Genomic DNA, 54,525 nt, shown 5'->3' on the forward strand with positions numbered 1-54,525 from the left:
GGGGTTCGGGATCTCGTCGGGGGGCGGCGGCGGCGCCGGGGGGGGGGCCGCCCGGGTCGCCGGGGTGCTGGCGGCGGTGTTCGGCGGGTCGAATCTGCAGGTCTCCGGGCCCACCGGGGCCATGACCGTCGTGCTGGTGCCGATCGTGCACGAGTACGGCGCGTCCGGCGTCCTGACCGTCGGCTTCCTCGCCGGGCTGCTGCTCATCGCGCTGGCAGTGGCACGAGCAGGCCGGTACATGGCGTACGTCCCGGCTCCCGTGGTCGAAGGCTTCACGCTCGGCATCGCCGGTGTCATCGCGTTGCAGCAAGTCCCGGCGATGCTCGGGGTCCCCGCTCCCGAGGGCGACAAGACCGCCGTGGTGGCGTGGCACGCCGTCGAAGAGTTCGCCCGCGAACCGCACGGTGCCGCCTTGGCGTTGGCCGTGCCGGTGGCGCTGATGATGCTGGTGGGCGCGCGGTGGCGGCCGACGATTCCGTTCTCGCTGCTCGCCGTGGCCGCCGCGACCCTGCTTGCGCAGTACACGCACCTGGACGTGGCACGCATCGGCGAACTCCCCGCCGGACTGCCTGCTCCCTCGTTCGGGTTCCTCGACCTGTCCGCGGTCGGCTCGCTGCTCGCGCCCGCGGTCGCCGTCGCGGCCCTGGCGGCGCTCGAATCGCTGCTGTCGGCCACCGTCGCGGACGGCATGACGGTCAATCAGAAGCACGATCCGGATCGTGAGCTGTTCGGACAGGGCGTGGCGAATTTGGCGGTGCCGCTGTTCGGCGGGGTGCCGGCGACCGCCGCCATCGCGCGCACCGCGGTCAACGTCCGTAGTGGGGCTGCTTCCAGGTCGGCCGCCATCACGCACGCGCTGGTGCTGGCCGCTGTGGTGTTCGCCGCCGCGCCGCTGGTGGCCCGGATCCCCGTCGCGGCGCTGGCCGGGGTGCTGGTGGCGACCGCGGTGCGCATGGTCGAGGTCGGCTCGGTGCGGGCCATCGCCGGATCGACGCGGTCCGACGCCGTGGTGCTGGTGCTGACGGCCGCCGCGACCCTCGCCCTCGACTTGGTCAAGGCCGTGGTCCTCGGCTTGCTGGTGGCCGGCGCGCTGGCGCTGCGCGCGGTGGCGAAGAACGCGCGCGTCGACCAGGTCCCCCTGGGCGACGACCTTCCCGAGGACCACCGCGCGGAGGAACACGCCCTGCTGGCGGAGCACATTGTGGCGTACCGGATCGACGGGCCGCTGTTCTTCGCCGCCGCGCACCGGTTCCTGCTGGAACTGACCGAGGTCGCCGACGTCCACGCCGTCATCCTGCGGATGTCCCGGATCAGCACCATCGACGCGTCCGGCGCCCTCGTCCTCAAAGACGCGGTCGACCGCCTCGGACGCCGTGGCATCGCCGTGTACGTGTCCGGCATCCGCGAGGGCCACCACCGCACCCTGGACGCCCTCGGTGTCGTGGACGAACTACGTGTCTCCGGAAGGGTGTTCGACAGCACTCCGGAAGCGATCGCCGCCGTTCGGCGGCACCTGCACGACAGCGGGATCCTGCCCGCCGACGCCCTCGGCCCCGTACCTGTGGAGAGCACCCGATGACCAAGCACAGCTCCTCGGCGCCACGGCTGGTGGAGGTATCCGGCGCCGAAGCGCTGTGGCTGCTCGAAGGCGCCCGCATCGGACGCCTGGTGTTCACGCTCCACGGCCTGCCCGCGGTCCGTCCCGCCGGCCATGTCCTGGAGCACGGCACGCTGGTCGTGCGCGCCGCCGTACCGCTCGTCGCGCTGAGGATCCCCGGCGGCGGGCCCGCGGTCCTGAGCTATCACGCCGACGAGGTCGATCCGGGCTCCGGGCGCGGTTGGACGGTGACTGCGCACGGCCCTGCCGAACCGCTCACCGAGCCGCACGCCGAGGCGCACTACCGGCGCGTGCTGCCCGGTTGGGCGCACGGCCCGCACGACACGCTGCTGCGTCTGCGCCCGCAGAGCACCGCCGGGTACCGGCTCGGCCGCCTACTGGCTCCGGTGCCGGACCCGCATCCGGGTGCCACACCGTGAACGTGCTGACCCCACGGCACCGCCGCCACGTACTGACTGCGCCCTCGGTCCCCGCCACCGTCACTCTGGCGCGCCGGACCGGCGAGCAGACCTGGGCGGCGTGGGGCGTCAATCCCTCCCACACGATGCTCGGCCCCGCACTGCTCATCCTCACCGAGTTGGTCACCAACAGTGTCCGGCACGCCGCCGAGGCCTCCCCCACCCTCGACGTCATCTACGCCCACGCCGACGGCGTGCTCGCGTTCGCGGTCCACGACCGCCACCCGTTCCTGCCGCGCTTCGTCCGCGGCGCCGCCCCGCACGGGCACGGTCTCGAACTGACCGCCGAACTGGTCGCCGAACACCGCGGCGTGCACATCGCCCGCCCGGACATCGACGGGGCCGGCAAGACCGTCTGGATCACCCTGCCGCTGTGACACCCGCAATCCACCCGACCGCTGGACCCATGCGAAAGAGGTGCCGTCCGTGTCCTTCGAAATCACCGTGATCACCCCCGACGGCAAACCCGCCGAACCGCGGCGCGTGGACGCCGCGACCGCGCGCACGCTCATCGACCAAGCCGCCGCGGACGGGCAGCAACTGCGGATTCGCCCGACCTCTGCAGCGCACGCCGCCGAACCGGAGTCCGGACGCGAGTCCCTGCCGGCAGCCGGGGCGCCGCAATGAACGACGACACCCCTGAGGCACCGGAACGGCAGATCCCGCCGCCGCCCGTGCGGCGAGGCGAGTCGCAGCGCGACATCGAACGCGGGATCCTCCGCTGGATGTTCGTGTTCTTTTTCGGCACCCACCTCATCGGCGGCGCCATCTGGCTGGCCATCTATCTGTCCGGGCGCGGCGGACGCTGACCCGTTTCGGAAGCCGCCGCCACCGAACGCCGGGCACACTCCGTCGACGCTCGCGTGCGCGCTGGGCGCCCTGCAGGACGCGCTTCGGCAGGCGCAAGCCGACGGGGTAGCGTTTCCCGCACCGGGCGAGCACATGATCGTCGAGTCGGAGCTGTGTGAGGGCGGAAAGGGTTGAGCGCGGTGGCGGTTCCGCTGTACGAAGCGAAGGCGGAGTTCTTCCGGATGCTCGGGCACCCCGTCCGCATCCGGGTGCTGGAGCTGCTCCAGGAGGGGCCGATGCCGGTCCGCGATCTGCTGGCCGCGATCGAGATCGAGCCGTCCAGCCTGTCGCAGCAGCTCGCGGTGCTGCGCCGGTCCGGGATTGTCACCGCCGAACGGGACGGGTCCACGGTGGTGTACCGGCTCGCAGGCGGCGACGTCGCCGACCTGATGCGGGCCGCCCGGCGCATCCTCACCGAGATGCTCGCCGGACAGAACGAGCTCTTGGCGGAACTGCGCGACGCCGAGTCCGCCGCGTCGTAGAAGGGCGTCCAACAGCTCGCCGGCCTTGTGGGTGCCGAGAACTCCATCCGTGCAGATGGCAGCTGGTAAGGCTGCGTATGACCCGTTCGCCGGCTGAGCCCACAGAAGTGATCACTGTTGCGGCAGCATGCTCAGCTGTGCTGCGCCGATTCGCCTACCTCGCCGTGACGAACGCGTTCGCCGCGCTGCGGCTGCTGCCCATCAGCGACCGCGACAAAGATGCCGAGATCCTGGCTCTGCGTCACCAGATCACCGTCCGCGAACGCCAACTCGACAACCGGCAAACGCGGTTCACGGGGCCGGACCGGGCGATGCAGCGCCAGTACATCCTCGCGGTCATCGAGCACACCACCCGGCGCATCCGCGACCGGGACGGCAAGTTCCCGGCTCTGTTCGACGAGATCCGCGCCGACGCACGGATCCGCACCGTTCTGACCGCGGTGCGCACCCCTCGGATGAACGCGGTCGAGGCTGGACGGGCTCAGGGCATACGCGCCGCTGAGCTGCCTGCCGGTGGGCGGCGCGGGCGACGGGTGCTCCCGAGACGGGCTGCTCAGCTGCAGTCGCCGTCGGCGGTGCGGCAGGCGTCCAGGCCTTCGGGGCTGGAAGAGGCGAGGGTGGCGAGCAGGCGCATGGGGGTGACGAGGGCGTCGCAGCACAGGGCGTAGACGTTGGCGCGGCCGCGGGGGGTGACGGTGACCAGTCCCTGGTCGCGCAGCGGCGCGAGGTGGTGGCTGACCAGGGTCTGGCCCAGGCCGGTGGCGTCGGTGAGTTCGCGGACGGTATGGGGGCGTTCGGCGAGCAGGAGGACGAGGGTGAGGCGGTGCTCGTCGCCCAGCGCCTTGAGGAGCGGCGCGAGGGTCGCGGCACGGGTGGCTGCGGTCTCCGGCTCCAGGAGGTGGATGTCCAGCGTCTGCGTCATGTCCGCCATTGTGCCACAGCACTTATTGGCATCAACAGCATTTGCTGTTTATAGTTGCCGTCGTTGTCAGGACCCGTTTCCCGTGAACGACCGAGGAGTCATGCCATGAGCACCGCCCAGGACCAGGCCGCGGCCCAGCTGCCCGTCGTCGTCATCGGGGCCGGCCCGATCGGGCTCGCCGCCGCGGCGCACCTCGTCGAGCGCGGCCTGGAGCCGCTGGTGATCGAGGCCGGGGCGAGCGTCGGCGCCGCGATCCAGGAGTGGGGGCACGTGCGGCTGTTCTCGCCGTGGGAGTTCGACACCGACGCGGCAGCACGCCGGCTCCTGGAGCCGACCGGCTGGACCGCGCCGCCGGCGGAGATCCTGCCGACCGGCGCCGAGCTGGTCCGCGACTACCTCGCCCCGCTGGCCGCGACCCCGCAGCTGGCCTCGCGGATCCGCACCGGCACCCGCGTCATCGCGGTGTCGCGGCGCGGCGTCGACAAGACCCGCACCATCGGACGCGAGGACCACCCGCTGTTCGTCCGCACCGTCGACGGCGAAGGCGTCGTCCGCGACATCGAGGCCCGCGCGGTCATCGACGCGTCCGGGACCTGGGGACGAGCGAACCCGCTCGGGGACTCCGGCCTGGCGGCGGTCGGCGAGGCGGAGGCCGCGCCGTACCTGAGCGGCGCGCTGCCGGACGTGCTGGGCCGCGACCGCGCCCGGTTCGCGGGCAAGCACGCGCTGGTGGTCGGCATGGGCCACTCGGCGGCGAACACGCTCCTGTCCCTGGTCGAGCTGGCGGAGACCGAACCCGGTACGCGGATCACCTGGGCGGTGCGCGGTGCCTCGGTGGCGCGGTTGTACGGCGGCGGTGACGCGGACGGGTTGCCGGCGCGCGGTGCGCTCGGCTCGCGGGTAAGGGCGGCCGTGCAGGCGGGCGTGATCACCCTGGTCCGCAGCTTCACCATCGCCAGGTTCGAGGTGCCCAAAGGTGCTTCAGGCCCGGTGCAGGTTGTCGGCAGCACTCCCGAGGGTGTGCAGAGCATCGCTGCGGACGTCGTCGTCGCGGCGACGGGGTTCCGCCCGGACCTGGACATGCTGCGCGAAGTCCGGCTGGAGATCGACGCGAGCACCGAAGCGCCGGTCAAGCTCGCGCCGATGATCGACCCGAACTTCCACAGCTGCGGCACCGTACCCCCGCACGGCGAACGCGAACTCGCGCACCCCGAGCAGGACTTCTACATCGCGGGCATGAAGAGCTACGGCCGCGCGCCGACATTCCTGATGGCGACCGGCTACGAGCAGGCACGCTCGATCGTCGCCGCCATCGCCGGCGATCGCGAAGCCGCCGACAACGTCGAGCTGGAGCTGCCGGAGACCGGCGTCTGCTCGACGAACCTGCCCGGCGAGGACGAGGCCGGCAACTGCGGCAGCTCGTGCGGGACCACCGCCGAACCGGTCACCGTGTCCTCCTGCGGCGATGCCGCGGAGTCTGCGGCGTCGCCGTGCGGAACGGCCGAGGCTCCTGCCATCGAGGGCGACGGGTGCTGCGGTCCGTCCGTTCCGGAGCCGGTGAAGATCGGCGTCGGGTTCGCCACCGGTCTGCCGAACGGCCTTGCAGGCGCGCTCGAACGCGGCGACGCCTGACCTTGACCCGGTCGCGACGGAGCGGGCAGGCGTCGATGTCGGCGTCCCGCCCGCTCCGCGTACCCCGGCGACCGCACCTCCCGCGCCTGAAGCCGCGGCCGACGCACTTCTTCGGCCGCGGCTCCGTGCTGTGCTGATCGCGCTGTGCGTCACCGAGATCACCAGCTGGGGCATCCGCTACGGGGCGCCGCGTCGTACGGGACGCTGTCGGGCATCCGGTCCGCACCGGCGATGGCCGCCTCCGCGCTCGCGCCGTGGGCGGGTGCGGCGCTTGCCGGGCCGCTCGGCGGCGATCCGCACATGTTCGCGCTGCCGGCGGCGCTCGACTCGCCGCCGCGCTGCCCGCGTTCGGCCCATCCCGCTCCGAGGAACGACCGCATGAGCGTCCCGCACCGCCACAATGTCGTCGTCATCAGGACCGGCACCGCGTCAGCCACCCTCAACGGGGCCGCGCGCACCGCCAAGCCGGCCGTCGCCGAGATCGTCCGGCAGCTGCAGGAAGGCGCGTTCTGACGCAGGCAGCACGAAGGCCCGGGACGCACCGTCCCGGGCCTTTGCCGTGCTTCGTGCTGCCGTGTCAGCAGCAGCCGCCACTACCGGCGGGCTGCAGCTCGAGGGCCTGCACACCTTCCGGCGCGTCGGCGGATGCGGCCGGGAGGCAGCAGGCGCTGCCTTCGTCGCGGGGGAGCTGGTCGGCGTCGGCCTTGACGACGTAGACCTCCCAGGGCTCGGCGCCGGGGCCGTGCACCCAGACCTTGTCCTGGACGGCGTAGCAACAGGTGGTGTCGTTCTCCTCGACGGTGGCCAGGCCCGCGCCGGCCAGCCGGGTGGTCGCGGCGGAGACCTGCTCGGCCGTCTCGACCTCGACGCCCAGGTGGTCCATGACGGTGGGCTCGCCCTCGGCGCCCTGGATCAGGACGAGCTTGAGTGGCGGCTCGGCGATCGCGAAGTTGGCGTAGCCGTCGCGGAGCTTGGCGGGCTCGGTGCCGAACAGCTTGCTGTAGAACGCGATCGAGGCGTCGAGGTCGGCGACGCGGAGCGCGAGCTGGACACGGGACATGGTGCGACCTCCTGGAGGTGTGGGCCGTGCTCGGATTCGGAGTCGGTCCGGGTCGGGCGGGGCGGACTAGAACGCGCCGTGGATCGCGGACAGCTGGTTGCGCGTGCGCTGGGCGTCGGCGCGGCAGGCGCTGTCGCAGACCCGGCTGCAGCAGTCGCTGAAGCTCACCGACGCGAGCCGGCGTGCGCTGCGGCGGGCCGCTGCGGCGGCGAAGGTGCTGCGTACGCGCTGGATGCTGTTCATGTCCGCCCCTTGGAGTGCTGTTCCGACGCCTTGTTTCGACGTCTGTCGATATCCAGAAGCTTGCCTCGGGAATCGACGGCTGTCAATATTGACGTATGTCGAATCTGCGAGAGCTTCCGATAGTCGAGACCGCCGCCGCCGGCGTCGTGCCGTGCTGCGCGCCACTGGCCCGCGAGCCGCTGACCGCGCCCGACGCGGAGCGCCTCGCGGTGATGTTCAAGGCGCTCGGCGACCCGGTGCGCCTGCGGCTGTTCTCGATGGTCGCCTCGCACGAGGGCGGCGAGGCGTGCGTGTGCGACATCCAGGACGTGGGCGTCTCGCAGCCGACGGTCTCCCACCACCTGAAGAAGCTGCGCGACGCCGGCCTGGTCACCTCCGAGCGGCGCGGCACCTGGGTCTTCTACAAGGTCGTCCCCGAGGTCATGGCGACGCTGTCGGGACTGCTGGGCCAGAAGGTGTGACGCCGCTCCGGGACCGCGGGTCCGTCACCGGATGTTCACCCGGCGGGACTGGCATCAGCCGTGACTGATCTGTGAGCATCAGTTCATGCTGACGTCAGTTGAAACTGATCTGATCCGGGTGCTGGCCGATCCGCTGCGCCTGCAGATCGTCCAGCTGCTGGCCAAGGAGACCCTGTGCACCACGCACCTGGTCGAGATCACCGGCGCCAAGCAGACCAACCTGTCCAACCACCTCAAGGTGCTGCGCGACGCGGGGGTCGTGGAGACCGAGCCGTGCGGACGCTTCAAGTACTACCGGCTGCGCCCGGACGTCCTGGAGTCCGTCGCCGCCTCGTTCACGGACCTGGCCGCCACCGCACGGGCCAACGCCGGCGCCAAGCGCGTCTGCTGACCCGCCGCACCCGCACCGCCTTGCCCTGCCCAGATCGACCTGCCCGGTTCCCAGGAGTCCCGTTGACCGCCACGCACCCCGCCGACCCTGCGGAGCCCGCCATAGCCGCCGCCCCGCAGCCCGCCCCGGGAGCGACGCCGCCGCGCGTCCCGCTCGCCCGCCGCGCCGCTGCGGAGTTCGTCGGCACCGCTGCGCTGGTCGCCGTCGTGGTCGGCTCCGGCATCCAGGCCACCGAGCTATCGAAGGACGTCGGGGTGCAGCTGCTGGCGAACTCCCTCGCCACGGTGTTCGGCCTCGGCGTGCTGATCCTGCTGCTCGGGCCGGTCTCCGGCGCGCACTTCAACCCGGTCGTCACCCTCGCCGAGTGGTGGACGAAGCGCCACGGCGGCGGCGGGGTCACCTCGCGCGAGGTCGCCGCGTACGTCCCCGCCCAGGTCGCGGGCGCGATCGGCGGCGCGGTCCTCGCCGACGCGATGTTCGACCGCGCGCTGGTGGAGTGGTCCACCAAGGACCGCTCGGGCGGCCACCTGCTGCTCGGCGAAGTCGTCGCCACCGCGGGCCTGGTGCTGCTGATCTTCGGGCTCGCCCGCACCGACCGGCTTCAGTACGCGGCCGTCGCGGTCGCCTCCTACATCGGCGCGGCCTACTGGTTCACCTCGTCCACGTCGTTCGCGAACCCGGCCGTCACGGTCGGCCGCGCGTTCTCCGACACCTTCGCCGGGATCGAACCCGCCTCCGTCCCCGGCTTCGTCGCCATGCAGCTGATCGGCGGCGCCGTCGGACTCGCGCTGGTCGCCATGGTCTTCGGCCGCGGCAGTGGGAGCGGGAAGGACTCGTGATGGCCTCCGTCGCGGACCTCGTCCCCAAGGCGCTGACCGCAGGCGCCGTCCAGCGCCTCGCTGCCGCGTACGCCGGGGTGTTCCCGGGACGGGCCGTGCGCGCGATGGTCGAGGACTCCTATCTGCCGCTCGCCGCGTATGCCAGGGTCCCGAACCATCTGCCGCGGCCGGCCGGGCGATTCGCCGCCCAGCGCCTGGACCCCCTGGCCCACAGCAGCGCCGACGCCGCCGAGCGCGGCGCTCGTGCGCTGTTCGTGTGCACCGCGAACTCCGGCCGCTCCGAGTCGGCCGCCGCCCTGTTCAACCACCGCGCCCAGGGCACTGCGCACGCCTGGTCGGCCGGCACCGCCCCGGCAACGGAGATCGAGCACGCAGTCGTCGCTCGCTGCGCGAGATCGGCCTGGACACCGGCGAGGAGTTCCTCAAGCCCATCAGCGCCGAGGCGGTCCAGGCTGCCGACGTCGTCGTCACCCTCGGCTGCGCCGACGCACCGCCGCTGCTCGAAGACGGAACACCCGTGACCGCCGCACCGCCCGACCCCCTGCACCACACCCCGGAAGGAACCCCGATCCCCATGTCCGACAAGCCCTCCGTGCTGTTCGTCTGCGTCCACAACGCGGGCCGCTCCCAGATGGCCGCCGGGTTCCTCCGCCACCTCGGCCGCGACCGCATCGAGGTCCGCTCCGCCGGCTCCGTCCCAGGCAACCAGGTCAACCCCGTCGCGGTGGAGGCCATGAAGGAGGTCGGCATCGACATCGCCGACCAGACCCCCAAGGTGCTCACCACCGAGGCGGTCCAGGCGTCCGACGTCGTCATCACCATGGGCTGCGGCGACGCCTGCCCGATCTTCCCCGGCAAGCGCTACCTCGACTGGGCCCTCGACGACCCGGCCGGCCAGGGCATCGACGCGGTGCGGCCGATCCGCGACGAGATCGAGCAGCGGGTCAGGGTTCTGATCGGCGAACTCGTCGGCGAGTAGCGCGGCGACGTCGCCGCGGCCGCCGCCCACCGCATGGTCGGCGGCCACCGCTCCTGCGGGACGACCTCGCCGCCGACGGGCACCGGAAGCAGGTGGACCGGTTCGCCGTTCGGGGCAACCAGACGGTGGTTGCCGGTGGCGCCCCAGGTGTGCACCGGGCCGTACGCGTCCAACGCCCGCAGTTGGGTGCGCGCGAACGGCTCGAACAGCAGGTGCTCGGGCTCACCCCCGGCGAACGCCGCCACCACCTCGTCCGGCGCGTACCCGTCGGCTCGGGCCCGGTCGCAAAGGGGAAGCAACCACTGCTGGGCCCAGCAGCGGCGCATCAGCGGATCCAGGCCGAGCCAAGCCGCCCCGCGGGTCCCGGGCCCGCCAGGCGGGATTGGCGGAGTCGGACACGCCGCCCACCACGTGCACGTGGGCGGCCATCTCCTCGAAGTCCGTGGCTTGATGGTGCGCGGCCCCACCGACACCGCCCGCCGGCCCGAGCCCGGCGCCTGGAGCCGGGACGGGGGAGGTTCAGCCGTGCCGGGCGAGCTTGACCGCGGACACCAGCAGGATCAGCGCCAGCGCGGGGATCAAGACGAGGTTCGGGAACACCCCGAGCAGCAGCCCGCCGCCCACGGCGCCGGCGACCGAGCCTGCGGCCATGACGGCCGCGAAGCGCCAGTTGGCGCCGAGCACGGCGAAGCTCCCGTCGCGGCTGTAGCGGGCGAACGCCACCAGCATCGTCGGCAGGGAGACCAGCAGGGACAGGCTTCCGGCGGTCTTGATGTCGACCGCGAACAGCAGCACGATCGTGGGGATCAGCAGCTCGCCGCCGGCCACACCCATGATCGCCGCGACGACCCCGATCCCGAAGCCCGCCACCACCCCGGCCGGGATCTGCGCCCACCGCGCCAGGTCGAGGGCGCCCGCGGTGGAGGTATGCGTGGCCAGCAGAGCCGCCGCCATGAGCACCATCAGCGCGGCCAGCACCTTGTACAGGGTGGCGCTGCGCATCCGCACTGCCCAGGACGCACCGGCCCACGCCCCCAGCAGGCTCCCCGCCAGCAGGTTGACCACCACCGGCCACTGCGCCGCCACCTGAGACGCGGACACCGCCGCCAGCCGGGCGGGCAGCGCGACCAGGACCACGACCAGGCTCATCGCCTTGTTCAGGATCACCGCCGAGAGTGCCGCGAGGCCGAACAGGCCGATCAGCAGCGGCAGGCGGAACTCCGCGCCGCCCAGCCCGATCATCCCGCCCAGGACACCGATGCCCGCCCCCGCACCGAACACCAGCGGTATGGAGTGCAACGAGCGTGGGGCGGCGACAGCGCTTTCCGTGGTCACGACGGGCATCCTCGCCGCTGCCGGCCCCCAACCGCCACTGTGCGTTCGCACCACCAACAACGGGCGCGGAAGGGCTTCACACCCGCCCGTCAATCTATTATCGTCGATTGACGATGAAAGAGAACGCTGCCCGCCCGCACCTGCTCGACGCCGACACCGCCGCCACCTACGCCGCCTGGTTCAAGGCGCTCGCCGACCCGACCCGGGTCCGGCTCGTCAACCTGCTGGCCGTAGAACGCCGCCCCATGAGCGTCGGCGAAATCGTCGAGCGCTCCGAGGTCGGCCAGTCGACGGTCTCGCATCACCTCAAGCTGCTCGCCGAGGTGCGGTTCGTCCTCGCCGAGAAGCGCGGCACCTCCACCTTCTACCGCGTCAACGAGAGCTGCCTGTCCTGTTTCCCCAGCGCCGCCGACGCCGTCATGGGCCACCCCGCCCCCGACCCCGCGGCCGTCCCCTGCGAGGAACCGACATGAGCGACCACGACAACACTGCCGCCAAGGCGGACGTCGTCGCCCGCGTACGCGACCGCTACGCGCGGGCACCCGCGGCATCAGGCGAGACCGTCCTGGAACTCGGCTACGGCATCGACGTTCTGCCCGCCACCCGCCGCGTCGGCATTGCCCCCAGACCGGGCCCGGCCTGACCGCCGCCGCCCTCCGCGCCCATCGACCGGAGCACACATGACCGCCCCCACCACCACACCCGCCGGCGCCGGAACCGCCTTCCACATCACCTCGATGCGGCCCGAACACGCCGAGCAGGTTCTCGCGATCTACCAAGCCGGTATCGACACCGGCGACGCCACCTTCGAGACCAGCGCGCCGACCTGGGATGCCTTCGACCGGTCCAAGCTCCCCGACCAACGCTACGTCGCCGCTGATGCCGACGGCCGCCTGCTCGGCTGGGCCGCCGCCTCGGCCGTCTCCGACCGCTGCGCCTACGCCGGCGTCGTCGAACACTCGGTCTACGTAAGCCCCGACGCCCAAGGCCGCGGCATAGGCCGCGCCCTCCTCGACACCCTGATCGCTTCCACCGAGGCCGCTGGCATCTGGACTGTGCAGTCCGGCGTCTTCCCCGAGAACACCGCCAGCCTTGCTCTCCACCACGCCGCCGGATTCCGCATCGTCGGCACCCGCGAACGCCTCGGCCGCCGCGACGGAGTCTGGCGCGACGTCGTCCTCCTCGAACGTCGCAGCACGACGCACTGAACGCGGTGGGGGCGCAGGTTGGCCCATCGCATTCCCCTGGAGCCTTCCAATTGGGTGCGCCGGAAGGTGCAGCCAGCCCGCGCCGCCTCGTCTGCCCGCAGCTCGCCGATCTCCGCACCATCACGGAGGACGCCGACGCTGCCCGCCACGGAGTTCATGACGAACAGCAGGATCGGCAGGGACCGACGCGGCGGCGGCGAGCTGGGAGAACTCCTCGCGGGGGCTGGTCCCGCCGAGGATCTGGATTGGCGGGGCAGTGTGTACCGGGAGTCCGGAACCGGTCCCGGGGGCGCGGATCGGGGGTAGCCCCGATGGTCCGGGATCGCTCTGCGTCAATACGCTGGACCCGGTCGGCACAAGGGAGTTCACTCAGGGGGTAGGCGATGAACCGCACCGCTTTCGCCGACCGGGTGGAGTGGCGCTGCGCGCACTGGCAGATGTTCCGGACGCTCGCGGTGCTGACCGGACTGTCGGCGATCCTCGCCTTGGTCGCGGGGCTGGTGCTCGACGACATGGCACCGGCGCTGGTGCTGGCCGTCTTCCTGGGCGCCATGGCCGCAGGGACGGCCCTGGTCGGCAACGAGCGCAGCAAGCGGCTTCTGACGCTGGACGCGGCGGGGCTGACGACGGTCAAGGCCGGCGCTGCGACCCGCCTCGGGTGGCACGAGATCGCCGCGGTCCACCTGAGGCTGCGCTCCGCGGTGAACCCCATGGCGGGAGCTGCGTTCGTCCGCGCGACCGCACGCGACGGGCGGATGGCCGAAGCAGCCCTGGTGTTCGTCGAAGTGGGCGTATTCCTCGACCTGCTGATCGACCTGAACACGCCGCTCGCCGCACACGGCCTCCCGCTGACACTCGAAGGCCCGCAAGCACTGCAAGACGAACTCGCCTCCCTCCGCGCGAGCGCCGCACCCCGGTCCCCGATCCCGCCGCGCCCCACCACGGACCCGCCCGGACCACGCTGACCTGCCCGCGGTCCCGCAAGCCTCACCGAGCCGCGATCGGGGCGCACATCGGGCTTTCGTAAGCCGCCCGTGCGGACGATCCACGGGCTGCCGCCCGGGAGTTCCGGGCAGGCGGGGACCATGACGACGGACACCGCCTCGCGAACTCCGCCCCATGGAAGGCCAGACGTTCCGCAGCCTCACCGGGGATGCTCATCCCGAACTCCGGACCAGGGGGGACGAGCAGGCCCGTCTCGACGAGAGTCAGCCCGTTCTCCTTCGCGGTGGCCGGTGGCAACGTGAGCGGCTGACGGGGTCGATGACGGCGACGACTCCGAGCAGGCTTGTGCAGTCGTCCGGGGCGTGGTCGGCGGTGTCGATCGCGGTCACGCAGTCGAGCCATTCGTCGCCGATCCCGGTGACCGGCGCAGCGGCATCGTCAAGGTCCAGTCGGTTCGCCCTGTCGGCTCAGGCCTGGTTGCGGAGCTGGGCGAGGACCACCGTGCCTGCGGCCTTGCCGCCCTGGTCGCCGCCCATGCCCCCGATCGGGATGGACACCGTCGCGCGGCCGGGCCGCGGCGTGCAGGTCGCCGGTCACGTGTCGTTGGTCCGCTGCAGCACGCCCTGCCTCACGGGAGGGCCCCTGCCTTTTCGCCGTAGGTTCCGGGCCCGGATGCCGGCGACGCTCGGTGGTCGGCAGGATCGGGCAAGGTTCCGCGAGGATCCGCCGGGGACCTCAGCGCGCGGAGCTGCTGTGATGGTTGCAGTCTGGCCGCGAGGGCGCGGGCCGCGACGTGGGTGGCAGGCCCAGCCCTGCCGGGGGGCGCGAAGTGCTGAGTGAGGTATGGCCGTTCGTTCGCGAATGCGGTCACGAGGGGCTGCCGGTGGTACTGGCCCGGCTCGTGGGGCGGGACGGGAGCGGGTCACGGCCGCTGGGGTCCACGATGGCCGTCGCGGCCGACGGCCGGTGGCGGGGCTCGCTGTCCGGTGGATGCGTGGAAGGAATCGTGCTGGACGCTGCCCGGGCACTGTTCGGTGGCGCCCCGGCCCGGGTGCTGAGTGTGATACCGGGCGAGGAGATGTTGCCTTGGGAGGAAGCGCCGGCGTGCGCGGGCGAGTTGCGTGTCCTGGTGACGCCGGTGCCGCCCCGACCGGTGTTCGCGGCCGTCGACCGGGCGTTCACGGAGGATCGGCCGTTGACCCTCGCGGTCGGACTGCGCCCTCCGCACCGGTGGTCGTGCGCCGAGGGGATCGGTGCACTGCCGCGGGTCGAGGACCGGTTCGTGGAGGAACTGCGCCCGCGTCGTCGCCTGGTGCTGGTCGGCGCGACCGATCTGGCTGCGGCCCTCGCGGGGTTCGCCGACCCGTTGGAGCGCGCGGTGGTAGTGCTCGATCCGCGACCTGGGCATCTCGCCTCGGGCGCGTTCCCGTCCGGGGTCCAGGTGGTGCGGACATGGCCGGACGCGTGGCTGGCTGCCCATCCGCTGCGCGAGGACGACGCCGTGGTGGTGGTGAGCCACGATCCACGCATCGACGACGCGGCGCTGCGGGCGGCGTTGCCCGGGCCGGCGGGCTACGTCGGCGCGTTGGGAAGCCGCGCCACGCACGCGCGGCGTCTGGCTCGGCTGCAAGGCACGCCTGGACTGGCCCGGTTGGTGGGCCCGGTGGGACTGGACATCGGCGGTGTGTCGCCCGCGGAGACGGCACTGTCGATCCTGGCCGAGTTGGTCGCGGTCGAGCGTGGTCGTGCGGGGCGGCCGTTGCGGGAGGGTCGGTTCTCGATCCGGCCAGAGGCGGCGGGTGCACGCCGACGCGAACCGGGCGGGTCAGGGCCGAACGCGCCGGCAGGCAGGGTCGTCAGTCGGCCGTCGGAGGACTTTCGGGCTGCCGGAGACGCAGGGCGTCCCGGCTCGGCGGGACACCGAACTGGCGGCGGTACTCGCGGCTGAACTGCGAGGGGCTGTCGTAGCCGACGCGACGGCTGACCCCGGTGATGTCGCCCGGACGGGCGGCCAGTTGGATCCGCGCCTCCTGGAGCCGGATCTGCTTCTGGAACTGGATCGGGCTCATCGCGGTGGCGGCCTGGAAGCTGCGGTAGAACACGGATGCGCTCATCCCGGCCTGACGGGCGATGTCGTCGACGCGGAAGGACTCGTGGTAGTTCTCGCGGATCCAGCGGACCGCCCGGGCGATGTGCGTGATGCTGCTGTCCGCGAGGCCGAGCTGCCGTACGGTGGCGCCCTGTTCGCCGGTGATCAGGTACCACAGCATCTCGCGGATGATCAACGGCGCGAGCACGTCGCGCCCCTGCGGGCGGTCGAGAAGGCGCAGAAGTCTGAGGGCCGCGTCGAGGAGTTCGGGAGTCGCGTCGCAGACCGCCATGGCCGACGGCGTTCCCTCGGGCTGCGGCAGGTCGCCGGGGGCGGCTTGGAGGAGCAGTTCGGCGACGGCGTTGGGGTGCAGCGTCAGCCCGATGCCGAGCGCGGGACGGTCTTCGTCGGCCTCGGAGAAGTAGCCGGTGATCGGCATGTCGACGGAGGCGACAAGGTACTGCCCTGCGCCGTATTCGTAGACCCGGTCGCCAAGGGCGATGTGCTTGGCGCCCTGGACGATCAGCGCCATCACCACACCGGTCCGCTCCGGGGCCGGCGGCGAGGTGCGCGTGACCTTCGCGATCCGGAATCCGTCGATGCCGGTGCTTGCGTCCGGTCGCACGTGGCGTTCGATCAGGCTGCGCATCTCCTCGAGGCTCATCCCGGAAGTGAATCAACGCTGCCCCGCGCCGCGCCAGGATTCCGCGAGGATCAGGCAAGCACGCGATGCCATCGTTCTAACGTTTCCGCAGGTCAGGCTGCTTCGATTGTGAGGTCGGAAAGATCCGGGCGCGACGACCGCGCCGACCTGAAGGAGACTCCCATGACCGTCGCTCACGGCTTCCAGGCGACCATGACGGCTTTGCCCGGCAAGGGCGACCGACTCGTCGAGCTGCTGCTGGACGCGCCGTCGCTGCCGCACGAGGACTGCCTGGTCTTCCTCGTCGCCCGCTCCGCCACCGCGCCGGACACGGTCCACGTCACCGAGGGCTGGACCAGCAGCGAGGCGCACGCCGCATTCTTTGCGACCGCCGAAGCCGCCTCGCTGGTCGCGCAGTTGCAGCCGCTGCTGTCTGGCGAGCCGGAGTACTCCGACGCGATCCCGGTCGGCGGCAAGGCCGCGTTCTGAGCCGTTCGCGCCGCCGCTCCGCCGCGCCCCGCACTGTGCCCCCGGAGCGCGGCCGAGCAAGGCCTCCGACGCCCCAGCCCTCGATCTCGCCAGCCTCAAGGACGGTTGCCATGCCACTGCTTGCCCCCGCACTCGACCCGGAACTGAACGACCTCCTGGCCGGCCTCCCGCCCGGTGGCCGACTCGACGTCGAACTCCTGTCCGCGATACGCCCGTTCTCCGTCACCCCCGCAGAGACCGCCCTGCGCGGCCACGCAGTCGAGCGGCGCGACGCGGCCGCGCCCCGTCCGGACGGAACGGCCGTCCCACTGACCGTGCTGACCCCGGCGGGCGGTGCGCCCGCCGGGGCCCCGTGTGTGTACTGGATCCACGGGGGCGGGATGGTGATGGGCGACCGCTTCTCCCAGATCGATGTCCCGCTGGACTGGCTGACCGCGTTCGGCGCCGTCGTGGTCACCGCCGAGTACCGGCTGGCGCCTGAGCACGGCGGCACAGCGCTCGTCGAGGACTGCTACCACGGGCTGCTGTGGACGGCCTCCCACGCTGCCGAACTGGGGGCCGATCCGGACCGGGTGGTCGTCGCCGGGGTAAGCGCGGGCGGCGGACTGGCCGCCGGCACCGTGCTGATGGCGCGTGACCTGGGCGGACCGCCGGTCGCCGCGCAGGTGCTGGTCTGCCCGATGCTCGACCATCGCAACTCCACAGTGTCCGCCCGCCAGTTCACCGGACGGCCCGCGGTCTGGACCGGCGAGATGAACGCGTTCGGCTGGGCAAGTGTGCTGGCCGGACTGGGCTCGGCCGAGGTTCCGGCGTACGTTTCGCCCGCGTTGGCCGCCGACTTGTCCGGGCTGCCGCCCACGTATGTCGACGCGGGAACCGCCGAGGTCTTCCGGGACGAGGACGTCGCCTTCGCCAACGGCGTCTGGGCGGCCGGCGGCGACGCCGAACTGCATATCTGGCAGGGCGGGTGCCACGGTTTCGACGCGCTGTTCCCGCAGGCACGCCTCTCCGCGGCGGCGCGCCGCACCCGCCGCGACTGGCTCGCCAGGGTCCTGGACAGCACCGCCCGGCCGGACATCGCCGCCCGGGCCTGAGTCGGGCTGAACCAACCTCCGAAGAAGGGAACACGCATGTCCGACCGCACCCGCAGTGCCATCACGCTGCACGCGAACGGAGACGCCCGCGCACTGACCGTCGACAACCGCCGGACCCTCCTCGACGCGCTCCGCGACGACCTGGGGCTGACCGGCGCGAAGAAGGGCTGCGACCACGGGCAGTGCGGAGCGTGCACGGTCCTGGTGAACGGCCGCCGCGTCGTCTCCTGCCTGACCTTGGCCGCGGCCGCCGACGGCAGCGAGGTCACCACGGTGGAGGGACTCGCGGGCGCGGACCGCCTCTCCCCGCTCCAAGAGGCATTCGTCCGCCTCGACGGCCTCCAGTGCGGATTCTGCACACCCGGCCAGTTGTGCTCGGCTACGGCGGTCCTCGCCGAGCACGCAGCCGGCTGGCCCAGTGCGGCGACCCGGCCCGACCGGCCCTATGCGCCCGGTCGTCCGACGCCCGCACTCGACGCCGCCGAGATACGCGAGCGCATGAGCGGCAACCTGTGCCGGTGCGGTGCGTACCCGCAGATCGTGCGCGCGGTCCTGGAGGCGGCGCGCGACACCGCCGCCGAGCACGCACACACCCCGGAGACCGGCGCGGCCGACCTCGAGGAGTCGCACGCATGAAGGAGTTCGCCTACCTGCGGCCCACCCGAATCCACGATGCGCTGACCGCCGCCGCAGGCCGGGACGACGTCCGCTACCTGGCGGGCGGCACGAACCTCGTCGACCTGATGAAGGACGAGGTCTACCGCCCCGCCGTGCTCGTGGACGTCCGGCATCTGCCGCTCGACGGCGTCCGCGACGCGCCGGACGGCGGTCTCGTCATCGGCGCCACCACGACCAACAGCGACGTCGCCGCGCATCCGCACGTGCGGCTGCGCTACCCCGCGTTGAGCCAGGCGATCCTGGCCGGCGCCTCCGGCCAGCTGCGCAACATGGCCACCGTCGCGGGCAACCTGCTCCAGCGCACCCGGTGCGGCTACTTCGCCGACCCCTCCCAGCCGTGCAACAAGCGGGCGCCGGGCAGCGGTTGCCCCGCGATCGCCGGCGAGCACCACAATCACGCGATCCTCGACTGGTCCGAGCACTGCGCCGCCACGCACGCCTCGGACATGGCCGTCGCATTGGCCGCCTTCGACGCGGTGGTCCACTACGAGACCCTCGACGGCCCCGGCATCGTCACCCTTGCCGACCTGTACCTGCCACCCGGCACCACACCCGACCGCGAGACCACGCTTCCGGCCGGGGCGCTGATCACCGCCGTCGCGTTGCCGGGCGCGGCGGCGTCGAGGCGGTCCCGGTACCGCAAGGTCCGCGAACGGGCCTCCTACGCCTTCGCCACCGTCTCGGCCGCCGCCTCGCTCGACGTCCGTGACGGACGGGTACACGACGTGCGGATCGCCTTGGGCGGCGTCGCGGCCCGCCCCTGGCGCGCCCGCCACGCCGAGGCCGTCCTCGCCCAGCAGGCCGCCACCACCGAGCACTTCCGCGCGGCCGCACGCGCCGAACTGGAGGCTGCCCGGCCGCTGCGCGGCAACGCCTACAAGGTCGCGCTGGCGGAGAACCTCATCACCGCGGTCCTCGACGACCTGGCCGCGTCTCATGACGGGTCCGCCGCCCCGTACGACACCCAGGAGGGTTCCCGGTGAAGATCCCCGCCCCGCAGCACTCCGGCGCGGTCGGAGTGGCCCGGCCCCGGCTCGAGGCCCCGGACAAAGTCGCGGGGAAGGCCCGCTACGCCGCCGACGCGGCCGTCCCAGGCTCAGCGTTCGGCTACGTCGTCACGGCCCCCGTCGCGCGCGGACGTGTCAGGCACATCGACAGCGAGGCGGTCCGCGGCATGCCCGGGGTGGTCGGCGTCCTCGACCACCGCAACGCCCCTCGGCTCAACCCGGAGGCCGGCAACTTCTTCGGACCCGACGGCAGCCTGCGTCTCCTCCAGGACGACGCCATCCCCTACGCCGGACGCCCGGTCGCGCTGGTAGTCGCGGAGACCTTCGAGCAGGCCCGCACCGCCGCTGCCGCGCTCCGCATCGACTATGCCACCGCTACCCACGACACAGGCTTCGCTGCCGACCACCCCTCGGCCCGACCGGCCTCGACCGCATTCGGCCCCGACGCCGAGATCGGCGACGTGGAAGCCGAACTCGCCGCGTCCGCCGTCATCGTCGACGAGCGCTACCGCACCCCCGAACAGCACGGGGCCGCCATGGAGCCGCACAGCGCCACCGCCTGGTGGGAGGACGGGCGCCTCCAGGTCCTCGACTGCAACCAGGGGCCCTTCACGATGGCCATGACCCTGGCCGTGCTGCTCCGGCTCGACCCAGCCCAAGTCCGGATCCGGGCCGAACACGTCGGCGGCGGCTTCGGCTCCAAGAGCATGCTCGGTCCCCACCTGGTCCTCGCCGCGATGGCCACGACCGTGCTCGACCGTCCCGTGCGCGTCACCCTCACCCGCGCCCAGGTGTTCCAGACGGTGGCCATGCGTCCGGCCACCGAACAACGCCTGCGCATCGGCGCAGATACCGACGGGCGGCTGCGCGCCCTGCACCACGAAGCCGCGTTCGCCGGTTCCCCGATCGCCGAATACGTCGAGAACTGCCCCGAACCCAGCAAAGTCCTGTACGCGGCGCCGGCGATCCGCACCCGCCTGACCACCGTGCCGCTCGACATCCTGCCGCCCTACTCGGTGCGCGGACCCGGCCTCACGCCGGGCTCGTTCGCCCTGGAATCCGCCATGGACGAGGTCGCCGAACGCCTCGGCATGGACCCCGTCGACGTGCGGCTGCGCAACGAACCCGCCGCCGGCCCCGTCACCGGGTTGCCCTTCCGAGGCCGCAACCTGGCCGCATGCCTGCACGAAGGCGCCCGCCGGTTCGCCTGGCACACCCGCGACCACCGCCCGCGCCGCCGTCGGGAAGGCGGCCTGCTGATCGGCACCGGCATGGCCGCGACCTGCTTCAGCACCGGCGCACTGCCTTCCTCCGCCACCATCACCGCCGAAACGGACGGCACGTACACGGTCGCAATCGGGGCCTCCGACATCGGCACCGGTGCCCGCACCGCGCTGACCGCGATCGCCGCCGACGCCCTCGATGTCGGCCCCGAACGCATCCGGCTCCGCATCGCCGACAGCGACCTCGGCCTCGCCTGGGCCGCCGGCGGGTCGCGCGGCACCACCTCGTGGGCCTGGGCCATCACCATGGCCGCCGCCGAACTCCGCGCAGCCGCTCCGGCCACCCGCCCGTTCACCGTCTCGGCGGACACCAGCGAAGCCTTCGCCGCCCTCCCGTACGCCGAGCGCCACGCCTACAGCGCGGTGTTCACCCAGGTCGCGGTCGACCCGGCCACCGGCGAGATCCGGGTACGCCGCCTTCTTGGCGTGTTCGCCGTAGGCCGCATCGTCAACCCGCTGCTGGCCCGCAGCCAGGCCGTCGGCGGCCTGATCACCGGCCTGTCCACGGCCCTGCACGAGGACGGCACCCGCGACCGGGTCACCGGCCGCAACGCCAACCCCGACTTCGCCGGCTACCACATCGCCGCCCACGCCGACGTGCCCGGCATCGAGGCCCACTTCGTCCCCGACCACGACCCCGACGACCCCTCTGGCATCAAGGGTATCGGCGAGATCGGCACCGTCGGCACCGCGGCGGCCATCGCCAACGCGGTGTGGCACGCCACCGGAACCCGTCAACGCACTCTGCCCCTACGCCTCGACCGTGTCCTCGAACCCGGGCGAACCGAGGGGGATCTTCCGGTCCGGTGATCCGGACGGCGGCACCTTGTCCGGCTGGAGGCGACGGCCGCGCCATGGGCTCCGCGCCGACGATGACGACGCCGCAGTGGGGGCGGCGAGGTGTCGGGCACATGCGGAACGGTCCGATCCGGCGCGGCTGGTGCGCCGGTCACGGCGGTGCCCACAGCCGCCTCCGATTCCGCCATCGCACCCGCGTACCAGCTCGCGACGTCGCGATGGTCGACTGCGGCCTCCACCGCCGCGACCGTCCGGGCGGGCTCCGCTCGCAGCTCGACGTCGATCGGCGCCGGGTCGGGCCGAAGCAGGCGGCGCAGCGACACGACCGCGGCCCGAGTGCGATCGAGCACGTCCTCGAGGCGTTGCAGGTGGTCCCTGATCAGGGCCGCCCGGACACCAGGGTCGGGGCTCCGCAGGATCCGCCGCACGTCGCTCAGGGGCACGTCGAGCTCGCGGAGCCGGTGGATGACCTGCGCGGTCGGAATTTGGTCGACGCCGTAGTAGCGGTAACCGGTGGTCTCGTCCACAACGGCGGGTTCCAGCAAGGCCGCCTCGTGATACCGGCGCAGGGTCCGTACGCTCAAGTGGGTCAGCCCAGGGCGTCGAAGTAGGCGATCACCCGGACCGCGGCCTCCGCCTCCGGATCCAGCGCGGACAACCGCAGCAGAAGTCCCTCCACGCCGGCCGAATCCACGCTTGAGCAGCCCAGCGACGGCACACCAGCAGCGCTTCTGCGTCGAGGACGCCTCGGCGAAGGCGCGGGCCGGAGCGGGTCGCCACAGGTCGTCCCCGATGCGAGACCACTCCGGCCTCCTCCCCACGTGCCGCGGAACCCGCACGCAGCGGGCGAGCGCTGTCACCGTCTGCCCCGCAGCACCAACTACGGGGCCCGCACATGTCTCGCCCACTGCCCGGCGGGGGAACCGTAGGGGGTCAGCTGTCGTGGAGTGCCTTCTTCAGTGCGTCGATCGCCAGGCCCCGGGCAACGTTGGCGGCGCGGGTGTCGCGCAGGCTGTCCAGGAGCAGGAAGTCGTGGACCATGCCCGCCACGCGGACGGAGGTGACGTCCACGCCGGCTTCGCGGAGCTTGTTGGCGTACATCTCGCCCTCGTCGCGCAAAACGTCGGCCTCATCGGTGATCACCAGCGTGGTCGGCAGGCCCTGGAGTTGGTCGAGGGACGCCTGGAGCGGCGAGGCGTAATGCTGCTTCCGCTCGGCGGGGTCGGCGGTGTAGGCGTCCCAGAACCACTTCATGCCGTCGCGGGTGAGGTAGTAGCCCTCGGCGAACTGCAGGTACGACGGGGTGTCGAAGTCGGCGTTCGTCACTGGGTACAGCAGGACCTGCGCCTTGAGCTCGAGGCCGTCCTGGCGTTCCTTGTTCATGAGCGCGAACACCGCAGACATGCATCCGCCGACGGATTCGCCGGTGACCGCGACGCGGGAGGTGTCCAGGTCGTGGTCGGCGCCGTTCTTGCGCAGCCACTGGCCGACGGCGTAGTTCTGCTCAACCTGGGTGGGGTATTTCGCTTCCGGGGCCCGGTCGTACACCGGGAACACGCCGGCGGCGCCGGCGCCGACCACCAGTTCGCGGAAGAGCCGGTCGTGGGTCTTGTCGTCGCCGAAGACCCAGCCCGCACCGTGGATGTAGACCACGACCGGCAGCGGGCCGGTCGCGCCCTTCGGCCGGATGATCCGGGTGCGGACCTTGCCCCACTCGCCCGCGTCGACGTCCACCCACTCCTCGTCGACCTCGGGGCGCGCCACGCCCTCGCCGCTCTGCAGACCTGCGAGGATGTCGCGGCCCTGCTCCGGGGGGACCTCGTAGATCCGCGGGTGCGGGTCGGTCGCGTCGGCCAGCGCCTTCGCGGCGGGCTCCAGATACGGCGTGACGGGCGGCGGAAGCTGCGTCATGTGCACTCCAGTTATGTGAACGTGCCCAGGTCCAGGGCACACGGCCCCCGGTGCTCTCCCCTCACTTCATCGTCCTCGGCCGGTGCCGCCCCGCAACCGGCAGCGGCCCCTGCCGGAAACGGCGGCCGACGGAGCGGCAGCCCGCAAGGCCTGCTCCCCTGGGGCCGTCGGGCCGTCCGCATGCCCGGCGTTGCCCGCGGCCCGGTTCGGCCGAACGGGTAAGGCGGAGCCGTTCCTGGAAGCCCGACCAGCCCCGCAGCCCCGCGCCTCGCCCGCCTCGACGGCCCGAGCGCAGGCGCGCCTTCCCGTTCGGGCGGTGCAGGCCGGTTGAAGAGTCGACGGCCGGGGCACCGGAGCCGTCCAGGCACCCCGTGCGACGGCGCACGGGCCACCCTCGACGAGGACGGCGACTCGATGGCCGAGAACGGCGACACCCGCAGTGCGACCTTGTTGACCGGCGCCGTGCTGTGGGACGGACTGACCTCCGCGCCGGCGGGTGTACGGGATGTCCTCGTCCGCGACGGCCGCCTCGAGCGCATCGCGGTGCGCATCGCTCCGCCGGAGCCGGAACGCGTGCGGGTGGTCGACCTGTCGGGGCGCACGCTGTGCCCCGGGTTCATCGACTGCCACACCCACGTCGCCATCGACGCGCGTTCACCGGCCCGGGCGTTCACCGACTCGACCGCGGCGAAGACACTGGCCGCGGTCCCGGTGCTGGCCACGCTGCTGCGCAACGGCTTCACGACCGTCCGGGACCTTGGCTGCGCGGACGTCAGCCACCACACGATCGCGTTGCGCGACGCCGTGGCGTCCGGCGCCGTGGCCGGGCCCCGGATGCTCGTCGCGCCGCACATCATCTCCGCGCGGGGCGGCCACGGCGACGGCAGCGGCCTGCTCTCCGACGAAATGCAGGGGTGCCGCCGCCTCGCCGAACTCGCCTGCGCGGACGGTCCGGACGAGATCCGCCGGAGGGTGCGCGAGGAGATCCGCGCGGGGGCGGACTGGATCAAGTTCGCGGCCACCGGAGGGTTCTCCACGCCGTCGGACGCGCCCGACCAGGTCACCTATTCGGCCGAGGAGATGGCCGTGCTCGTCGCGACGGCCCGCGACCTCGGCGTCCCGGTGGCCCCGCACTGCTACGGCGACGAAGGCGTCAAGCGGGCGGTGCGCGCCGGGGTGCGCAGTATCGAGCACGGCAACCTCGCTTCGCCCGAGGCGCTGCGGATGGTCGAGGACGCCGGGGTCTTTCTGGTCCCGACCCAGTACACGGTCACCACTCACGCCCGTATCGCGTTCGACGACGACGCCTGGCGCGGCGCACCGGCGTTCAAGCAGCGCAAGTACCAGCGCTACCGGCGGGCGATCCTGGACTCCGCGGAGCATGTCGCGGCCAGCGGCGTGCGCATCGCGTTCGGCAGCGACTGCGGGATGTTCCCGCACGAGGACAACTGGCGGGAGTTCACCGCGATGGTCGCCAACGGCATCACCCCCGAACGGGCGCTGAAGGCCGCGACCAGCACGGCGGCGGACCTGCTGGGACTGCCCGACACCGGGGTGATCGCCGAGGGGAACAGGGCCGACCTGGTGGCCATGCCCGGTGACCCCTTCACCGACATCGAGGCCACCGGACGCGTCGACTTCGTGATGAAAGCCGGGACGATCCACCGCCTCCCCGAGCAGCCGGCCGCATGACCGGGTGCCGCAGGATCCGGTGCAGCTCACCCGGTTCCGCTGATCGGGTGCCGCAGAATGGGTGACGAAGAGGGCGGCGGCACGGGACACGGGCGGCGAATGCCGCGGCGCCGACGCGAAGGCTGCGACGGTTGCCGAAGCGGCGCGTTCGCCGCGGAACGGAGCACAGCGTGAGCGGGTTCTCGCCGGGATTCAAGCGGTTCCACCGCAGCGACGACCCCCGGCTGCCACCAGGCCAGTTCGTCGCGGACGGGTTTCCCGTACTCTCCGCCGGCCCCACTCCGCGGATCGAGCGGGACACGTGGACGTTCACCGTCACCGATGCATCCGGCGGCGAGCGCCGGTGGACGTGGGCCGAGTACCAGGCACTGGCCCAGGAAAGCCCGACCGTGGACATCCACTGCGTGACGCGCTGGTCGAAGTTCGGCACCTCGTGGCGGGGCGTGCCGGTCGACGCGTTCCTCGCGCACGTGCCCAACGGTGCCGGGTACGCCATGGTGGAGTCCTACGGCGGCTACACCACCAACGTGCCGCTCGACGACCTCGCGAACGGGCGGGCGTGGATCGTCCACGAGTACGACGGGGCGCCGCTTGCGCCTGAGCACGGTGGCCCGGCGCGGATGCTGATCCCGCATCTGTACTTCTGGAAGTCCGCGAAGTGGGTGCGCGGCATTCGCTTGATGGAACGCGACGAGCAGGGCTTCTGGGAGTCGCTCGGCTACCACGACCGCGGCGATCCGTGGCGCGAGCAGCGCACGTGGGGGGACTGACGGTGCCCGGGGCGTGGCTGCGGGCCCGGCTGACCACGCGGACCGCGGAGACCGCGACGGCGCGGACGCTGGTGTTCTCGGTGCCCGACTGGCCCGGGCATCTTGCAGGCCAGCATGTCGACGTGCGGCTGACCGCGGACGACGGCTACCAGGCGGTGCGCAGCTACTCCCTGTCGGCGCCGGCCGGCGAGGGGGTGGCGATCTCGGTACAGCCGGTTCCCGACGGGGAGGTCTCGCCGTACCTGGCGCAGGAGTTGCCGGTGGGTGCGGATGTGCAGCTCCGCGGTCCGCTGGGCGGGTGGTTCGTCTGGCGTCCCGAGTCCCCCGACCCGGTGCTGCTGGTCGCGGGCGGATCGGGGGTCGCGCCGCTCATGGCGATGCTGCGGGCCCGCGAACGGTCCGGAGCCGCAACGCCGTTCCGGCTGGTCTACTCGCTGCGCGAACCCGGTCAGCGGTGGTTCCGCGACGACCTGGACCGGTACGCGGGCCGCGACGGCGGCGCCGATGTGCACTACGTGTACACGCGCGTCTCCCCGGACGGTGTCGTACGCCCGGCGGGACGGCTGGCCGCCGCCGACCTGTCCGCCCCGGGCTGGCTCCCGCAGGACCGGCCGCTGTGCTTCGTCTGCGGCCCCACCGGATTCGTCGAACACGCCGCGAACCTGCTGGTCGGGCTCGGGCACGACGCGGGCCGGATCCGCACCGAGCGGTTCGGCTGACCAGCCCCGCGCCCGTGGACCGTGCCGCTCCCGGCCGCCCCGGGACGCCGGCCCGCGGGCGCTCAGGGCCCGTCCGGGACGGTGAACCGCAGTGCGCCCCCGCCGCCGAAGTCCACCCACACCGTGTCGCCCTGCCTGGCGACGCGCAGCGCGACGCGGTCGCAGCCCGCGCAACGCGCCACCGCGCCGGGGCCGGCGTCGTACACGCAGAGCGCGGCCACCGGAGCCTCGCAGCCGCAGTCAGGGCAGCGGAGCCAGGCCGCGGTCACGTCGGCGGCGAAAACTCCCGACAAAGGGCCGGCGAGGACATTCCCGTCGCGGAACGTGGGAAGGGGCATGGGTCTCCTTTGGCCTGGCCGGGCGCGTTCGGGTCGCGGACGTGCCGCCGGATTGTCGGACCGGGGCCGTCCGGCGGCGTATACCCGGCGGCGGCGGTCCGGATGCGCGGCCGCCGCCGCCGTGTTTGCCTGAACGCATCGCACGACGCGGCACCACGTCGCAGAGCAATGGGAGCGACCATGTCCGTCTCACCGGGATTCCGCGGCAAGCGGGGGTTCGACCTGACCCGGCTGCCGCCCGGCCAGTACCCGACCGAGGACTTCCCGGTCCTCAGCGCCGGCCCCACGCCGCAGGTCGCCGAACAGGACTGGCGGTTCACCGTCACGAACGAGGCCGGGCTGGAGAAGACCTGGTCCTGGGCGGACTTCATGCGGTTGCCTCAGGAGGACGTGACGACCGACATCCACTGCGTGACCCGCTGGTCGAAGTTCGACACGACCTGGCGCGGCGTCGCTTTGGACACCCTGCTCGCCGACACCGCCGCCGACTTCGCCGTCGCGCACTGCCACGGCGGATACACCACCAACCTCCCCCTCGAAGACCTGCTCGACGGCAAGGCCTGGCTGGTCCACGAGTTCGATGGGTTCCCGCTGTCCCCCGAGCACGGCGGGCCGGTTCGACTGCTGGTCCCCCACCTCTACTTCTGGAAGTCCGCCAAGTGGATCCGCGGCATCACCCTCGCCGACACCGACGAACCCGGTTTCTGGGAAGCAGGCGGCTACCACAATTACGGCGACCCCTGGCGGGAGCAACGCACCTGGAACGACTGAACCGACGCGGCGGGACCCGCGAGCTCCCGCCGCCGGCGCGGCACCGCAGCCCCTCCCCGGCACGTGCGAGTCCGGGCTCCCCGCATCGCCGTCCGCACGGAAGCCGCATCGCCGGCGGATGCGTGCCGGCACCGCCCGCCCCGGAGCTCCGACGTCGACCGGCGCCCGGTCGGCCCCTGAACCGGTGTCCCAGGCACTGCATCCCCCCCGGACGCGCCCCCGCTGCGCGAGCATGCTCCCAGGCTCTCCCGAAAGCCTCGTCGAATCCGGCGCAACCGAACCCCGAGTGGTTCCGTTCCTCGGGGTCGCCCCTGCGGCTGCACACGACGGGCCCGACAGTTCGTCTGAGCCGACGCGACTACGGGTGCCGAGCCCGCACATGCACGGCGGAATCTCGCCGGCGGCGACGGCACGGGCGGCTGGGCGCCCCCTGCCGGACCGCGCAGCGGTGGTACGCCGCCTACCGGGGCGGCGGGTGGCCGCCGCGCCCCGGGGCAGGAACTGCTCAGGTGCGCCGCCGGTTCCGGGTCGCTGCGAGGGCCAGCGCGCCGGCGGCCAGCAGGGCGCACCCCACGACGATGCCGGTGAACAGGTGGGCCGCACCCGTGCGCGGGAGGGCGCCGCCGCTGCGGGCCTGCTCTGCCGGGATGGCGGGCGCGGGAGGTGAGGGGATGTGTGTGGACGGCCCCGGCGTGGGTGTCGGAGTGGGCGTGCCGGGAGTGGGGGTGGGTGACGGGGTCGTAGTGCAGGTGACGGTATTGCGGACGGTGAAGGTGTTGTGCGCCAGGGGCAGTTGCGCGGTGTACGGCAGGGGTGCCGCGACTTGCGTTCCGTTCGCGGTGACGACGCGGCTGTCCACGAGCGTGCACGAGTCCGGCAGTGTGGCGGTCTCGGCCAGGGTTGTTGCGGAGCCGGCCGTGTAGCCGGTGCGGACGGTGTCCCAATCCTGCGCGGAGGCACCGGCGTCAGCCGCCGGGCCGGTGAGGGTCAGCGCTGCGTCGTACCCGGGAGGCCGGGCGGAGTGCGTGTAGGTGACGCCGTCGATCGACCACTGCTTGGACACGGCGACGTCGGCGGGTAGCGGCGGCCGGTTGTGGACGACGCAGCTGACCGCTGCCAGGCGGGGAACGTCGACGGTGAAGCCGGGTGCGTCCGCGGTCCCGGTGTTGGTCACCGGCAGCGGGGCGCCGGTGTCGAGGTTGGTGCAGACGGCGTTCTTGCCGCCCCTGGTCACCAGGGTGTGCCCCGGCTGCTGGGCTTCGGTGACGGTGATGTCGGCCTCGGGTACGGCCGGCGGGAAGGTCGGTTGAAAGACCACGCCGCCGACCGCGCGGGTGTTGGGTGTGCGCTGGGTGTCGGGCAGCCCGCCGATGCCGGCCGTGGTGCTCGTCGCGGTGAACTCCCAGCCGCCGCCGGCCGAGGTCGATCCGGTGACGTCCTCGCCGGTGTTGCCCGCCGGGACGATCTGCTTGATGACCGACAGGGTTCCGTCGCAGTGGGTCAGCGCGATGTCGTGCAGCGCCTGTCCGGCGGTGTCGAAGTCGGCGGTCTGGAAGTAGTCGGCGGTGGTGGGGTTGGTTCCGTCGAAAGCCGTCGGCCCGCTGATGGCGCGCAGGTTCAGGCCCGAGACTCCTTCGACGCCCTTGCCCACACCCAGGGCGACGACCCTGGTGTTCTCCGCCTTGACGGCGTTGGCGGCGAAGATGCCGCCTTCGACGTCGGCGAAGTGCGTGTGCGAGCCGTCGCCTTCGCGCGGGTTGTTCCAGTAGGTGGGGTTGCCGTCGGTGAGCACGACCACCGCGTCGTAATGCGGGGCTGCCTTTGCCACGGCGTACAGTCCCTGGTCCCAGTTCGTCCCTGACCCGAGCGACCACCCGGCGTACAGCTGCTTGAATGCCGTCGCCCCCTCGGTAGTGGACACCGACATCAGGTCGGGGTGGTTGGCGTCCGCGCCCGCGCTGGGCGAGGAGCGGTCGAACGAGAACAGCGCGAGCCGCGAGGGCGTGCCGGTGAGGGCGTCGGCGAACCCGTCGGCGGCTTTCTTCAGCGAGGGCAGCGCACTGCCGACCGAGGCCGAGAGGTCCAGGACCAGGGCGATGTCCAGCCCGCATGCCTGGGGCAGCGGCGGATTCGTCCGCGACTGCTGCCAGATCCCGCCGGATGCGACGTAGGGCGAGGCCGCGTAGTCGGTGCTCCGCATGAAGTCACCCGTGGACCTGTAGGTCTGACCGCCCACGAGCGCAGGCGTGGGGAACCGGTACGGCGACTGCACCGAGCCCGAGCCGCTCCCGGCCCCGGTCCGCAGCGAGGTGCTGGTGAACCACCCGGCCGGCACACCGTCGGCAGGCTGGCCGACATGCAGGACGCGGGCCGCATTCGCGCCGCCGCGCCCGGTGTCGGGGATCGTGAACGAGCAGTCCCCGTCGGCGTCCGACGTGCATGCGGCCCAGGATTCGGGCAGCGGCGCGGCGGCGTCCGCGTCCGCGTAGAGCGCCAGCCGCACACCGGCCAGCGGACCGACCACCGCGTCGCCGGCGCGGTCCCCACCTGTCCGGACCGTCACCACCGACGTCGCCGGGTCCGCCGGAGGCACTGCGGCCGGCGCCGCCGCCGTGAGCAGGCCGCCGACGAGGGCTGCCGCAGCAGCCTGCACCGTACGCCGGGCGGTCCTGCGCCGCCGTACCGTCAGGGCTTCGCTTGTCGGGTGCACGCTGCTCCTCGGCGCCAGGGATCGGCCTGCCAGCACATCAAGACCGCGTGCGGGAGACCGGCATTGAGCCACTTGTGGGCGCGTACCCGGCAACGAAGCGAGTCGACCGCAGCTTGACGCCGGCAGCCTGCAGAAGGAGGAGCCCGCGGCGGTTTCGCACGTCCGATCGGGATCCGATCAGGGCAGGGCGGGCCGTGACGGACATGGTTCGTCCACCTGATCAGGGACCGGACGCGAAGTTCACCGCAGCCTTCGACGCCACGTTCGCCCTATCGACATCGTGACGCTCCTCACCGCCACAGGCGCTGCGGATGAACGCGTTGCCGCTCGGCACCCACACCGTCACGGTGGGGTCGTCCATGGCCCCACTATCCCCCCTGCCAGGGTCTGACATTCAAGCCTTCAGGTGACCGAGTTGCACGAGTAGGTCTGTGCTGTCGAAGGCGACGCCCGACCGCCTGGGACGCAGCGCTGCACCGGCTTGGAGGCGCTGCCTCCGGCCTGGCGTTCGCAGTTGCGAGTTGGTGCACGCGCAGTCAAAGCGGTCCGGGGAAGCGCTCGTAGCTTCGTTCTCGGGCGGCCGGTCCCGGCCGCCGCAGAGGTAGTGGGGGCAGCCGCGTACAGCTCAGGCGGGGTGCGCCCAAGCGAGGAGGCAGACATGAGTGATCCGCTCACCGGTCCGGTGCTGGAGCCGGCGGCTGCGGCGTTCGCCGAGGCTACGGCTCGCCCGCCGTTCCTGTACCAGGTGCCCGTCGAGGACGGCCGCAAGGCCGTCGACGAGGTGCAGTCCGGCACGGTCGCGAAGCCGGACATCGACGAGGAGTGGGTCGCCGTCGAGGGCGGTCCCACCGGCAATGTGCGCGTCCGGATCGTGCGGCCGCGCGGTGCGGTGGGTGTGCTGCCGGTGGTGGTGTACATCCACGGGGCGGGTTGGGTGTTCGGGAACGCGCATACGCACGACCGGCTGGTGCGCGAACTCGCGGTCGGGACCGGCGCGGCGGTGGTGTTCCCCGAGTACGACCGCTCGCCCGAGGTGCGGTACCCGGTCGCGCTGGAGCAGAGCTATGCCGTTGCCCAGTGGGTGGTCCGCGATGGCGCGTCCAAGGACCTGGACGGGACGCGGATGGCTGTGGTCGGCGACTCGGTCGGCGGCAACATGGGGGCGGCGCTGACGCTGCTGGCCAAGGAGCGCGGGGACGTGCAACTGCGCCACCAGGTGTTGTTCTACCCGGTGACGGATGCGGCGTTCGACACGGCCTCCTATGACCAGTTCGCCGAGGGCTACTTCCTACGCCGGGACGCGATGCACTGGTTCTGGGACCAGTACACGACCGACGAGGCCGAGCGCGCGCAGATCACCGCGTCGCCGCTGCGGGCGAGCGCCGAACAGCTGGCGGGGCTGCCGTCGGCAACGGTGATCACCGCCGAGGCGGACGTGCTGCGCGACGAGGGCGAGGCGTACGCGGCGAAGCTGCGCGAGGCCGGAGTCCCGGTCGCGGCCGTCCGCGTCCTCGGGGTCATCCACGACTTCGTCATGCTCGACGCGCTGCGGGAGACGGCCGGTGCGGAACTGGCGGTCTCCGTCGCGGTCCGCGCGCTGCGCGACGCCCTGGCCTCGGACTGACGCATGAGCGCCGTGCACACGATCGACCACCGCATCCACGCCGGGATCATCACCGACCTGCCCGGTGTCCTGCCCGTCCGCGTGAGTCTGCGCTACGCCACCCCGGACCCGTACGCCGTCGCGCTGGTGTTCACCGACCACGCGACGCCCCAAGCCCCGGAAACCTCTTGGGTGTTCTCTCGCGAGCTTCTCGCGCGGGGCGTCGACGCCCCGGAGGGCGCCGGCCAGGGCTGCGTGTCCGTGGTCCCGCTCTGCTCGCGGCACACGGCCGTGGAACTGCGCACCGCGGACGGCACCGCGGTGGTCCGGTTCCCGACCGGGGACGTGCGCCGCTTTCTCGCCGACTCCTACCGCCTGGTGCCTGCGGGAGCCGAGCGGGCGGACGAACACCTGGACATCTTCCTTGCCGCCCTGACCACGCTGGGCGCGCCGCCGTCCACTGGGCGAGGTGAACTCCCGTGACCTCCATGCCCGTCACTGGTCTCAGCCCCGGCGCAGGCGCCGCCGAGCCCGCGGACCTGCTGGTCCGCAACGCCAAGGTCTTCACCGGGGACCCGAGGCGCCCCGAGGCCGACGCGGTCGCCATCCGCGGCGGACGCGTCCAGGCGCTGGGCGGAGACCGCGAGCTGCACCGGCACGTCGGGCCCGCCACGCGCGTCGTGGACGCGCTGGGACGCCGCGTCGTCCCGGGTCTCAACGACGCGCACCTGCACGTCATCCGCGGCGGTCTGAACTACGTCCTGGAACTGCGCTGGGACGGCGTGCCCACGCTGCGCCAGGCGCTGGCGATGCTCAAGGAGCAGGCCGGCCGCACGCCGCGCGGCCAGTGGGTGCGTGTTGTCGGTGGTTGGACCGCCGACCAGTTCGCCGAGCGCCGGATGCCGACGGTCGCCGAGCTGAACGCGGCCGCCCCGGACACCCCGGTGTTCGTGCTGCACCTGTACCAGTCCGCGATCCTCAACCGCGCCGCCGTCGCCGCGGCCGGATTCACCCGCGAGACACCCGACCCGCCGGGCGGGCAGATCGTCCGCGGGCGCGACGGCCGCCCCAACGGCGTCCTGCTCGCCGCGCCCAGCGCCCTGGTGCTCTACTCCACCCTGGCCAAGGCACCGCGCCTGGACGAGGACGACCAGCGGCTGTCCACCCGGCACTTCCTGCGTGAGCTCAACAGGTTCGGCCTCACCTCCGCGGTCGACGCAGCGGGCGGGTTCCAGAGTTTCCCCGACAACTACCGCACCGTCATCGACCTGGCCGAGGCCGGGGAACTGACCGTGCGCATCGCCTACCACCTCTTCCCTCAGGAAGCCGGACAGGAGATCGCCGACCTGAACCGGTGGATCGAGACCGTGCGCCCCGGCGACGGCGACGCGTGGCTGCGCCTGAACGGTGCGGGCGAGAACCTGGTGTGGGCCGCGGCCGATTTCGAGAACTTCGCCGAACCCCGGCCCGAGCTGAACGCCGGGTACGAAGCGCAGTTCGAGAAGGCCGTGCGGCTGCTCGCGGAGAACGGCTGGGGCTTCCGGCTGCACGCCACCTACGACGAGACCATCCGCCGCGACCTGGGGGTGTTCGAGAAGCTCGCCGCGGACGGCCTGTTCCCCGGGACGGGGCGGTGGCTGTTCGACCATGCCGAGACCGTCTCGCCCGGCAGCCTGGACCGCATCGCCGCGCTCGGCGGCGGCATCAGCGTGCAGAGCCGGATGTCCTTCCAGGGCAAGGCGTTCGTGTCCCGGTACGGCGCCGAGGCAGCGGCCCAGGCGCCGCCGGTGCGGCGGATGCTCGATGCCGGCATCGCGGTCTCCGGCGGCACGGACGCCACCCGCGTGTCCTCGTACAACCCGTGGGTCGCCCTGCACTGGCTGGTCACCGGGAAGACCGTCGGCGACCTGTGCCTGTACCTCCCGGACAACCGGCTCACGCGCGAGGACGCCCTGGAGCTGTACACCCGCGGCGGCGCCCGGCTGACCGGCGAGGAGCACGTCAAGGGCGTCCTGCGGGAGGGCTGCTATGCCGACCTCGCCGTACTGTCGGACGACTACTTCGCCGTACACGAGGACGACATCGCGCACATCGAGTCGGTCCTGACCGTCGTCGACGGCCGGATCGTCTACGCCGCCGCCGAATACGAGGGCTGCGACGAGGAGTTGCCGCCCATCAGTCCCGCGTGGAGCCCGGTGGCGTACTTCGGCGGCTACCAGGCCACCCCCAAGCCGAGCCTGTCCGGCGCCCGGCAGGCCGACCTGCTCGCCCAGGCCGTCGCCGAGTCCGAGCAGCACCGCCAATGGCGCGTCCAGCGCGGCTTCACCCCGGAGGCCCGAACCCCGGCGTTCGACGCCTGCTTCGTGCTCTGAACCGGCCCGTTTCGGCATCCGTCACGCGCCTGCGGCCGGCGCGCCTCCGAACCGTCCGCGTGCCCGTGCTCGGGGCGCCGATGCTCCGAGCCCGCGGGCACTGCTGTGCCCACCCTTACGCATCCATGAAGGAGACAACCCTGATGGTCAACCTCGCCGACGTCACCGCGGCCCCGAGCCCGGACCTGCTCACGCCGGACAACGCCATGATGCTGTTCGTCGACCACCAGCCGCAGATGTTCTTCGGCTCCGGCAGCGGCGACCGCACCTCGATCATCAACGGCACCGTCGGCTTGGCCAAGGCCGCCAGGCTCTTCGACGTGCCCACCGTCATCACCACCGTCGCCGCCGAGTCCTTCTCCGGCCCCGTGCTGCCGCAACTGCTCGAGGTCTTCCCCGACGCCAGGCCGATCGACCGCACCACCATGAACGCCTGGGAGGACCCCGCCCTGGTCGACGCGGTCAAGGCCACCGGCCGCAGCAAGATCGTCATCGCGGGGCTGTGGACCGAGGTCTGCCTCGTCCTGCCGGTACTGTCCGCGCTCGACCAGGGCTACGAGGTGTACGTCGTCGGCGACGCGTCCGGCGGCGTGACGCCTGCCGCCCACGAGCACGCGATGCAGCGCATGCTCGCCGCCGGCGCCGTGCCGGTGACCTGGGTCCAGGTCCTGCTGGAGCTGCAGCGGGACTGGGCGCGCGCGACGACCTACGACGGGGTGATGGAGATCGTCAAGGCCAACGCCGGGGCCTACGGGCTGGGCGTGGTGTACGCCAAGCACTTCATCGGCGCCCACGCGGCCGGCTGACCCGCGGGCGCGGACCCACCCCCGCCGCGCCCGCCCGCGGCGTCGGCGGCCGGGCGACCTGCCCGCCCCCCCCCCCCCCCGCCCGGCGGGGCGGGCGGCCGGCCCCCCGCCCGGGCCCCCGACGCCGTCTTCTCGCCGCGCCCGATCGGCAACGCTCAGCGCGGCGGCCCGGAGTTGCTTCCCAGACAGGAGAGATCTGCCATGGATGCTGGACTGCTGGTCCTGCGTCTCGCCATCGGCCTGCTCATCGCCGGCCACGGGATCCAGAAGGTCACCCCCTGGATCGGGGGGAAGGGCCTGTCCGGCGGCGTGCGGGAGTTCCGCGACGACGGGTTCCGCGGCGGAACAGCCACCGCGGTCATCGCCGGTGGCAGCCAGATCGGCGCCGGCCTGCTGCTCGCCGCAGGAGCGCTGACCCCGCTGGCCGCGGCCGGGGCGATCGGCGTCATGACCGTGGCCGTCACCGTCAAATGGCGGCACGGGCTGTGGGTGCAGTTCGACGGGTACGAGTACCCGCTCGTCCTCGTCGTCAGCTGCGCCGCTCTGGCCATGACCGGGCCCGGGCAGTACGCCGTCGACAGCGCCGCGGACCTTGGCTGGCCGGATTGGAGCGCCGGCGCGGCAATCGCCCTCGGGGTGGGCGGCGGGTTGCTCGCCCGCGTCGTCCTCGCCGACCGGCGCAGACCCTCGGCCGCGGACTGGGAGGCCGAGTCCCGTGCCATGTGATCCTCGACAAGGAACCTGGCCGCGCGCCCTGGTCGCGGGGTTGCGGGGCACGGTGTGGCCGATGGCGGGCACTGCGCACCGCCGGTTCGTGCCGGCGCTGCTGCTGCTCACGGTGGTGACGGGGTTCGTCGACGCGGTCAGCTATCTCGCACTCGGGCATGTCTTCGTGGCCAACATGACCGGCAACGTGGTCTTCCTCGGGTTCGCGTGGGCCGGGGCACCGGGGCTGTCCGCGCAGGCGTCGCTGGTCTCGCTCGGCGCGTTCCTGGTCGGCGCCCTCCTTGGCGGACGGGTGCATGCCCGGTCGGCCGTCCCGGTGCGCAGGGGCCGCCTGTTCGCGACCGCAGTGACCGTCCAGGCGGTCCTGATGGCGGCCTCGACCGCGCTCGCCTTGCCGGACGCCCCTCCCGGGACGGCCGCGCGATACGCGTTGATCGCCGTGCTGGGAGTGTGCATGGGCCTGCAGAACGCCGTGGTCCGGCGCCTGGCTGTCCCGGACCTGACCACCACCGTGCTCACCCTCACGCTGGCCGGGATCGCGGCCGACCCGGCGGAGAAACGCAACCCGGCACGGCGCCTGGCCTCGGCGGTGTGCATGTTCGGCGGGGCGCTCGCCGGCGCGGTCCTGGTGCTGCGCGTCCATTTGGCGTGGGCGCTCGGCATCTCCGCCGTGCTGCTCGCCGGCCTGGCCGCGGTCTCGCTCCACGTGCTGCGCGCCGAGGGCAGGCGGCTTGGAGGCTCCCACTAAGCGGCGCGCTCACGGCGACGCCGTCGCCGCCGTGGGCGTGCGCGTGTGCCGCCACTGGGTGGGGGACAGGCCGTAGGCGGAGCGGAACGCCCTGCTGAAGTGGGCCGTGCTCACGAATCCCCAGCGCTGCGCGACGGATGCGACCGTCGGGCCCGACGGACCGCGCATGGCCAGCTCCCGCGCGCACTCCTCGAGGCGGCGGCGCTGGACCAGACGGCGCACGGTGATGCCTTCTCCTTCGAAGACCTTGTGCAGGTGGCGCACCGAGATGCGGTGCGCCCGCGCGATCAGCTCTGGGGAAAGGTCGCGGTCGGCCAAGCGCGAATTGACGAAATCCCTTATACGCAAAGCCAGTTGGGCTCGCGCTGCGTCAGGTTCCGGCGGCGGGCTGTGGCCCTGGTCCGCGACGAGGGCGGCGAGCAGGCCGTGGATGCTGTCGGCGAGGCGTTCGCCGACCTCGGGGGTGAACGAGGACGCGGACCGGGCGAGGGATGCCAGGAACGGCCCGAAGACGCACGCCACGGTGCTGTCCGGCTCCACCGCGACGGCGACCATCCGCGCGATCGTCGCCTCCGGTAGCCCGGTGGCACGCCGCGGAAGATGGAACGCGTACAAGCGCAGCGCCTCGTCGTGTGCCAGCCGGAAAGGCCGGCTGGTGTCGACCAGGACCATGCCGCCCGGCCGCACGACCGCGCGCCTGCCTTCCTGCGCCAGCGACATGGTGCCCTCGGCGGCGATGACGACGGTGATGCATCCGTCCGGCGACGGCGCCGCCGCCGCGGTGACCTCCTGCGCGTCGGCTTCCAGTGCGAGGACCCGCACACCACCGAGGCGGTAGCTGCGGACGCTGCCCGCGAACGGCACCTCTGCCTGCGCGGTCACCGTCACCGGCGCCCACGTCCGACTCAAGGCCTGGTTCCAGAACGGCAGCCCGTGCGCGGGCGGTACGGACGCGGTGCTCAGCACAAGGCTCACGACTGGCTCCTGGGCGGAAGTGCGGTGGTCAACGACAGGCCGCCGTCGTAGCGGCCTCTCCGCTGATCCTGTGTCCGCCTCGCACGCGCGCCGTAGGTCAATCGACCGTGCATCGGCTCTCGGTGACTTACGTCATCCGCCGTCGCGGTGGGGCGCACTCCCAGGCATGCCTCCGTGCGCGGCCAGGCACGTGGGCGCAGGCGCCGTCCCTAGCGTCTTCAGGGAACCCCCACCCAGAACCGGAGGCACCATGCCCACGGACACCGGCACGGCGACCGGCACGCTCGCGGCCGGTGCGGCACAGCCACTGCTGCACCAACACGGCCACGAGATCCACAGGTTCGGCACCGTCAAGCAACTGCCGATCGGGCTGTCCCACGACACCCGGCTCTACGCGTGCCGGCGGCTGAACCGCATCCTCGCCGACACCCAGATGCTCCACGGCCTGTACAAGAAGCACCACTGGCTCATGCGCGGCGCCACGTTCCACCAACTGCACCTGCTGCTCGACGCGCACGCCGGCGAGCAGCTCGCCCTCGTCGACGACCTTGCCGAACGCGTCCAGAGCCTGGGCGGCGTCGCGGTGGGCGACCCGCGGCACGCCGCCGAGATCACCCGTATCCCGCGCCCGCCGGACGGCGCCGAAGAGGTCCCCGCGATGCTCTCGCGCTTGCTGGAGGCGCACGAAGTGATCCTCATGGAAGCGCGCGACGCGGCTGTGCGGCTGACGGAGTTCGGCGACGACGGCAGCAACGACCTGATCGTCTCGTCGGTGATCCGTACCGGCGAGAAGCAGGTGTGGTTCCTCGTCGAACACCTGGTCGACACCCCGCTCGTCCGCCTCTGACCCCCTGTCGGCGGGCCGCCGCCGATCCAGCCACGACAGGTCACGCATCCTTCGGCCGACGCCGTCTCGGCCACCTGACCCCTGGGGAGAGCAACCACCATGTCCGACCGTGAAACCCCCTCGCGCCGCCGCATCATCGGGCTTTCAACCGCTACTGTGGCCGGCGCGACCCTCCTGGGCACGACCGGCACCGCGGCCGCGGACTCCGCCGCGAGCGCCGACCACGGCGCCCGCAGGAAGCCGACGGTCGTCCTCGTGCACGGCGCGTTCGCGGACGCCTCCAGCTGGAACCCGATCATTCCCAAGCTCCAACGCGCCGGCTACCCGGTCCGCGCGGTGGCCAACCCGCTGCGCGGCCTGGCGCACGACGCCGCCCACCTCGCCTCCGTGCTCGCTGCGGTGACCGGACCGGTGGTCCTGGCCGGGCACTCCTACGGCGGCGCGGTCGTGAGCGAGGCCGGCGCCACCAGCCCGTCGGTCGAGGCCCTGGTGTACATCGCCGCGTTCGTCCCCGACGCCGGGGAGGTTCTCGGCGAACTCGCGGGCCGGTACCCCGGGTCGGAGCTGCAACCCGCGCTCGACGCGATCCCGGCGCCCGGCCCGGACGGAACACCGGGGCTGGACCTCTACATCAAGGCCGACCGCTACCACCGCGTCTTCGCCGACGACGTGCCGGCCTCGACCGTACGGGTGCTCGCCGCGTCCCAGCGACCCCTGTCGGCGACCGCGTTCAGCGACCACGCGACCACGGCGGCGTGGCGCAGCGTACCGTCCTGGGTGCTGGTGTCCACGCAGGACCGCGGCATCGCGCCGGAACTTCAGCGCTTCCAGGCACGCCGCGTCGGCGGCGCCACGGTCGAAGTACGCAGCTCCCACCTGCCCATGTACTCCCGTCCCGACGCGGTGGTCTCCCTGATCACCGCCGCCGCACGCTCCGTCCGCGCCTGACCGCCGTCCATTTCGAGAAGGAGACCGCATCATGTCGACCGCATCCGACCTTGCCGCGATCGAGCGGGCCAACGCCTCCGGACGGCCCCCGGTGGTGTTCGTCCACGGCCTGTGGCTGCTGCCCTCCAGTTGGGACCGCTGGGCCGCCGTATTCGAAGCGGCCGGCTACACCGCCCTGACGCCCGGCTGGCCCGACGACCCGGACACCGTCGCGGAAGCCAACGCCCACCCCGAGGTGTTCGCCCGCAAGAGCGTCGGACAGGTCGCCGACCACTTCTGCACCGTCATCGGGAAACTCGACGCCAAGCCGGTGGTCGTCGGCCACTCCTTCGGCGGCCTGATCACCCAGATGATCGCCGGCCGCGGCCTGGCCGCGGCGTCGGTGGCCATCGACCCGGCGCCGTTCCGTGGCGTGCTGCCGTTGCCGATCTCCGCGCTCCGCGCGGCACGCCCGGTGCTGGGGAACCCGGCCAACTATCACCGGGCCGTGCCGCTGACGTACGAGCAGTTCCGGTACTCGTTCGCCAACGCGGTCGAGGAGGACGAAGCCCGCGCCCTGTACGAGGAGTTCGCGGTGCCCGCCCCCGGGGAGCCGCTGTTCCAGGCGGCCGCCGCCAACATCAACCCCTGGACCGAGGTCAAGGTCGACACCCGCGCCCCGGACCGCGGCCCGCTGCTGATCATCTCAGGCGAACGCGACAACACCGTCCCATGGTCGATTGCCCACGGCTCCTACAAGAAGCAGGCCCGCAACGAGACCGCGGTCACCGAGATCGTGGAGATGCCGGGCCGCGGCCACGCCCTGACCATCGACCACGGATGGCGAGAAGTCGCCGACACCGCATTGACGTTCGTCCAGCGATTCACCAGCTGATCAACGCCACGGAGAACGCCCTGCGCCCTGGGACTACCTCCGAGGACGCAGGGCGTCCGCGAGCGCCGCCCGGGAGGTCACCCCGAGCTTGGGGAAGATCTTGTACAGGTGTGCGCCCACGGTCCGCGGGGACATCCGCAGCTGCGCGCCGATCTCCTTGTTGGTCAGCCCCTTCGCCGCGAACTCGGCGACCCGCAGCTCCTGCGCGGTCAGCAGTGCCAAGTCCACGACTCTTCCCGAGTGTTCGGTGAGGACATGTCCGGCCGCGCGCAGCTCCTCCTCTGCCCGGCGCACCCAAGGCTGGGCCTTCAGCCGCACGAACTCGGCGTATGCGGCAAGCAGCATCTCCCGGGCGGCACGCCGGCTGTGCCGACGGCGCAGCCACGCGCCGTGGACCAGACGCAGCCGCGCCAGCTCGAACGGCCACTTGTGACTGCCCGGCACCGCGTACGCGGCCTCGCATGCCTCTCCGACCGTGTCCTCCTGCGCCGTGAAGGCGTGCCCGGCGGCGACGACGAAGGCGTGGAACGGCGCGACGGACGGCACACCGGCGCTCCGCGCCGCGGCGACGTGGCGGCGCGCCTCCGCGGCGCGGCCGGTGTGTACCGCGGCCTCGACCAGGGTCAGGAAGACGCGTTGGAACTGCGGGGCCGACGGCGGGAATTCGCCCGGCGGGGTGATCGCGCACGCCAGCCGGTACGCTTCCTCGTGGTCCCCGAGGCTGAGCGAGCACAGAGCCCGTGCGCCGCGCAGCTGGTGTTGTACGAACACCGGCGCCGCGCCGTCGCGCCACGGTCCCAGCAGGGCCTCGATCTCGTCCAACGCGGCGCTGTCCCCGCGCGCGCCGTGCACACTGCCGACGTTGACGATGAACGCCAGCCGTTGCAGCAGATTGCCGTGCGCCGCCGATTCCGCCGCGCTGGCACGGGCCAGTTCCAGGCTGTGGTCCCAGCGTCCGCGCAGGAATCCGTCGTGGACGATGCACAGGTTCATGAAGGACAACGTGACGTACGCGGAGCGCTCCGCGATGCGCTGCCAGACCTCCTCGTGGTCACCGAACACCTCCAGCGCGATGGAGCTCCACAGCAGCATCCACGAGGCACCGATTTCCTCGTCCGGTCCCAGGGTGGCGAGCAGTCCGGCGAGCCGGTCGGCTCCGCGGTGCGCGGTGCGGGCCGGATCCCGCCACACGTCCGCGCACAACCGCATCGGCGCCGAGGTCTTGGCGAGTTCGGCGTCGGCGGCCTCCCACAGCTCGAGTGCGCCCGAGTACGATGCCGAGAACGCCGCCTCGAACACCACCGCCTCGCGCATCGGTGCCTTCCACGGCTCGTCGGGCAGGGTGCCCAACGCCCGCAAGGCCCGCGGGTAGAGCCGGTTGGTGGTGCCGAAGTCGGCCTCCATGTGCTGGCGGACGTAGCACAGCGACGACGCGTACAGGATCTCGTGCACGGGACTCAGGCCCTCAGGCGCCACCTTCCCGATCAGGTCCGCGGCCAGATCGGCCCGCCCACCGCGCATCGCCGCGGCCGCGGCATCGGTCAGCCGGCGGTTCCGCTCCATCGGCTCGCTGCCCAACTCTGCCGCCCGCGCCAACATCAGCGCCGCCTCCGCGTCACCGCCACGGCGCATACTCCGCTGCGCGGCCTCGTCCAGCAGCGCCGCGACCGCATCGTCAGTGCCGAGCACCGCCGCAGCCAGGTGGGTGACCCGGTGCGCATCGCCGTCCGGCAGGACATCAGCCCAGGCCGCGTGAGCGCGGCGCAGCTCCGCGGACGGCGTGCTGTTGACCAGCGCCGCACGGATGAGAGGGTGCCGGAACACCGGCAGACTCGCGTCCCGGACCCGTGCGATGAGCCCGCCCTCCACCGCCTCGTCCAGATCCTCCGGTCCCACCGGGGCTCTGAGCGCCTCCGCCGTCGCACGCAGCAACGCGGGAAGTCCCACGGACGCCCCGGTCAGCGCCGCCATCAACAGCAACTGCCGCCCGGCAGGCGACAGCCGACGGAGCTGACTGCCGAACGCCCGCGCCAACCGCTCGTCCAGCGAGACCGACGACAAGTCGAACGACCCTCCCAGGCCCTCCCCGTCCGACAGCTCGACCAGCGCCAAAGGGTAGCCCGCCGACTCCGCAACCACACGTCCGCGGCCCACCGCCGACAACCCCGGCCTCCGCAACTCCAGCAGCTCCCGCGCATCCGCTTCCCCCAACGGCGCCAGATCCACCACCCGCGCCCCGTCGGTGGCCACCCGAACCCCGTCGGTGCGCGCCGCGCCGATCACCGCCACCGGTAACCCGGCGGTGCGCCGCTGCACGAACGCGAACACGCCCCCGCTGGAAGCGTCCACCCAGTGCAGGTCGTCCAAGACCAGCAGCAGCGGCTGCGTCCCGGCGGCCAGCTCCAACAGCCGCAGCACTGCGGCCGACAGCAAGAAGGCACTGGGCGGATCGCCGTCCACGACACCCAGGGCATGCTCCAGCGCGGCCCGCTGCGCCGCCGAAAGCCCGTCCGTCAGCCGCATCAGCGGCCATACCAACTGATGCAGACCGGCGAACGCGTGCTGCGCCTCGGTCTCCACACCCGTCACCCGCAGAGCCCGAAAGCCCATCTGCTCACCGCGCGCCACCGCCCAGTCCAACAACGCGGTCTTCCCGATCCCCGCGCCACCGCGCACCACGGCGGCCGAAGGCGCCGCCGGGGCAGCCGCAAGGACTTCCTCCAGGACGTCCTGTTCACGGCGGCGGCCCACCAACCGCAGATCCACGCCCCTGGACACCCGTATCCCCCGTCTCCGTACGCCCTGTGCCACAGGCCCTCAACGCCCGGCCGACCCCGCAGGGTCGCGATCATCGAGCCGTCGCCCTCGCAGGTCAACGGCCCGGCCGCCCCGGCGCTCCACGCCGCGGCCCCACGCTAGACGCGCAAACACGACCGACTCCACCTCCCGTGCACGAAACTTGCCCCTGTGTGCACAGAACGCTCGTGGCACCGGGAGGAACGCCGTTGCAGATGTACGAATCCGCCTGCACCCCGGACCGACCGCGGCCCCGTACCCGGCCCGGAGTCCGAACGACTTGTACACGCGCTGTCGGCGCTTCTAGCGTTACCGGCAGCCGCCCACACCTGAGCAATGCGTCGAGCGGCACAGCGACGCGGTGGAACTTCGGCACGGGGAGGCGCGGATGACCGTCACCATCGACACCACACACGTCCCCCCGGACGACCGCGCCGAGGCCGTGCGCAACGTCATCTGGGACAAGGTCGTCCGCGTCGACATCGACCATCACCCGGAGAACGCCAAAATCTCCGCCGTCGGCAGCATCAGCCACGTCGGGCGGCTCGCGATCTGCTCGGTGCGCTCCAACGCCACGACGATCCGCCGCACCCCGATGCTGGTCCGTGACGACACCGAGCCGTACATCTTCCTGGGACTGCAGATCTCCGGCTCAAGCATGGTCGTCCAAGGCAACCGCGAAGCCGTGCTGAACCCCGGAGATTTCGCGCTCTACGACACCACCGCGCCGTACACCCTGCTCAACGACGGCGGCATCCACCAGCACTACTTCCGCATACCCCGCGCGGACCTCGCGCTCCCGCACCACGCCCTGGAACGCGTCACCGCGGTCCGTCTGAGCACCGACAGCCCCGTCGCCGCCCTCGCCGCGACCTACTTCGGCAGACTCGCCGACTGCCGGCACGAGCTGAGCGCCGACGACGCCGAAGAGATCAGCACCCCCAGCATCGAACTGCTCCGCGCTGTCGTCGCCACTCGACTGCGCGACCGCCGGCTCGCACACGAACCCCTCGAAGCCACCCTGCAGTACCGCATCATGGAGTACGTGCGCGCGCACCTGGCCGAACGCGACCTGACCGCTGCACGCATCGCCCGGGCCCACAACATCTCCGTCCGCTACCTCTATGCCACACTCGCCCGCTCGGGCATCTCCCTCGGCGACTGGGTGCGAACCCGCCGCCTGGAGGAATGCCGCAAAGACCTGGCCAGGCCCCGCGCCCAGTCGATGACCATCGAAGCCGTCGCGCACCGCTGGGGCTTCACAAACGCCGCACACTTCAGCCGCGTCTTCAAAGACGCCTACGGCGTCACCCCACGCGAATGGCGCGCCGTCAACGCACGGCGTGGACACCGCCCCCAGAGCTGACCCGCAGGCCGGCGGGACCCTGTGCGGCCGTCCGGGTGCCGATGACGCGTGCCCCGCTGCCACACCGCAGCTCCAAGGGACGCGCCGCGGCACGCTCGGCGGGGAGCACCATGAGGAGAGCGAGCGTTGCCGATCACGGTGGTCGAAGGTCGTCGCCTGGCCCTGACAAGCCTGGAAAAGGTCGTCTACGCGGCGGTCGGCACCTGCAAGGCGGAACTGCTGCAGTGCGGAGTTACCAGCGCTGCGGCATGAAGTCGCGGTGCTGCGCCGGGCGAACCCGAAGCCGCGGCTGTACTGGCCAGACCGCGCAATTCTGTCCGCCCTGGCCCGGATGCTGCCGAAGGCACTGCGCGCGCAACGGAACCGGGCACCCGTCGGGTGCAGCTGCTCGGCATCACCGCACACCCGACCGGCGCCTGCGCCGTCCACGCCGCTCATACGGACCGCGCCGCGGGGAACGCGTTCACGGAACGCTGGATCGCACCTGTCCGCCTCGGGTGCACTGACCGGCCCCTCCGCCGCCTCCACGCGCCGCTGCCCGGGATGCAGCCGCTGCTGTCGGCGCGCGCGAAGTCGGCGTGCCCCCGTCGCGCCGACGGTTGGGCGGCCGTAGCGAGTCTTGGTCGGCGAAGCGGGCAGCCTCACACGGTCACAGCATGTGCAGTCGCGTGTAGGGGCTGGCGATTCGGACTTCGCGCACGCCGAAGTCGACGAGAATCGTGTTCTCGCTCTCGATCTCGATGACCTTGCCCAGGCCGTAGCGGTCGTGAGAGACCCGATCCCCTGGGGCAAAGCGTTTGGCCGGCGGAGCAACCGGGGCATTGAAGGGGCTCGTGGACAGGTGGCGCCGTGGGGCGGATTGTCTCGTCATTTAAGGCCAGTATGGGCTGCCGAGATTGCGGAACGGTCACGCCGGAAGCCACGGCGCCGGGTCGACCTGTCAGGGCGTGGCATCGGCGCGGCGCCGAGGTCCGACTCGCGCCTGCAGACCGCCGGGGCGCGCGAACGGCGTCGAACGCCGTACCCTCGCCCGCCTTCGTGTCGTACGCCGGCCACCAGTCGAGGTCGCTGCCGGCGGACGCGTGACCGCGCCTGCACCAGCCGGCAGTCGCTGCGGCGCGATGCCCGACCGCCGCCTTTGGACACAACGCCTGGCCGACGCCGACGGCCGGTAGTCGCCCGTACCTGCGGACGCCGCGGTCGCCGATCAGCTGCCGTGGCCCGGCCGGGAGCGCGGGGCGGGCGTGCCGTCGTCGGCGCGCCCGGGGATGCGGCCCGCCACACGCTCGTCGCCCAGATCCGGGACGCGGCCGTCCGTGCCATACGCCCCGCCGCTGTCCGGCGGTCGGCCGGCACCCCCACCCGGCCTCTTCCGCACACCCGTCTCCGTTCGCGTTCGAATACCTCGTTGCCGCGTACGCAGAAATCTATGCTCGTGAGAGTAGACATTGGGCTGCAGCATGGTTATGGTTTCTCTCGTAGCCAGAAGACAGCAGGGCCTGGCAGAGGATGAACTGCCGGCATCAAGACGAGAGTTGCAGCATGCAGGACGGTGCGCCGGTGGAGTCCCGAAGCCGCGGTTGATGCGGGAAGGCGACGGGACTGACAGCCGCACCGGGCGCCCGCAGGAGCGGGAGCCGCCGCAGGAAGGACCGAATGGACGCGGTCCGCAGGAACAGCAGCGAAGACAGATTGAGCAGCACCTCGGTGAAGGCGTCGGCTGCGGGCGCGCGCACCGGGAGGTTCGGCAGCGGGGTTCCAAGCCAGGACCCAGATGCAGGACAGGGCGACGGGGCTGGCTGCCGAAAGCGTGGCGCCGTCACGGGCCACCGAGTGGTTCGCATCACCCGCAGTACGTAGTACCCCCGCAGTGCCCCCGTTCGGCAAGGAAGTTGATCACCGAGGAACGAACGGAGGAGTGAAGCGCCATCAGGATCGCCCGGGCGCGGTTGAGTCCGGGTACCGCAGGACATCGATAGTGAGGTGGTCTTCGGTCAAGCAGCAGCGATCCCCGCACAGCCGACGGCATCACAGTCGGGCTCGCGGATACAGGAGGCCGGCGCAGGACTAGGCCGGCAGATGGTGTGGAAGTTCCTTCGGGGCTCTGGTGCCGCTACGGTGCCAGAGCCCCTCCACGCGTTCCACGGACACGTTTCACGAAGAAAGTGCAGATGACAGCAGACGACTCGTTCGGCCGTCTCGACGACGACGACTACCCCGCCTACACCATGGGCCGCGCAGCCGAGCTGCTCGGCACCACCCAAGGTTTCCTCCGCGCTATCGGCGAAGCGCGCCTGATCACCCCGCTGCGCTCCGAAGGGGGCCACCGCCGCTACTCCCGCTACCAGCTGCGCATCGCCGCCCGCGCCCGTGAACTCGTCGACCGCGGCACCTCCATCGAGTCCGCCTGCCGCATCGTCATCCTCGAGGACCAACTCGAAGAAGCGCTGCGCATCAACGCCGAACTCCGCAAGGACCGCCCGCCCCACCCTGGCGGTGCCGACACCTGATCCGTCCCGCCCGCCCCGCAGGAGGAGCGTCGGGATTCCCCCGAGAGCACAGCGCGGAGGCAAAGGAATGGACCACGACGCGCTGGCCCGGCAACTGGCCGCGGTTGCCGGGCAACTGCGGCTCTTGGTCTTGGCCATGGACGATCTGGGTGTGTCGACCGACAGCTACGGCAGGCAGCACCTGCACCTTCTCGCCGACTGCCTCGACGACACTGCTCGCCAGGTGGGCGCTCTCTTGCGCCATCCGGGTCCGCCGTCCCCTCCCGCTTGAACAACCGCGGCGCTCGGCTTCGGCGGGTCCGGCGGTATCCAGTGGGGAGCCGGCGCCGCAGGGACGACGTACCCCGGGGGATGCAGCGCGGCCCTCACACAGGGACAGCGGCGTCGAGGATGCCGCGGCGCCCGTCCGTCTGGTTGTGCAACACCGAAGGCGCGGGGCCGAGCAGTGCCGAGGCGATCTGGAGCGGTGTCTGCCCGCTCGGTGGTGTGGTGCCGGAGGCGTGGCACGTGAAGCCGAGGCGGGCCATGGCCCTGGTGACTTCTTCCGCGGTGAAGTCACGGTGGTCCTGCCGGGTGAGGATGCCCCCGACCTGCTTGACCGGGTACCGGCGGCGGCCGATGACGACGGAGCTGCTGGTGATGGGCTCGGGCTTGACGCCTTTCATGGATTCCAGCACGCCGTGCTTGGAGAGCTCGAACGCGAAACCGGCGATGATGCAGCGCATGTTGCCTCACAGAAGAGAGAAGAAGGCCGACCGGAGCGGGGAAGCGGCGGCAGAGGCCGGGAAGACCCCGCGACACGGCGCTCCCGACGGGATGCTTGCCACGCGGCTGCGTGGTCACACGACGGGTTCGGCACCGAAGGCCGCCATCTCGTGCCCGGCCAAGGCATCGTTCGTGTCGATGACGTCCTGGAGGCGGACGCGGTCCGTGTACGAGGGGCTGTCGCGTATGGCGGCCAGTTGGGCCCGCGTGACCACGCCGGTGCGCTGGTCGTCCTCGTCGCACAGGAACAGGTGATCGGAAAGGGCGCTGAACATCACTGACAACGCCACTTCGACGGTCATGTCGACGCTGACCCGCGGCCCGGACGTGCGCGAGAGACCGGCCCAGGACACAGGATCATCCCTGTAGGCCGTCGGCCGTGCGGCAGGCGGTGACATGCGCACGGCTGTCAAAGGTGCCGCCTCGGCTTCGGACGCCGACGCGGGCCTTCCAGGGCTCAGGCGCATCAGGCCGCCGCGGTCGGGATGGATTCGTACGAGGACGCGCGCTCCGGGGCGCGCCCGATGGTGCGGTCCTGGACGGGACGGCTCTGTCGGTCCCGAATCGGGGACGCGCCGCCACCCCCGGAACGCTTGCGGGAACGGTCGGCCGGCGGCGAGCTGACAATGACGGGGATGCCCGAAGGAGCTTGCGCGCCGGTGATACGGCTGAGCTCGGCGTCGCCGCAACGTACCTGGGTGGTCCGCGCGGTGACACCGGCGGCTGCCATCAGCCGACTCATGCTGCGGCGCTGGTCGGGGGTGACCAGAGTGACGACGCTGCCGGACTCGCCGGCACGGGCGGTGCGGCCGCCGCGGTGGAGGTAGTCCTTGTGGTCGACGGGCGGGTCCACGTTCACGACCAGGTCGAGGTTGTCGACGTGGATGCCGCGCGCGGCGACGTTGGTCGCCACCAGAACCGTCACGTGGCCGGACTTGAACTGGGCGAGAGTACGGGTGCGTTGCGGCTGGGACTTGCCCCCGTGCAGTGCCGCGGCGCGTACCCCGCTGATCAGCAGATGCCGCGTCAGCCGGTCGACCGCGTGCTTGGTGTCCAGGAACATGATCACCCGGCCGTCGCGTGCCGCGATCTCGGTGGCCGTCTGGTGCTTTTCCGCGGTGGGCACATGCAGGACGTGGTGCTCCATGGTCGTGACCACGCCCGCCGAGGGGTCGACGGAGTGCACCACCGGGTCGGTCAGGTAGCGGCGCACCAACCGGTCGACGTTGCGGTCCAGCGTGGCCGAGAACAGCATCCGCTGCCCGCCCGGCTGCACCTGGTCGAGCAGCGCGGTGACCTGCGGCATGAATCCCATGTCGGTCATCTGGTCGGCCTCGTCCAGGACGGTGATGCCGACCTGGTCCAGGCGGCAGTGCCCCCGGTCGACGAGGTCCTTGAGCCGGCCCGGAGTCGCGACGACGACCTCCGTGCCACTGCGAAGTGCGCTGGCCTGCCTACCGATCGGCATTCCGCCGACGACCGTGGCCAGCCGCAGCTGCAGAGCACGGGCGTACGGAGCGAGCGCCTCGGTGACCTGCTGGGCGAGCTCGCGCGTGGGGACCAGGATCAAGGACAGCGGCTGCCGCGGATCGGCGCGCATGCCGGCCGTACGTGCCAGCAAGGCGAGGCCGAACGCGAGGGTCTTGCCCGACCCGGTGCGTCCGCGGCCCAGTACGTCACGGCCGGCAAGGGTGTTCGGCAGGGTCGCCGCCTGGATCGGGAACGGCACGGTCAGACCCTGCCGACCGAGCGCCGCCAACAACGTTTTCGGAAGGGCGAGTTCCGCGAAGGCCGCAACGGCGGGAAGCGAGGGGGTGACCGTCTTCGGCAACGCGAACTCGCCCTGCGGTGCGGGCTGCGGACGTTGGCGGCCTCCCGTACGGCTCTGGGCTCCGGAGTGCCCGGGCACCGCGGATTCGGGCCGGGTGCCGCCGCGTTGCCCGGAACCCGAACGGCCGGTGCCGGTGCGGGTCGAGCGGTCGTTCGTACGTGTGCGGTTCATACGGAACCTTCCTTGATGCGGCGCGCGCCAAGGAATTCCCGCGGCAGGAAGCCGGGAGGGGGAATTGCAGGGACGAGCCGAAATAGTTCGTCGGAGACGGGCCCACATGGCCGACCGGTCCGCGGGTCCAGAAAATCGGAAAGGGATACCACCCGGGCCGGGTCCCGGAAATTCGGGCGCGGCGGCGTGGCGATGCACGGCCTGCGGGCACCCGAACAGCAAGCCGGGGCCCGCACCCCAAAGGTGCGGGCCCCGGCTGCGAAGTACGCGAAGGCGTCAGGCGGTAACGATGTTCTCGGCGGTCGGGCCCTTCTGGCCCTGCGCGATGTCGAAGGTCACCTTCTGGCCTTCCTGGAGCTCACGGAAGCCCTGGGCGGCGATGTTCGAGAAGTGGGCGAAGACATCGGGCCCACCGCCGTCCTGCTCGATGAAGCCGAAGCCTTTTTCCGCATTGAACCACTTGACGGTACCGGAAGCCATGTCAGATCTCCTTGAAAGGGGCAGGGCCCGGAGCCCGCACCATGCGGACCCCGCGTCGCCGCGATGATCGCCCCACCGGAGATTTCCGGACCTATGAAAGCACGTCACACCGGGACAGCACGGTGGAAGTACTCGAAGATTTTGGGAACCACAACTGCAACTGGAATTGACAGTAGCACGTTGCCGCCGAGTTACCGAAACGAGTTGACTCGCTCGGCTTGCCGCGAAAGAAATTCCTGTCACGCACCGCGGATAATTCTCACCCCGCAACCGCAGATTTTCCTTGTGCTCGGGCTCAAGGTCTCCACCCGGCGCATCGCCGTGCAGGCGGTCATCGGCGTGGGTTGAGCCCTGCTCCTCACTGCAGACTCCGGCGCACGGCTGTTCGTCGTGGCGAACACCTGGGCCGACTTCCTCCGCTCCCAAGCCGACGCCATCCTGGCGTGCGACTTCATCGAGACCGTCACCCTGACCGGCGGACCCAGTACATCCTCGCCGTGATCGAGCACGCCACCCGCCGGATCCGGATCCTGAGCACCACCGCCCACCCCACGGCTGGGTCGCCCAGGCGATCCGCAACCTGGCCATGGACCTGGAAGACGCGGGCACCACCGCCAAATTCCTCATCCGCGATCGAGACGACAAGTTCCTCGCCCTCGCCGACGAGATCCTCGCGGATGCCGGCATCCGCGGCATCTCCTCAACGCGCTCCGCGAGTTCGAACCGCACTACAACGGACATCGCCCACACCGAACGCTTCAACAGGCAGCGCCGCTCCGCACGCTGCCCGCGCCGATCGCCGATCCCGAGCGCATCGCGCACCTCGACATACACCGACACGACCGACTCGCGGAACTCTCCGCGAATACCGGCATGCCGCTTGACCTGCACGGACGCGATTATCGGCACCCACAGGGTCCCGTCCGTCGTCGGGGGTCACCAGAGCAGGCCCCGACGCCGTTGCGGCGCGGGACGCCGCACGCGTCCCCACGCTGCCCTCGAGGTCCGCGGACCGACAAGGTTGCAGCGGGTGCTCACTGCGCGGACGTGCTCGAATCCCGGGCGAGGAAGGCGCGGTAGGCGTCGGCGACGTTGTCGAGGTAGCGCTGCGCGCCGGCTCGCTCTGCGGGCGAGAGGTCTGCCGAGGCCTCGGCCAGCAGCGCGAACAGCGGCAGGAGCTCGCCCATGACGTGGCGGCGGCCGCTGCCGGTGACGCCGAGCAGTTGGCGGCGGCCGTCGCCGGTGTGGCGGACGCGCGTCAGGTGGCCTTCGCCGACCAGCCGGTTGACGGTCTGGGTGGCGGCCGCCGACGTCACGCCCAGTCGGCGTGCGAGCTCGCCCGGACCGAGCGTCTCGCCGGCTCGCCCGGCCATCATCACGTGCTCCATCGCCTCCACGTCGGTGGCCGGCATCTGCAAGGCGCGGCCCAAAGAGACCCGGACGAGGGAGGTCAGCGTCAGCACGTCGCGGAGGGAGCGCGACAGTTCGTCGTTCGGCCCCCGCGTCTCGTCGGCGGGTTCCTGATGCTCCCGCCTCTTTTCTTGCGCCATGGCGATCAGTCTGCCACGCTGGAATAGCTAAGCAACTTAACTATTTCCGTCGGAGTCGCGGTGCCTTCCCCTTCCTCGCTCCCTGCCCGCTCCGGCCGACATGATGCGAACACGTTCGAGCACGCAGAACCGGCACCGCGGCGGCGGTTCACGGCGTGGCTGGCCGTCCTGCTGGCCCTGGCCGCGGTCGGTGCCGCCTTTGCCTGGGGACCGAGCGAATCAGAGGGGGGCGGGGACCGGTCGTCGGCGCCGTCAGCCTCGCAGGCGGGCCGGGTCGCCCAAGCGCTCCGGGAGCAGCCGGCCGGCGTCTTCGTCCCCGCCATCGTGGTCTTCAGCCGCGGCGACGGCGCAGCGCTCGACGGCGCCGACCGGGCCGCCGTCGCCGACCGGGCCGCCGGACTGAGGCCGCTTTCGGCCGACGGGGCCGCCGAGGCGGACTTCGCCGGCGACAAGGTCGCCACGGTCGCGGTCGCGCTGCCGGCGCAACTGGAGGACGAGCAGCGTGACAGCCTCGTCGCGGCCGTCAGGCAGACGGCTTCGGCCGACCTGCCCGGCGGGTTGAGGGCACAGGTCACCGGCGGCCCCGCCTACGCGGCCGACCTGTCCAAGGTGTTCGACGGCGCGGACACCACCCTGCTCATCGCCACCGCATCGGTGGTCGCGCTGCTTCTCCTGGTCACCTACCGCAGCCCCTTCCTCTGGCTGGTGCCGCTGACCGTGGTCGCCGTCGCCGACCGCTTTGCCGCCATCGCGGTCAGCCGACTGGCCGGACCGGCAGGCATCGACATCGACGGGTCGGCCGCCGGCATCACTTCCGTGCTGGTGTTCGGCGCCGGGACCAACTACGCACTCCTGCTCGTGGCGCGCTACCGCGACGAACTCCGCAGTGAGTCCGACCGGTTCGCGGCCATGCAACGTGCGGTACGCCGGACCGCGCCGGCGGTGATCGCCAGCGGGACCACCGTGGTGCTGAGCCTGTCGACTCTGCTCGCCGCCGACCTCACGTCCAACCGCGGCATCGGCTTCGGCGGGGCGGTCGGGGTGCTCGTCGCCATGGTGTTCGGCCTCGTGGTCCTGCCGGCTTGCCTGGTCCTTCCGCGCCGCGGACTGTTCTGGCCGTTCGTCCCGATTCCGGGCGACCGGGTCGCGGCCGACCGCGAGGGGCTGTGGGCCCGCCTCGGCCGGTTTGTGGCGCGCCGCCCGAAGGCGACTGCCGTCGCGTGCGTCGGCCTGCTCGCGGTGTGCGCCGCCGGACTTCTTGGCGCCTCCACCGGACTCGCCCAGAACGACGCGTTCCGCGACACTCCCGAATCCGTACGCGGCCAGCGCACCCTCGAGTCCGTCCTCCCGGCCGGAGCCGCGACGCCGCTGACCCTGCTGTCGGCGCCTCCCTCCGGAGAAGCCGCAGCCGCCGCGGCACGCGGCGTGGACGGCGTCGTATCGGTCTCGCCCCCGCAGACCACCGGAACCTACGCACGTTCCCGCATCGTGCTGGCCGCAGCTCCGGGCACTTCCGCTTCGGACCGCACCATCGAGCGGCTGCGGGACCGGCTGGCCGGGCTTCCCGAAGCCGATGCGCTGGTCGGCGGAACGACGGCAGAGGCCTACGACGTGGACCAGGCCGTCGCGCGCGACACCCGAGTAATCGTGCCCATGATCCTGCTCATCGTGCTGGCGGTACTGGTATTCCTGCTCCGTGCCCTGCTCGGCCCGATCCTCCTCGTGCTCACCGTGATCGCCTCGTATTTCGCGGCCCTGGGCGCCAGTTGGCTCGTCTTCGAGCACCTGTACGGCTTCCCCGCTCTCGACAGCACCGTCCCGCTGCTGTCGTTCATCTTCCTGGTCGCGCTCGGCGTCGACTACAACATCTTCCTCATCGCCCGCACCCGGGAGGACACGGAAGAAGGCCGTGACACGCGGACCGCCGTCCTGCGTGCCCTCGCGTCGACCGGCGGCGTGATCACGAGCGCGGGAATCCTGCTCGCCGCGGTTTTCACCGTGCTGGGCGTGCTGCCGTTGATCACGCTGACCCAGATCGGCGTCATCGTGTGTGTGGGCGTGCTGATCGACACGCTGATGGTCCGGAGCGTCCTGGTCCCGGCTCTGGTCCTGCTGACCGGGGAACGTTTCTGGTGGCCCAGGGCAACCGGAAGTCCGCTTCGCCGCAAAGCCTGAAGCCGCCTCGGGCAACAACCAGGGCACTGCCCTGCGGTACGGCGCCGGACGTCAGTACGCGTGGAAGCCCCGTCCGGTTTTGCGGCCGAGCTGGCCGGCTTGGACCATCCGAAGGAGCAATGGCGGTGCGGCGTAGAGGGGTTCCTTGAACTCCTCGTACATGGACTCCGCGATGGCGTTCAACGTGTCCAGGCCGATGAGGTCAGCCAGGCGCAGCGGGCCGAGGGGGTGGGCGCAGCCGAGCACCATGCCGTCGTCGATGTCGTCAGCGGACGCGAAGCCGGATTCGAGCATGCGGACAGCCGAGAGCAGGTAGGGCACGAGCAGCGCATTGACGACGAACCCGGCGCGGTCCTGCGACCGGATGACCTCGGGTCCTGTCCGGTGCGCCGTGGGCGCGGAAGTAGGGGGAGCGAGCGCGGCGGGGTGCGACAGCGTCGCGCCCCGCCGCGCGGTGCACCGGCGGCCGGGCTCGTGCCCCCGGCGGGCGGTGCTGTTCCGCCGGATGGGCCACGGGTGGGTGGCCCATCCGGCGGAGCCTGCGGTGGGGTGGCGGGCCGCTGCGGAC

General features: G+C 72.0%; 60 protein-coding genes and 2 pseudogenes. 42 read left to right on the forward strand and 20 right to left on the reverse strand.

Going from position 1 to position 54,525, the window contains the following annotated elements; genetic code table 11:
• The 6 genes from LZ495_RS30050 to LZ495_RS30075 form a co-directional block, all read left to right on the forward strand.
• A partial coding sequence (locus tag LZ495_RS30050) for a SulP family inorganic anion transporter (RefSeq protein WP_235056089.1) occupies positions 1 to 1,579 on the forward strand: 1,579 nt, incomplete at its 5' end.
• Positions 1,576 to 2,037, forward strand: a complete 462-nt coding sequence (locus LZ495_RS30055) for a pyridoxamine 5'-phosphate oxidase family protein (RefSeq protein WP_235056090.1) — start codon at positions 1,576 to 1,578, stop codon at positions 2,035 to 2,037. The genes LZ495_RS30050 and LZ495_RS30055, both read left to right, overlap by 4 nt.
• Positions 2,034 to 2,453, forward strand: a complete 420-nt coding sequence (locus tag LZ495_RS30060; RefSeq protein ID WP_235056091.1) for an ATP-binding protein — start codon at positions 2,034 to 2,036, stop codon at positions 2,451 to 2,453. Before LZ495_RS30055 ends, LZ495_RS30060 begins: the two co-directional genes overlap by 4 nt.
• Positions 2,454 to 2,502: 49 nt before the next feature.
• Positions 2,503 to 2,703 carry a DUF8834 family protein gene (locus LZ495_RS30065; RefSeq protein ID WP_235056092.1) on the forward strand — a complete coding sequence of 67 codons (201 nt, stop codon included), beginning with the start codon at positions 2,503 to 2,505 and terminating at the stop codon, positions 2,701 to 2,703.
• On the forward strand, positions 2,700 to 2,885 hold the full coding sequence (locus tag LZ495_RS30070) for a hypothetical protein (RefSeq protein ID WP_235056093.1): 186 nt from the start codon (positions 2,700 to 2,702) through the stop codon (positions 2,883 to 2,885). The genes LZ495_RS30065 and LZ495_RS30070 overlap by 4 nt, the downstream gene beginning before the upstream one ends.
• A 180-nt stretch (positions 2,886 to 3,065) precedes the next feature.
• Entirely contained in the window at positions 3,066 to 3,407 is a 342-nt protein-coding gene (locus LZ495_RS30075; RefSeq protein ID WP_235056094.1) for an ArsR/SmtB family transcription factor, read from the forward strand.
• Between the two features lie 131 nt (positions 3,408 to 3,538).
• Here the strand turns inward: LZ495_RS30075 and LZ495_RS30080 are convergent, their stop codons facing one another.
• Positions 3,539 to 3,754, reverse strand: coding sequence for a hypothetical protein (locus tag LZ495_RS30080; protein ID WP_235056095.1), 216 nt, complete (start codon positions 3,752 to 3,754; stop codon positions 3,539 to 3,541).
• A 206-nt stretch (positions 3,755 to 3,960) separates the two neighbouring features.
• A complete protein-coding gene (locus LZ495_RS30085; RefSeq protein ID WP_235056096.1) occupies positions 3,961 to 4,329 on the reverse strand; it encodes an ArsR/SmtB family transcription factor in 369 nt (122 codons plus the stop codon).
• A 105-nt stretch (positions 4,330 to 4,434) separates the two neighbouring features.
• On the opposite strand from LZ495_RS30085, the gene LZ495_RS30090 reads away from it, so the two are divergent.
• Together LZ495_RS30090 and LZ495_RS44270 are read left to right on the forward strand one after the other, a co-directional pair.
• On the forward strand, positions 4,435 to 5,961 hold the full coding sequence (locus tag LZ495_RS30090) for an NAD(P)-binding domain-containing protein (protein WP_235056097.1): 1,527 nt from the start codon (positions 4,435 to 4,437) through the stop codon (positions 5,959 to 5,961).
• 144 nt (positions 5,962 to 6,105) lie between these two features.
• A complete protein-coding gene (locus LZ495_RS44270) occupies positions 6,106 to 6,474 on the forward strand; it encodes a hypothetical protein (protein ID WP_268823530.1) in 369 nt (122 codons plus the stop codon).
• A gap of 64 nt (positions 6,475 to 6,538) precedes the next feature.
• Here the strand turns inward: LZ495_RS44270 and LZ495_RS30100 are convergent, their stop codons facing one another.
• Positions 6,539 to 7,021 (reverse strand): ArsI/CadI family heavy metal resistance metalloenzyme, encoded by a 483-nt coding sequence (locus LZ495_RS30100; protein WP_235056098.1) that lies wholly within the window; start codon positions 7,019 to 7,021, stop codon positions 6,539 to 6,541.
• Between the two features lie 66 nt (positions 7,022 to 7,087).
• Positions 7,088 to 7,264, reverse strand: coding sequence for a hypothetical protein (locus LZ495_RS30105; RefSeq protein ID WP_235056099.1), 177 nt, complete (start codon positions 7,262 to 7,264; stop codon positions 7,088 to 7,090).
• A 95-nt stretch (positions 7,265 to 7,359) separates the two neighbouring features.
• Between LZ495_RS30105 and LZ495_RS30110 the strand changes: the two genes are divergently transcribed.
• The 5 genes from LZ495_RS30110 to LZ495_RS30130 all read left to right on the forward strand — a co-directional run bounded on the left by LZ495_RS30110 (position 7,360) and on the right by LZ495_RS30130 (position 9,934).
• A complete protein-coding gene (locus LZ495_RS30110) occupies positions 7,360 to 7,725 on the forward strand; it encodes an ArsR/SmtB family transcription factor (RefSeq protein ID WP_235056100.1) in 366 nt (121 codons plus the stop codon).
• 85 nt (positions 7,726 to 7,810) lie between these two features.
• Positions 7,811 to 8,116 carry an ArsR/SmtB family transcription factor gene (locus LZ495_RS30115; RefSeq protein ID WP_235056101.1) on the forward strand — a complete coding sequence of 102 codons (306 nt, stop codon included), beginning with the start codon at positions 7,811 to 7,813 and terminating at the stop codon, positions 8,114 to 8,116.
• 62 nt (positions 8,117 to 8,178) lie between these two features.
• Positions 8,179 to 8,955: an aquaporin gene (locus LZ495_RS30120; protein ID WP_235056102.1), complete on the forward strand. Its 777-nt coding sequence runs from the start codon at positions 8,179 to 8,181 to the stop codon at positions 8,953 to 8,955.
• Positions 8,955 to 9,476 (forward strand): three-helix bundle dimerization domain-containing protein, encoded by a 522-nt coding sequence (locus LZ495_RS30125; protein WP_235056103.1) that lies wholly within the window; start codon positions 8,955 to 8,957, stop codon positions 9,474 to 9,476. The genes LZ495_RS30120 and LZ495_RS30125 overlap by 1 nt, the downstream gene beginning before the upstream one ends.
• Before the next feature lie 53 nt (positions 9,477 to 9,529).
• Positions 9,530 to 9,934: an arsenate reductase ArsC gene (locus LZ495_RS30130; protein ID WP_235056104.1), complete on the forward strand. Its 405-nt coding sequence runs from the start codon at positions 9,530 to 9,532 to the stop codon at positions 9,932 to 9,934.
• A 519-nt stretch (positions 9,935 to 10,453) separates the two neighbouring features.
• Here LZ495_RS30130 and LZ495_RS30135 read toward each other — a convergent pair.
• Positions 10,454 to 11,269 (reverse strand): sulfite exporter TauE/SafE family protein, encoded by an 816-nt coding sequence (locus tag LZ495_RS30135; RefSeq protein WP_235056105.1) that lies wholly within the window; start codon positions 11,267 to 11,269, stop codon positions 10,454 to 10,456.
• 113 nt (positions 11,270 to 11,382) lie between these two features.
• On the opposite strand from LZ495_RS30135, the gene LZ495_RS30140 reads away from it, so the two are divergent.
• From LZ495_RS30140 to LZ495_RS30160, 5 genes are all read left to right on the forward strand, one after another.
• On the forward strand, positions 11,383 to 11,742 hold the full coding sequence (locus LZ495_RS30140; protein ID WP_235056208.1) for an ArsR/SmtB family transcription factor: 360 nt from the start codon (positions 11,383 to 11,385) through the stop codon (positions 11,740 to 11,742).
• On the forward strand, positions 11,739 to 11,912 hold the full coding sequence (locus LZ495_RS30145; RefSeq protein WP_235056106.1) for a hypothetical protein: 174 nt from the start codon (positions 11,739 to 11,741) through the stop codon (positions 11,910 to 11,912). The genes LZ495_RS30140 and LZ495_RS30145 overlap by 4 nt, the downstream gene beginning before the upstream one ends.
• Positions 11,913 to 12,006: 94 nt before the next feature.
• Positions 12,007 to 12,477: a GNAT family N-acetyltransferase gene (locus LZ495_RS30150; RefSeq protein WP_235056209.1), complete on the forward strand. Its 471-nt coding sequence runs from the start codon at positions 12,007 to 12,009 to the stop codon at positions 12,475 to 12,477.
• 383 nt (positions 12,478 to 12,860) lie between these two features.
• A complete protein-coding gene (locus tag LZ495_RS30155; protein ID WP_235056107.1) occupies positions 12,861 to 13,442 on the forward strand; it encodes a hypothetical protein in 582 nt (193 codons plus the stop codon).
• 863 nt (positions 13,443 to 14,305) lie between these two features.
• Positions 14,306 to 15,370, forward strand: coding sequence for an XdhC family protein (locus LZ495_RS30160; protein ID WP_308268667.1), 1,065 nt, complete (start codon positions 14,306 to 14,308; stop codon positions 15,368 to 15,370).
• Here the strand turns inward: LZ495_RS30160 and LZ495_RS30165 are convergent.
• Positions 15,279 to 16,175, reverse strand: coding sequence for an AraC family transcriptional regulator (locus tag LZ495_RS30165; RefSeq protein WP_235056109.1), 897 nt, complete (start codon positions 16,173 to 16,175; stop codon positions 15,279 to 15,281). The genes LZ495_RS30160 and LZ495_RS30165 overlap by 92 nt on opposite strands.
• 162 nt (positions 16,176 to 16,337) lie before the next feature.
• On the opposite strand from LZ495_RS30165, the gene LZ495_RS30170 reads away from it, so the two are divergent.
• The 5 genes from LZ495_RS30170 to LZ495_RS30190 all read left to right on the forward strand — a co-directional run bounded on the left by LZ495_RS30170 (position 16,338) and on the right by LZ495_RS30190 (position 21,515).
• Complete coding sequence (locus LZ495_RS30170) at positions 16,338 to 16,643, forward strand: putative quinol monooxygenase (protein ID WP_235056110.1); 306 nt, start codon at positions 16,338 to 16,340, stop codon at positions 16,641 to 16,643.
• A gap of 110 nt (positions 16,644 to 16,753) precedes the next feature.
• Positions 16,754 to 17,737, forward strand: coding sequence for an alpha/beta hydrolase (locus LZ495_RS30175; RefSeq protein WP_235056111.1), 984 nt, complete (start codon positions 16,754 to 16,756; stop codon positions 17,735 to 17,737).
• Positions 17,738 to 17,773: 36 nt separating this feature from the next.
• Entirely contained in the window at positions 17,774 to 18,373 is a 600-nt protein-coding gene (locus LZ495_RS30180; RefSeq protein ID WP_235056112.1) for a (2Fe-2S)-binding protein, read from the forward strand.
• Positions 18,370 to 19,398, forward strand: coding sequence for an FAD binding domain-containing protein (locus LZ495_RS30185; protein ID WP_235056113.1), 1,029 nt, complete (start codon positions 18,370 to 18,372; stop codon positions 19,396 to 19,398). The genes LZ495_RS30180 and LZ495_RS30185 overlap by 4 nt, the downstream gene beginning before the upstream one ends.
• Positions 19,395 to 21,515 (forward strand): xanthine dehydrogenase family protein molybdopterin-binding subunit, encoded by a 2,121-nt coding sequence (locus tag LZ495_RS30190; protein WP_235056114.1) that lies wholly within the window; start codon positions 19,395 to 19,397, stop codon positions 21,513 to 21,515. The genes LZ495_RS30185 and LZ495_RS30190 overlap by 4 nt, the downstream gene beginning before the upstream one ends.
• Here LZ495_RS30190 and LZ495_RS30195 read toward each other — a convergent pair.
• Both LZ495_RS30195 and LZ495_RS30200 read right to left on the reverse strand, forming a co-directional pair.
• Complete coding sequence (locus LZ495_RS30195; RefSeq protein ID WP_235056115.1) at positions 21,440 to 22,087, reverse strand: MerR family transcriptional regulator; 648 nt, start codon at positions 22,085 to 22,087, stop codon at positions 21,440 to 21,442. The two genes, LZ495_RS30190 and LZ495_RS30195, sit on opposite strands and share 76 nt — an antisense overlap.
• A 349-nt stretch (positions 22,088 to 22,436) precedes the next feature.
• Positions 22,437 to 23,414, reverse strand: a complete 978-nt coding sequence (locus LZ495_RS30200) for an alpha/beta hydrolase (protein ID WP_235056116.1) — start codon at positions 23,412 to 23,414, stop codon at positions 22,437 to 22,439.
• A gap of 414 nt (positions 23,415 to 23,828) precedes the next feature.
• Between LZ495_RS30200 and LZ495_RS30205 the strand changes: the two genes are divergently transcribed.
• The 3 genes from LZ495_RS30205 (at position 23,829) to LZ495_RS30215 (ending at position 26,595) form a co-directional block, all read left to right on the forward strand.
• The gene (locus tag LZ495_RS30205) at positions 23,829 to 25,106 is read left to right on the forward strand and encodes a metal-dependent hydrolase family protein (protein WP_235056117.1); all 1,278 of its coding nucleotides are present in this window, start codon (positions 23,829 to 23,831) and stop codon (positions 25,104 to 25,106) included.
• A gap of 170 nt (positions 25,107 to 25,276) precedes the next feature.
• Positions 25,277 to 25,876, forward strand: coding sequence for a sulfite oxidase-like oxidoreductase (locus tag LZ495_RS30210; RefSeq protein WP_235056118.1), 600 nt, complete (start codon positions 25,277 to 25,279; stop codon positions 25,874 to 25,876).
• Entirely contained in the window at positions 25,873 to 26,595 is a 723-nt protein-coding gene (locus LZ495_RS30215; protein WP_268823539.1) for an FAD-binding oxidoreductase, read from the forward strand. Before LZ495_RS30210 ends, LZ495_RS30215 begins: the two co-directional genes overlap by 4 nt.
• A gap of 62 nt (positions 26,596 to 26,657) precedes the next feature.
• Here LZ495_RS30215 and LZ495_RS30220 read toward each other — a convergent pair whose 3' ends face one another.
• Positions 26,658 to 26,933 carry a DUF6510 family protein gene (locus LZ495_RS30220; protein WP_235056120.1) on the reverse strand — a complete coding sequence of 92 codons (276 nt, stop codon included), beginning with the start codon at positions 26,931 to 26,933 and terminating at the stop codon, positions 26,658 to 26,660.
• Positions 26,934 to 27,113: 180 nt separating this feature from the next.
• On the opposite strand from LZ495_RS30220, the gene LZ495_RS30225 reads away from it, so the two are divergent.
• Positions 27,114 to 27,704, forward strand: coding sequence for a sulfite oxidase-like oxidoreductase (locus LZ495_RS30225; protein ID WP_235056121.1), 591 nt, complete (start codon positions 27,114 to 27,116; stop codon positions 27,702 to 27,704).
• A 505-nt stretch (positions 27,705 to 28,209) separates the two neighbouring features.
• Here LZ495_RS30225 and LZ495_RS30230 read toward each other — a convergent pair.
• Together LZ495_RS30230 and LZ495_RS30235 are read right to left on the reverse strand one after the other, a co-directional pair.
• On the reverse strand, positions 28,210 to 30,414 hold the full coding sequence (locus LZ495_RS30230; RefSeq protein ID WP_235056122.1) for a vWA domain-containing protein: 2,205 nt from the start codon (positions 30,412 to 30,414) through the stop codon (positions 28,210 to 28,212).
• A gap of 220 nt (positions 30,415 to 30,634) precedes the next feature.
• Positions 30,635 to 30,775, reverse strand: coding sequence for a hypothetical protein (locus tag LZ495_RS30235; RefSeq protein WP_235056123.1), 141 nt, complete (start codon positions 30,773 to 30,775; stop codon positions 30,635 to 30,637).
• 297 nt (positions 30,776 to 31,072) lie between these two features.
• Between LZ495_RS30235 and LZ495_RS30240 the strand changes: the two genes are divergently transcribed.
• From LZ495_RS30240 to LZ495_RS30265, 6 genes are all read left to right on the forward strand, one after another.
• Positions 31,073 to 32,038, forward strand: a complete 966-nt coding sequence (locus LZ495_RS30240; protein ID WP_235056124.1) for an alpha/beta hydrolase — start codon at positions 31,073 to 31,075, stop codon at positions 32,036 to 32,038.
• A 3-nt stretch (positions 32,039 to 32,041) separates the two neighbouring features.
• The gene (locus LZ495_RS30245; protein WP_235056125.1) at positions 32,042 to 32,500 is read left to right on the forward strand and encodes an SsgA family sporulation/cell division regulator; all 459 of its coding nucleotides are present in this window, start codon (positions 32,042 to 32,044) and stop codon (positions 32,498 to 32,500) included.
• A 5-nt stretch (positions 32,501 to 32,505) separates the two neighbouring features.
• Positions 32,506 to 34,389: an amidohydrolase gene (locus LZ495_RS30250; protein ID WP_235056210.1), complete on the forward strand. Its 1,884-nt coding sequence runs from the start codon at positions 32,506 to 32,508 to the stop codon at positions 34,387 to 34,389.
• 143 nt (positions 34,390 to 34,532) lie between these two features.
• On the forward strand, positions 34,533 to 35,195 hold the full coding sequence (locus LZ495_RS30255) for a hydrolase (RefSeq protein ID WP_235056211.1): 663 nt from the start codon (positions 34,533 to 34,535) through the stop codon (positions 35,193 to 35,195).
• A 201-nt stretch (positions 35,196 to 35,396) separates the two neighbouring features.
• Positions 35,397 to 35,921: a DoxX family protein gene (locus LZ495_RS30260; RefSeq protein WP_235056126.1), complete on the forward strand. Its 525-nt coding sequence runs from the start codon at positions 35,397 to 35,399 to the stop codon at positions 35,919 to 35,921.
• A 61-nt stretch (positions 35,922 to 35,982) separates the two neighbouring features.
• A complete protein-coding gene (locus LZ495_RS30265) occupies positions 35,983 to 36,669 on the forward strand; it encodes a YoaK family protein (RefSeq protein ID WP_235056127.1) in 687 nt (228 codons plus the stop codon).
• A 9-nt stretch (positions 36,670 to 36,678) separates the two neighbouring features.
• Here LZ495_RS30265 and LZ495_RS30270 read toward each other — a convergent pair whose 3' ends face one another.
• Positions 36,679 to 37,644, reverse strand: a complete 966-nt coding sequence (locus tag LZ495_RS30270; RefSeq protein WP_235056128.1) for an AraC-like ligand-binding domain-containing protein — start codon at positions 37,642 to 37,644, stop codon at positions 36,679 to 36,681.
• A 250-nt stretch (positions 37,645 to 37,894) separates the two neighbouring features.
• On the opposite strand from LZ495_RS30270, the gene LZ495_RS30275 reads away from it, so the two are divergent.
• The 3 genes from LZ495_RS30275 (at position 37,895) to LZ495_RS30285 (ending at position 40,313) form a co-directional block, all read left to right on the forward strand.
• Positions 37,895 to 38,491 carry a Dps family protein gene (locus LZ495_RS30275; protein ID WP_235056129.1) on the forward strand — a complete coding sequence of 199 codons (597 nt, stop codon included), beginning with the start codon at positions 37,895 to 37,897 and terminating at the stop codon, positions 38,489 to 38,491.
• A 99-nt stretch (positions 38,492 to 38,590) separates the two neighbouring features.
• Complete coding sequence (locus LZ495_RS30280) at positions 38,591 to 39,439, forward strand: alpha/beta fold hydrolase (protein WP_235056130.1); 849 nt, start codon at positions 38,591 to 38,593, stop codon at positions 39,437 to 39,439.
• Between the two features lie 31 nt (positions 39,440 to 39,470).
• Entirely contained in the window at positions 39,471 to 40,313 is an 843-nt protein-coding gene (locus tag LZ495_RS30285) for an alpha/beta hydrolase (protein WP_235056131.1), read from the forward strand.
• 33 nt (positions 40,314 to 40,346) lie between these two features.
• Here LZ495_RS30285 and LZ495_RS44275 read toward each other — a convergent pair whose 3' ends face one another.
• Positions 40,347 to 43,079 carry a helix-turn-helix transcriptional regulator gene (locus LZ495_RS44275; protein WP_308268666.1) on the reverse strand — a complete coding sequence of 911 codons (2,733 nt, stop codon included), beginning with the start codon at positions 43,077 to 43,079 and terminating at the stop codon, positions 40,347 to 40,349.
• 418 nt (positions 43,080 to 43,497) lie between these two features.
• On the opposite strand from LZ495_RS44275, the gene LZ495_RS30305 reads away from it, so the two are divergent.
• Together LZ495_RS30305 and LZ495_RS30310 are read left to right on the forward strand one after the other, a co-directional pair.
• Complete coding sequence (locus LZ495_RS30305) at positions 43,498 to 44,475, forward strand: helix-turn-helix domain-containing protein (protein ID WP_235056132.1); 978 nt, start codon at positions 43,498 to 43,500, stop codon at positions 44,473 to 44,475.
• Between the two features lie 126 nt (positions 44,476 to 44,601).
• Positions 44,602 to 44,727: a hypothetical protein gene (locus LZ495_RS30310; RefSeq protein ID WP_372498668.1), complete on the forward strand. Its 126-nt coding sequence runs from the start codon at positions 44,602 to 44,604 to the stop codon at positions 44,725 to 44,727.
• 397 nt (positions 44,728 to 45,124) lie between these two features.
• Here the strand turns inward: LZ495_RS30310 and LZ495_RS30315 are convergent, their stop codons facing one another.
• Positions 45,125 to 45,346 (reverse strand): HypC/HybG/HupF family hydrogenase formation chaperone, encoded by a 222-nt coding sequence (locus tag LZ495_RS30315; RefSeq protein ID WP_235056133.1) that lies wholly within the window; start codon positions 45,344 to 45,346, stop codon positions 45,125 to 45,127.
• A gap of 1,300 nt (positions 45,347 to 46,646) precedes the next feature.
• Between LZ495_RS30315 and LZ495_RS30320 the strand changes: the two genes are divergently transcribed.
• Complete coding sequence (locus tag LZ495_RS30320; RefSeq protein WP_235056134.1) at positions 46,647 to 46,985, forward strand: MerR family transcriptional regulator; 339 nt, start codon at positions 46,647 to 46,649, stop codon at positions 46,983 to 46,985.
• A 67-nt stretch (positions 46,986 to 47,052) separates the two neighbouring features.
• Positions 47,053 to 47,256, forward strand: a complete 204-nt coding sequence (locus LZ495_RS30325; protein WP_235056135.1) for a hypothetical protein — start codon at positions 47,053 to 47,055, stop codon at positions 47,254 to 47,256.
• 94 nt (positions 47,257 to 47,350) lie between these two features.
• Here the strand turns inward: LZ495_RS30325 and LZ495_RS30330 are convergent, their stop codons facing one another.
• From LZ495_RS30330 to LZ495_RS30345, 4 genes are all read right to left on the reverse strand, one after another.
• Positions 47,351 to 47,710: an SCO5918 family protein gene (locus LZ495_RS30330; protein ID WP_235056136.1), complete on the reverse strand. Its 360-nt coding sequence runs from the start codon at positions 47,708 to 47,710 to the stop codon at positions 47,351 to 47,353.
• Positions 47,711 to 47,824: 114 nt separating this feature from the next.
• The gene (locus tag LZ495_RS30335; protein ID WP_235056137.1) at positions 47,825 to 48,103 is read right to left on the reverse strand and encodes a hypothetical protein; all 279 of its coding nucleotides are present in this window, start codon (positions 48,101 to 48,103) and stop codon (positions 47,825 to 47,827) included.
• 113 nt (positions 48,104 to 48,216) lie between these two features.
• On the reverse strand, positions 48,217 to 49,752 hold the full coding sequence (locus LZ495_RS30340; protein WP_235056138.1) for a DEAD/DEAH box helicase: 1,536 nt from the start codon (positions 49,750 to 49,752) through the stop codon (positions 48,217 to 48,219).
• A gap of 276 nt (positions 49,753 to 50,028) precedes the next feature.
• Complete coding sequence (locus LZ495_RS30345; protein ID WP_235056139.1) at positions 50,029 to 50,232, reverse strand: cold-shock protein; 204 nt, start codon at positions 50,230 to 50,232, stop codon at positions 50,029 to 50,031.
• Positions 50,233 to 50,625: 393 nt separating this feature from the next.
• Between LZ495_RS30345 and LZ495_RS30350 the strand changes: the two are divergent.
• Positions 50,626 to 51,116 (forward strand): annotated as a pseudogene (locus LZ495_RS30350) (hypothetical protein); the annotation flags it as partial.
• A gap of 150 nt (positions 51,117 to 51,266) precedes the next feature.
• Here LZ495_RS30350 and LZ495_RS30355 read toward each other — a convergent pair.
• Complete coding sequence (locus LZ495_RS30355) at positions 51,267 to 51,782, reverse strand: MarR family winged helix-turn-helix transcriptional regulator (RefSeq protein WP_235056140.1); 516 nt, start codon at positions 51,780 to 51,782, stop codon at positions 51,267 to 51,269.
• Between the two features lie 60 nt (positions 51,783 to 51,842).
• Here LZ495_RS30355 and LZ495_RS30360 point away from each other — a divergent pair, with 60 nt between their 5' ends.
• Positions 51,843 to 53,957: an MMPL family transporter gene (locus LZ495_RS30360; RefSeq protein ID WP_235056141.1), complete on the forward strand. Its 2,115-nt coding sequence runs from the start codon at positions 51,843 to 51,845 to the stop codon at positions 53,955 to 53,957.
• Positions 53,958 to 54,008: 51 nt separating this feature from the next.
• Here LZ495_RS30360 and LZ495_RS30365 read toward each other — a convergent pair.
• Positions 54,009 to 54,335 (reverse strand): annotated as a pseudogene (locus LZ495_RS30365) (3-hydroxyacyl-CoA dehydrogenase family protein); the annotation flags it as partial.
• Positions 54,336 to 54,525 lie beyond the last annotated feature (190 nt).

The sequence above is a fragment of the Yinghuangia soli genome (genome assembly GCF_021502675.1).
GTDB classification, from domain to species: domain Bacteria; phylum Actinomycetota; class Actinomycetes; order Streptomycetales; family Streptomycetaceae; genus Yinghuangia; species Yinghuangia soli.

Coding starts and splice junctions, on each gene's coding strand:
- LZ495_RS30055 (WP_235056090.1), top strand. CDS start 1,576: ATGACCAAGCACAGCTCCTCGGCGCCACGGCTGGTGGAGGTATCCGGC.
- LZ495_RS30070 (WP_235056093.1), top strand. CDS start 2,700: ATGAACGACGACACCCCTGAGGCACCGGAACGGCAGATCCCGCCGCCG.
- LZ495_RS30085 (WP_235056096.1), bottom strand. CDS start 4,329: ATGACGCAGACGCTGGACATCCACCTCCTGGAGCCGGAGACCGCAGCC.
- LZ495_RS30090 (WP_235056097.1), top strand. CDS start 4,435: ATGAGCACCGCCCAGGACCAGGCCGCGGCCCAGCTGCCCGTCGTCGTC.
- LZ495_RS30100 (WP_235056098.1), bottom strand. CDS start 7,021: ATGTCCCGTGTCCAGCTCGCGCTCCGCGTCGCCGACCTCGACGCCTCG.
- LZ495_RS30105 (WP_235056099.1), bottom strand. CDS start 7,264: ATGAACAGCATCCAGCGCGTACGCAGCACCTTCGCCGCCGCAGCGGCC.
- LZ495_RS30110 (WP_235056100.1), top strand. CDS start 7,360: ATGTCGAATCTGCGAGAGCTTCCGATAGTCGAGACCGCCGCCGCCGGC.
- LZ495_RS30115 (WP_235056101.1), top strand. CDS start 7,811: ATGCTGACGTCAGTTGAAACTGATCTGATCCGGGTGCTGGCCGATCCG.
- LZ495_RS30125 (WP_235056103.1), top strand. CDS start 8,955: ATGGCCTCCGTCGCGGACCTCGTCCCCAAGGCGCTGACCGCAGGCGCC.
- LZ495_RS30130 (WP_235056104.1), top strand. CDS start 9,530: ATGTCCGACAAGCCCTCCGTGCTGTTCGTCTGCGTCCACAACGCGGGC.
- LZ495_RS30140 (WP_235056208.1), top strand. CDS start 11,383: ATGAAAGAGAACGCTGCCCGCCCGCACCTGCTCGACGCCGACACCGCC.
- LZ495_RS30145 (WP_235056106.1), top strand. CDS start 11,739: ATGAGCGACCACGACAACACTGCCGCCAAGGCGGACGTCGTCGCCCGC.
- LZ495_RS30150 (WP_235056209.1), top strand. CDS start 12,007: ATGCGGCCCGAACACGCCGAGCAGGTTCTCGCGATCTACCAAGCCGGT.
- LZ495_RS30155 (WP_235056107.1), top strand. CDS start 12,861: ATGAACCGCACCGCTTTCGCCGACCGGGTGGAGTGGCGCTGCGCGCAC.
- LZ495_RS30165 (WP_235056109.1), bottom strand. CDS start 16,175: ATGAGCCTCGAGGAGATGCGCAGCCTGATCGAACGCCACGTGCGACCG.
- LZ495_RS30170 (WP_235056110.1), top strand. CDS start 16,338: ATGACCGTCGCTCACGGCTTCCAGGCGACCATGACGGCTTTGCCCGGC.
- LZ495_RS30175 (WP_235056111.1), top strand. CDS start 16,754: ATGCCACTGCTTGCCCCCGCACTCGACCCGGAACTGAACGACCTCCTG.
- LZ495_RS30180 (WP_235056112.1), top strand. CDS start 17,774: ATGTCCGACCGCACCCGCAGTGCCATCACGCTGCACGCGAACGGAGAC.
- LZ495_RS30185 (WP_235056113.1), top strand. CDS start 18,370: ATGAAGGAGTTCGCCTACCTGCGGCCCACCCGAATCCACGATGCGCTG.
- LZ495_RS30200 (WP_235056116.1), bottom strand. CDS start 23,414: ATGACGCAGCTTCCGCCGCCCGTCACGCCGTATCTGGAGCCCGCCGCG.
- LZ495_RS30205 (WP_235056117.1), top strand. CDS start 23,829: ATGGCCGAGAACGGCGACACCCGCAGTGCGACCTTGTTGACCGGCGCC.
- LZ495_RS30220 (WP_235056120.1), bottom strand. CDS start 26,933: ATGCCCCTTCCCACGTTCCGCGACGGGAATGTCCTCGCCGGCCCTTTG.
- LZ495_RS30225 (WP_235056121.1), top strand. CDS start 27,114: ATGTCCGTCTCACCGGGATTCCGCGGCAAGCGGGGGTTCGACCTGACC.
- LZ495_RS30235 (WP_235056123.1), bottom strand. CDS start 30,775: ATGGACGACCCCACCGTGACGGTGTGGGTGCCGAGCGGCAACGCGTTC.
- LZ495_RS30240 (WP_235056124.1), top strand. CDS start 31,073: ATGAGTGATCCGCTCACCGGTCCGGTGCTGGAGCCGGCGGCTGCGGCG.
- LZ495_RS30245 (WP_235056125.1), top strand. CDS start 32,042: ATGAGCGCCGTGCACACGATCGACCACCGCATCCACGCCGGGATCATC.
- LZ495_RS30250 (WP_235056210.1), top strand. CDS start 32,506: ATGCCCGTCACTGGTCTCAGCCCCGGCGCAGGCGCCGCCGAGCCCGCG.
- LZ495_RS30255 (WP_235056211.1), top strand. CDS start 34,533: ATGGTCAACCTCGCCGACGTCACCGCGGCCCCGAGCCCGGACCTGCTC.
- LZ495_RS30260 (WP_235056126.1), top strand. CDS start 35,397: ATGGATGCTGGACTGCTGGTCCTGCGTCTCGCCATCGGCCTGCTCATC.
- LZ495_RS30265 (WP_235056127.1), top strand. CDS start 35,983: ATGGCGGGCACTGCGCACCGCCGGTTCGTGCCGGCGCTGCTGCTGCTC.
- LZ495_RS30275 (WP_235056129.1), top strand. CDS start 37,895: ATGCCCACGGACACCGGCACGGCGACCGGCACGCTCGCGGCCGGTGCG.
- LZ495_RS30280 (WP_235056130.1), top strand. CDS start 38,591: ATGTCCGACCGTGAAACCCCCTCGCGCCGCCGCATCATCGGGCTTTCA.
- LZ495_RS30285 (WP_235056131.1), top strand. CDS start 39,471: ATGTCGACCGCATCCGACCTTGCCGCGATCGAGCGGGCCAACGCCTCC.
- LZ495_RS30305 (WP_235056132.1), top strand. CDS start 43,498: ATGACCGTCACCATCGACACCACACACGTCCCCCCGGACGACCGCGCC.
- LZ495_RS30315 (WP_235056133.1), bottom strand. CDS start 45,346: ATGACGAGACAATCCGCCCCACGGCGCCACCTGTCCACGAGCCCCTTC.
- LZ495_RS30320 (WP_235056134.1), top strand. CDS start 46,647: ATGACAGCAGACGACTCGTTCGGCCGTCTCGACGACGACGACTACCCC.
- LZ495_RS30325 (WP_235056135.1), top strand. CDS start 47,053: ATGGACCACGACGCGCTGGCCCGGCAACTGGCCGCGGTTGCCGGGCAA.
- LZ495_RS30330 (WP_235056136.1), bottom strand. CDS start 47,710: ATGCGCTGCATCATCGCCGGTTTCGCGTTCGAGCTCTCCAAGCACGGC.
- LZ495_RS30340 (WP_235056138.1), bottom strand. CDS start 49,752: ATGAACCGCACACGTACGAACGACCGCTCGACCCGCACCGGCACCGGC.
- LZ495_RS30345 (WP_235056139.1), bottom strand. CDS start 50,232: ATGGCTTCCGGTACCGTCAAGTGGTTCAATGCGGAAAAAGGCTTCGGC.
- LZ495_RS30355 (WP_235056140.1), bottom strand. CDS start 51,782: ATGGCGCAAGAAAAGAGGCGGGAGCATCAGGAACCCGCCGACGAGACG.